Origin of the sequence: Pseudoalteromonas sp. SG41-2, from assembly GCF_014164535.1 — a bacterium.
Lineage (GTDB): Bacteria > Pseudomonadota > Gammaproteobacteria > Enterobacterales > Alteromonadaceae > Pseudoalteromonas > Pseudoalteromonas rhizosphaerae.
Map to the genome: position 1 here is coordinate 1 of NZ_JACJFK010000012.1, position 57,671 is coordinate 57,671.

The 57,671-nt window shown below is 39.7% G+C and carries 47 protein-coding genes; 27 read left to right on the forward strand and 20 right to left on the reverse strand.

Going from position 1 to position 57,671, the window contains the following annotated elements:
- Positions 1–156: 156 nt before the first annotated feature.
- Positions 157–1,998, forward strand: coding sequence for a DUF4105 domain-containing protein (locus H5186_RS11050; RefSeq protein ID WP_182739527.1), 1,842 nt, complete (start codon positions 157–159; stop codon positions 1,996–1,998).
- Here H5186_RS11050 and H5186_RS11055 read toward each other — a convergent pair.
- Complete coding sequence (locus H5186_RS11055; RefSeq protein WP_182783497.1) at positions 1,995–2,819, reverse strand: sterol desaturase family protein; 825 nt, start codon at positions 2,817–2,819, stop codon at positions 1,995–1,997. The genes H5186_RS11050 and H5186_RS11055 overlap by 4 nt on opposite strands.
- Positions 2,809–3,258, reverse strand: a complete 450-nt coding sequence (locus H5186_RS11060) for an SRPBCC family protein (RefSeq protein WP_182783499.1) — start codon at positions 3,256–3,258, stop codon at positions 2,809–2,811. Before H5186_RS11060 ends, H5186_RS11055 begins: the two co-directional genes overlap by 11 nt.
- A gap of 96 nt (positions 3,259–3,354) precedes the next feature.
- Between H5186_RS11060 and H5186_RS11065 the strand changes: the two genes are divergently transcribed.
- Positions 3,355–4,353, forward strand: coding sequence for an AraC family transcriptional regulator (locus tag H5186_RS11065; RefSeq protein ID WP_013465771.1), 999 nt, complete (start codon positions 3,355–3,357; stop codon positions 4,351–4,353).
- 93 nt (positions 4,354–4,446) lie between these two features.
- Positions 4,447–5,181: an ABC transporter substrate-binding protein gene (locus H5186_RS11070; RefSeq protein ID WP_182794457.1), complete on the forward strand. Its 735-nt coding sequence runs from the start codon at positions 4,447–4,449 to the stop codon at positions 5,179–5,181.
- 23 nt (positions 5,182–5,204) lie between these two features.
- Here the strand turns inward: H5186_RS11070 and H5186_RS11075 are convergent, their stop codons facing one another.
- Positions 5,205–5,615, reverse strand: coding sequence for an NUDIX hydrolase (locus H5186_RS11075; RefSeq protein WP_182794458.1), 411 nt, complete (start codon positions 5,613–5,615; stop codon positions 5,205–5,207).
- 251 nt (positions 5,616–5,866) lie between these two features.
- Here H5186_RS11075 and H5186_RS11080 point away from each other — a divergent pair, with 251 nt between their 5' ends.
- Together H5186_RS11080 and H5186_RS11085 are read left to right on the forward strand one after the other, a co-directional pair.
- Positions 5,867–7,756 carry an acetate--CoA ligase gene (locus H5186_RS11080; protein ID WP_182794459.1) on the forward strand — a complete coding sequence of 630 codons (1,890 nt, stop codon included), beginning with the start codon at positions 5,867–5,869 and terminating at the stop codon, positions 7,754–7,756.
- 119 nt (positions 7,757–7,875) lie between these two features.
- Positions 7,876–9,144, forward strand: coding sequence for a mechanosensitive ion channel family protein (locus tag H5186_RS11085; protein WP_182794460.1), 1,269 nt, complete (start codon positions 7,876–7,878; stop codon positions 9,142–9,144).
- Positions 9,145–9,147: 3 nt separating this feature from the next.
- Here H5186_RS11085 and H5186_RS11090 read toward each other — a convergent pair whose 3' ends face one another.
- Entirely contained in the window at positions 9,148–10,032 is an 885-nt protein-coding gene (locus tag H5186_RS11090; protein WP_182730754.1) for a LysR family transcriptional regulator, read from the reverse strand.
- Between the two features lie 88 nt (positions 10,033–10,120).
- Between H5186_RS11090 and H5186_RS11095 the strand changes: the two genes are divergently transcribed.
- The gene (locus H5186_RS11095; protein WP_182794461.1) at positions 10,121–11,263 is read left to right on the forward strand and encodes an alkene reductase; all 1,143 of its coding nucleotides are present in this window, start codon (positions 10,121–10,123) and stop codon (positions 11,261–11,263) included.
- An 82-nt stretch (positions 11,264–11,345) separates the two neighbouring features.
- Here the strand turns inward: H5186_RS11095 and H5186_RS11100 are convergent, their stop codons facing one another.
- A complete protein-coding gene (locus H5186_RS11100) occupies positions 11,346–11,876 on the reverse strand; it encodes a hypothetical protein (RefSeq protein WP_145234322.1) in 531 nt (176 codons plus the stop codon).
- 324 nt (positions 11,877–12,200) lie between these two features.
- Between H5186_RS11100 and H5186_RS11105 the strand changes: the two genes are divergently transcribed.
- Together H5186_RS11105 and katG are read left to right on the forward strand one after the other, a co-directional pair.
- Entirely contained in the window at positions 12,201–13,541 is a 1,341-nt protein-coding gene (locus tag H5186_RS11105; RefSeq protein WP_149979997.1) for an L-cystine transporter, read from the forward strand.
- 315 nt (positions 13,542–13,856) lie between these two features.
- A complete protein-coding gene (gene katG / locus H5186_RS11110) occupies positions 13,857–16,124 on the forward strand; it encodes a catalase/peroxidase HPI (RefSeq protein WP_182767314.1) in 2,268 nt (755 codons plus the stop codon).
- A 147-nt stretch (positions 16,125–16,271) separates the two neighbouring features.
- Here katG and H5186_RS11115 read toward each other — a convergent pair whose 3' ends face one another.
- Both H5186_RS11115 and H5186_RS11120 read right to left on the reverse strand, forming a co-directional pair.
- A complete protein-coding gene (locus H5186_RS11115; protein WP_145234329.1) occupies positions 16,272–16,469 on the reverse strand; it encodes a CPXCG motif-containing cysteine-rich protein in 198 nt (65 codons plus the stop codon).
- Between the two features lie 764 nt (positions 16,470–17,233).
- The gene (locus H5186_RS11120) at positions 17,234–18,754 is read right to left on the reverse strand and encodes an aldehyde dehydrogenase family protein (RefSeq protein ID WP_182794462.1); all 1,521 of its coding nucleotides are present in this window, start codon (positions 18,752–18,754) and stop codon (positions 17,234–17,236) included.
- 189 nt (positions 18,755–18,943) lie between these two features.
- Between H5186_RS11120 and H5186_RS11125 the strand changes: the two genes are divergently transcribed.
- Both H5186_RS11125 and H5186_RS11130 read left to right on the forward strand, forming a co-directional pair.
- Positions 18,944–19,846: an AraC family transcriptional regulator gene (locus tag H5186_RS11125; protein ID WP_182783510.1), complete on the forward strand. Its 903-nt coding sequence runs from the start codon at positions 18,944–18,946 to the stop codon at positions 19,844–19,846.
- A gap of 306 nt (positions 19,847–20,152) precedes the next feature.
- Entirely contained in the window at positions 20,153–21,535 is a 1,383-nt protein-coding gene (locus H5186_RS11130; RefSeq protein ID WP_182794463.1) for a Na+/H+ antiporter NhaC family protein, read from the forward strand.
- 142 nt (positions 21,536–21,677) lie between these two features.
- On the opposite strand, the gene H5186_RS11135 is transcribed toward H5186_RS11130, so the two are convergent.
- From H5186_RS11135 to H5186_RS11145, 3 genes are all read right to left on the reverse strand, one after another.
- Entirely contained in the window at positions 21,678–21,917 is a 240-nt protein-coding gene (locus H5186_RS11135) for a hypothetical protein (protein ID WP_182717570.1), read from the reverse strand.
- 2,113 nt (positions 21,918–24,030) lie between these two features.
- Positions 24,031–24,504 (reverse strand): RES family NAD+ phosphorylase, encoded by a 474-nt coding sequence (locus tag H5186_RS11140; RefSeq protein WP_182739518.1) that lies wholly within the window; start codon positions 24,502–24,504, stop codon positions 24,031–24,033.
- On the reverse strand, positions 24,504–24,938 hold the full coding sequence (locus tag H5186_RS11145; RefSeq protein ID WP_182739517.1) for an antitoxin Xre/MbcA/ParS toxin-binding domain-containing protein: 435 nt from the start codon (positions 24,936–24,938) through the stop codon (positions 24,504–24,506). The genes H5186_RS11140 and H5186_RS11145 overlap by 1 nt, the downstream gene beginning before the upstream one ends.
- 383 nt (positions 24,939–25,321) lie before the next feature.
- Here H5186_RS11145 and H5186_RS11150 point away from each other — a divergent pair, with 383 nt between their 5' ends.
- Positions 25,322–27,502 (forward strand): OsmC domain/YcaO domain-containing protein, encoded by a 2,181-nt coding sequence (locus H5186_RS11150; protein ID WP_182739516.1) that lies wholly within the window; start codon positions 25,322–25,324, stop codon positions 27,500–27,502.
- Positions 27,503–27,582: 80 nt separating this feature from the next.
- On the opposite strand, the gene H5186_RS11155 is transcribed toward H5186_RS11150, so the two are convergent.
- The 3 genes from H5186_RS11155 to H5186_RS11165 all read right to left on the reverse strand — a co-directional run bounded on the left by H5186_RS11155 (position 27,583) and on the right by H5186_RS11165 (position 31,754).
- Positions 27,583–27,987 (reverse strand): DUF1801 domain-containing protein, encoded by a 405-nt coding sequence (locus tag H5186_RS11155; RefSeq protein WP_182794464.1) that lies wholly within the window; start codon positions 27,985–27,987, stop codon positions 27,583–27,585.
- Between the two features lie 150 nt (positions 27,988–28,137).
- Entirely contained in the window at positions 28,138–28,728 is a 591-nt protein-coding gene (locus tag H5186_RS11160) for a DUF1287 domain-containing protein (RefSeq protein ID WP_182739514.1), read from the reverse strand.
- A gap of 146 nt (positions 28,729–28,874) precedes the next feature.
- A complete protein-coding gene (locus H5186_RS11165; RefSeq protein WP_182739513.1) occupies positions 28,875–31,754 on the reverse strand; it encodes an insulinase family protein in 2,880 nt (959 codons plus the stop codon).
- A gap of 154 nt (positions 31,755–31,908) precedes the next feature.
- Between H5186_RS11165 and H5186_RS11170 the strand changes: the two genes are divergently transcribed.
- Complete coding sequence (locus H5186_RS11170; RefSeq protein WP_182739512.1) at positions 31,909–32,328, forward strand: MAPEG family protein; 420 nt, start codon at positions 31,909–31,911, stop codon at positions 32,326–32,328.
- Between the two features lie 50 nt (positions 32,329–32,378).
- On the opposite strand, the gene H5186_RS11175 is transcribed toward H5186_RS11170, so the two are convergent.
- Positions 32,379–33,122, reverse strand: a complete 744-nt coding sequence (locus H5186_RS11175; RefSeq protein ID WP_182739511.1) for a peptidylprolyl isomerase — start codon at positions 33,120–33,122, stop codon at positions 32,379–32,381.
- Positions 33,123–33,385: 263 nt separating this feature from the next.
- Between H5186_RS11175 and H5186_RS11180 the strand changes: the two genes are divergently transcribed.
- Both H5186_RS11180 and ushA read left to right on the forward strand, forming a co-directional pair.
- Entirely contained in the window at positions 33,386–33,583 is a 198-nt protein-coding gene (locus H5186_RS11180; protein WP_145234351.1) for a hypothetical protein, read from the forward strand.
- 77 nt (positions 33,584–33,660) lie between these two features.
- Positions 33,661–35,295: a bifunctional UDP-sugar hydrolase/5'-nucleotidase UshA gene (ushA, locus tag H5186_RS11185; protein ID WP_182794465.1), complete on the forward strand. Its 1,635-nt coding sequence runs from the start codon at positions 33,661–33,663 to the stop codon at positions 35,293–35,295.
- Positions 35,296–35,373: 78 nt separating this feature from the next.
- Here ushA and H5186_RS11190 read toward each other — a convergent pair whose 3' ends face one another.
- Together H5186_RS11190 and H5186_RS11195 are read right to left on the reverse strand one after the other, a co-directional pair.
- Positions 35,374–36,321 (reverse strand): hypothetical protein, encoded by a 948-nt coding sequence (locus tag H5186_RS11190; RefSeq protein WP_182717579.1) that lies wholly within the window; start codon positions 36,319–36,321, stop codon positions 35,374–35,376.
- Positions 36,314–37,210: a PhnD/SsuA/transferrin family substrate-binding protein gene (locus H5186_RS11195; RefSeq protein ID WP_182794466.1), complete on the reverse strand. Its 897-nt coding sequence runs from the start codon at positions 37,208–37,210 to the stop codon at positions 36,314–36,316. Before H5186_RS11195 ends, H5186_RS11190 begins: the two co-directional genes overlap by 8 nt.
- A gap of 221 nt (positions 37,211–37,431) precedes the next feature.
- Here H5186_RS11195 and H5186_RS11200 point away from each other — a divergent pair, with 221 nt between their 5' ends.
- From H5186_RS11200 to H5186_RS11210, 3 genes are all read left to right on the forward strand, one after another.
- Positions 37,432–38,295, forward strand: coding sequence for a S1/P1 nuclease (locus H5186_RS11200; RefSeq protein ID WP_182794467.1), 864 nt, complete (start codon positions 37,432–37,434; stop codon positions 38,293–38,295).
- Positions 38,296–38,326: 31 nt separating this feature from the next.
- Positions 38,327–41,503, forward strand: coding sequence for a TonB-dependent receptor (locus tag H5186_RS11205; protein WP_182794468.1), 3,177 nt, complete (start codon positions 38,327–38,329; stop codon positions 41,501–41,503).
- A gap of 275 nt (positions 41,504–41,778) precedes the next feature.
- Positions 41,779–44,967, forward strand: coding sequence for a TonB-dependent receptor (locus H5186_RS11210; RefSeq protein ID WP_182760768.1), 3,189 nt, complete (start codon positions 41,779–41,781; stop codon positions 44,965–44,967).
- A gap of 63 nt (positions 44,968–45,030) precedes the next feature.
- Here H5186_RS11210 and H5186_RS11215 read toward each other — a convergent pair whose 3' ends face one another.
- Positions 45,031–45,462: a MarR family winged helix-turn-helix transcriptional regulator gene (locus tag H5186_RS11215; protein WP_182760769.1), complete on the reverse strand. Its 432-nt coding sequence runs from the start codon at positions 45,460–45,462 to the stop codon at positions 45,031–45,033.
- 129 nt (positions 45,463–45,591) lie between these two features.
- On the opposite strand from H5186_RS11215, the gene hmgA reads away from it, so the two are divergent.
- Together hmgA and maiA are read left to right on the forward strand one after the other, a co-directional pair.
- On the forward strand, positions 45,592–46,893 hold the full coding sequence (gene hmgA / locus H5186_RS11220) for a homogentisate 1,2-dioxygenase (protein WP_182739508.1): 1,302 nt from the start codon (positions 45,592–45,594) through the stop codon (positions 46,891–46,893).
- A 7-nt stretch (positions 46,894–46,900) separates the two neighbouring features.
- Positions 46,901–47,530: a maleylacetoacetate isomerase gene (gene maiA, locus H5186_RS11225; RefSeq protein WP_182739507.1), complete on the forward strand. Its 630-nt coding sequence runs from the start codon at positions 46,901–46,903 to the stop codon at positions 47,528–47,530.
- Between the two features lie 6 nt (positions 47,531–47,536).
- Here the strand turns inward: maiA and H5186_RS11230 are convergent, their stop codons facing one another.
- Entirely contained in the window at positions 47,537–47,770 is a 234-nt protein-coding gene (locus H5186_RS11230) for a TIGR02647 family protein (RefSeq protein WP_145234371.1), read from the reverse strand.
- Positions 47,771–47,951: 181 nt separating this feature from the next.
- On the opposite strand from H5186_RS11230, the gene H5186_RS11235 reads away from it, so the two are divergent.
- Positions 47,952–48,254 carry a DUF1496 domain-containing protein gene (locus tag H5186_RS11235; RefSeq protein WP_182717587.1) on the forward strand — a complete coding sequence of 101 codons (303 nt, stop codon included), beginning with the start codon at positions 47,952–47,954 and terminating at the stop codon, positions 48,252–48,254.
- Between the two features lie 65 nt (positions 48,255–48,319).
- Complete coding sequence (locus H5186_RS11240; RefSeq protein WP_145234376.1) at positions 48,320–48,586, forward strand: VF530 family DNA-binding protein; 267 nt, start codon at positions 48,320–48,322, stop codon at positions 48,584–48,586.
- A gap of 42 nt (positions 48,587–48,628) precedes the next feature.
- Here the strand turns inward: H5186_RS11240 and H5186_RS11245 are convergent, their stop codons facing one another.
- Both H5186_RS11245 and H5186_RS11250 read right to left on the reverse strand, forming a co-directional pair.
- Entirely contained in the window at positions 48,629–50,254 is a 1,626-nt protein-coding gene (locus tag H5186_RS11245; protein ID WP_182717588.1) for a diacylglycerol kinase family protein, read from the reverse strand.
- A 274-nt stretch (positions 50,255–50,528) separates the two neighbouring features.
- Positions 50,529–51,530 carry a branched-chain amino acid aminotransferase gene (locus H5186_RS11250; RefSeq protein ID WP_182717589.1) on the reverse strand — a complete coding sequence of 334 codons (1,002 nt, stop codon included), beginning with the start codon at positions 51,528–51,530 and terminating at the stop codon, positions 50,529–50,531.
- A gap of 363 nt (positions 51,531–51,893) precedes the next feature.
- Here H5186_RS11250 and H5186_RS11255 point away from each other — a divergent pair, with 363 nt between their 5' ends.
- The 6 genes from H5186_RS11255 (at position 51,894) to H5186_RS11280 (ending at position 57,587) form a co-directional block, all read left to right on the forward strand.
- Complete coding sequence (locus H5186_RS11255) at positions 51,894–52,433, forward strand: sigma-70 family RNA polymerase sigma factor (protein WP_182717590.1); 540 nt, start codon at positions 51,894–51,896, stop codon at positions 52,431–52,433.
- Positions 52,430–53,119: an anti-sigma factor domain-containing protein gene (locus H5186_RS11260; RefSeq protein ID WP_149979977.1), complete on the forward strand. Its 690-nt coding sequence runs from the start codon at positions 52,430–52,432 to the stop codon at positions 53,117–53,119. Before H5186_RS11255 ends, H5186_RS11260 begins: the two co-directional genes overlap by 4 nt.
- Before the next feature lie 174 nt (positions 53,120–53,293).
- Positions 53,294–54,886 carry a DUF4331 domain-containing protein gene (locus H5186_RS11265; RefSeq protein ID WP_149979976.1) on the forward strand — a complete coding sequence of 531 codons (1,593 nt, stop codon included), beginning with the start codon at positions 53,294–53,296 and terminating at the stop codon, positions 54,884–54,886.
- An 11-nt stretch (positions 54,887–54,897) separates the two neighbouring features.
- On the forward strand, positions 54,898–55,413 hold the full coding sequence (locus H5186_RS11270) for an Ig-like domain-containing protein (protein ID WP_149979975.1): 516 nt from the start codon (positions 54,898–54,900) through the stop codon (positions 55,411–55,413).
- A gap of 51 nt (positions 55,414–55,464) precedes the next feature.
- The gene (locus H5186_RS11275) at positions 55,465–56,472 is read left to right on the forward strand and encodes a hypothetical protein (RefSeq protein ID WP_182739506.1); all 1,008 of its coding nucleotides are present in this window, start codon (positions 55,465–55,467) and stop codon (positions 56,470–56,472) included.
- The gene (locus H5186_RS11280; RefSeq protein WP_182739505.1) at positions 56,469–57,587 is read left to right on the forward strand and encodes a HupE/UreJ family protein; all 1,119 of its coding nucleotides are present in this window, start codon (positions 56,469–56,471) and stop codon (positions 57,585–57,587) included. Before H5186_RS11275 ends, H5186_RS11280 begins: the two co-directional genes overlap by 4 nt.
- Positions 57,588–57,671 lie beyond the last annotated feature (84 nt).

Consider the following 57,671-nt stretch of genomic DNA (forward strand, 5'->3'; position numbering starts at 1 on the left):
ATCAGCTAAAAGCAGAAACAAGCTTTAATAAAGGCATGCCCGCAAAACAGAAAAAAGCTATGCGCAGTACAGGTTACCTTGAAAAGGTATTGAAATCATAGGCTTTTTTCATGCTCTTGCCCTGGGGTTTATCTCTAGCGGCTTTTATTAGTGATTATGAAAAAAATATTATTTGTTTTACTAATTGCACTGTTCAGTGCTTACTCAAACGCTAAAAGTATTGAAATTAATACATTAGCAACAGATCCATACTGGCTTAAACTGGGTCACTATCGTCCGACGACGCTAGGTGGTTGGAAAAGTGAAGTAGACAGTGTTAAGTTTTTTTTATCCCCTAAAGGAAAGGTAAGCCCAAGGGATGAGCTCAACACCACAATTAACGCATTTAATGGCGATAATAGCCTCCCTCAACAAACACAACAAACTCGGTGCCAATTTCCTGCACGTTACACGTGGCTTAAAACAAAAATAAAAAATAACTGGCCAGAACTTAATTGCCCAGATCTACAAACTTGGCAAAAAATTATAAACCCTAAGGGCGTTACTTTAGTCTTTCCAACTGCATTTATGAATAGTCCATCATCAATGTTTGGCCATACCTTGTTACGTATTGATGCAAAGGATCAAACTCGGCATAAAGAATTACTCGCATTTGCCGTTAATTTTGCAGCAGAGCCAGATGGTTCTGATAATGCTGCAATGTATGCATTAAAAGGCTTAATTGGTAGCTATCCGGGCAAATTTTCACTGATGCCGTATTATAAAAAAGTACGCGAGTATAATGATTTAGAATCTCGTGATATTTGGGAATACAAACTTAATTTATCCGAGGAGCAAGTTAAGCTTATTTTATTACATCTATGGGAGCTACAATTAGCCACTTTTGATTACTTTTTTATAGATGAAAACTGCTCTTATCAGCTGCTCGCATTATTACAACTGGCAAAAAACGATCTCAATTTAACATCCTCATTTGACTTACAAGCCATTCCATCTGATACCGTTGCGGTACTTAGAAATAATAACTTGTTACAAACACCTAATTATCGTCCTGCGTTTGGTACTAAACTGTATCATTATTCTACTCAAATGACTGACGAGCAACTTAATGACGCAAGAGCGCTTATGCAAGGTGGATCACTCAATACCCGAAACTACTCCGAATCACAATTGGTCGCTATATTAGAAATGGCCTATGAGTGGTTAAATTTTGAGTTTTACGATAAAAATTTAAACCGTGAAGAAATTGCCCCACGACTTGCTAAGTTACTCCTCATGCGTAGCAAATATAAAATAGCTTCGCCATTTACCAAACCAAATCGACCTGCAGCCTCTCCAGAGCAAGGTCATGGTTCTTCTAAAATAACGCTAGCAAGAACCCATTATAATCAACAAAGTGATTTAACAAGTTTTGCATATCGCCTCGCATACCATGACTTACTAGACACCTCTGCTGGGTTTATTCCTGGTGCTCAAATTAGCTTTTTTGATATTGAAGGCGCTATAAAAGATAACGGTAACACTCAGCTAGAACATTTTTATCTATTAGATGCAATGTCACTTGCACCCGATAACCGGATTTTTGATAGCTGGTCATGGAACCTTAAAATGGGCTTTGATCGACAGCCAAATAATGACTTTCAACAAGGCCGCTGGTTTACTAAAGGTGGCTATGGAAAATCAATCGGCAACCCAAACACCCTTCATGGCTATTTATTAGCACAAGTTGAGTTTAACAATGGCGATATAACGGATAAGTTAACAACGGGGTTTGGCACAGAAGCTGGTGTTATTTGGCAAATCAATAATAGTCATAAGCTTGCCCTTACAACAAATATAATGTGGCTTGTCGATGCAGACGTAGATAATCACGCTGATCTAACATTAAAATGGAATTACGCTTTGTCACGAAATTTATCTATACGCACAGAGCTAAAAAACCAGCGATGGTATACAAGCAGTACGTCGGCTAAACTAGCCATTCAATATTACTTTTAATCACTGGGTTTTACGGAGCTTGTTGGGTAACCAAACAGCACGTTTAACTTGGCTTTTAACCCTTTAGCTTGGTAGGTACTTTTAAATAAATACTGCCACTGATGAAAGGTGATTTTGATTGGGTTATTACTGTTTAGTTGGCCAATAATGCCGTATTTACAGGGCTTGTTTTCATCCTCTTCTACATAAGTGCCAAATAATTTATCCCAAATAATTAAAACGCCAGCGAAGTTTTTATCTAAGTAGCCATTATTTATAGCGTGGTGCACCCGATGATGCGATGGGGTATTAAATAATGCTTCAAACCAACCGAGCTTTTTTACCACTTGCGTGTGTACAAAAAATTGATAAGCCAAATTAAGTGCCACCACCGCAAAAACAATCACAGGCTCAAAGCCTATTAATATCATCGGTAACCAAAATAGCCACATTCCCGCCAGCGGATACATTAAACTTTGCCTAAATGCCGTGGTAAAGTTCATTTGAGTAGAACTATGATGCACTACATGAGCGGCCCATAACCAATGAATATGGTGTGATGCACGATGAAACCAATAGTATAAAAAGTCTTGCAGTAAAAAAGCGCCTAATACAGTAAATAGCGTCAATTCAATATCAAATAGCCGAAACTGATACAACCAATAAAAAAACGGCATTAATAATAATAACGCAATGGCATCAGCGCCTTGATGTAATAAAGCAAGTAACGCGTTGGCTAAGCTGTCTTTTATATCGTAGTAACGTCTAAATTTTATAAACTCAACCCCTACAAACAGCAAAAAAATAGGGCTCAGTGCCAATAAAATAATTTCAATGCTCATGACGTTTCTCCTGAAAATAGCTGGCTATTTTTTTAAGTGCTTGGCTAACATCTTTTTTTATAAAAAAAGCCAGTATAAAGTCGGGTAACCACAAAGGCGCAATACAACGAATATGGTAGCTGATCTCGGTGAGTGATGGCTGAGTATTATTGGCTTTTAAGTAAATATCACCACGGTGCTGTGCAACGGGTTTATCCCCTAAAATGCGGTAACAAATGTGGCTATTATCGGCCGTTATTATTTGCTCTTTAAATGTTGTACCTTGCATTTTTACTTGTCTAATAGTGCCTTTTCCACCACTTATTTCACCCGAATCTTGCGGTGTTAACACTTCAAACTGCGCATTAAAAAAGCGCCCCAAATCATCATGCGCTAATAATAAGATGCGTAATTGTTCAGGCGTTGCTGCCACACTATGTTTAACGTTTATCTCAATCATTGTGTGCCCCATATTATTTTTATAGATCTCTAGCATATAAAAATATTGCATGGCAAACTTGCGATTAGATGACTATTTTTTAGCTTTAGGCGACAAATGAAAACCTTAGCCGATCATTACTTTTCTAGCTGTTTGGATTATCTTCAAAGCACAGGATTAGATAGCCAAGAGATACTAACTGCCATTGAATTTGATGAATATACAAATAAGCAAACACAACAATTAGCGCCTCGTATTAGCTTAAAAAGCTATAATGCGCTGCTTAGTTATGCACAGCAAACGCTAAATGACTCCTTATTCGGGTTTGAATTAGGAAAACAAATACGTACCGCTGATTTTGGTGTACTTGGGTATTTAATTGAATCGAGTACTAATCTAGCCAGTGCCATTACTGCACTACTGAGCTACGACAGTTTAGTGGCTAACATAGGGCGTGCTGAGTTTGAACAGCAACAAACACTTTGCAAAGTAACTTGGTTAGCCGATCCACAGTGCAGCCCACAGGCCGTATTACGAAATATGACCGCGTGGGTAAGTGTTATACGCCAACTGCTTAATCCTCAGCTTTCGCCTAGTTGCGTTTATTTTACAGCACATTTTTCAGACAGTGAGTTACAACAATTAGCGCAATGGTTTAATTGCCCAGTAAAAGCTGGCGCTAACTTTAATCAAGTAGAGTTTCCAAGTAGTTACTTAACCCTTCCTTTTAAAACCGATAACTCCCAGATTAACGCTGTGCTAAAGCAAATGTCAGAGCAACAGCTATCCCAGTTTAAAAGTCAGCAATTATTAACAGAAAAAATTAATCATATTTTAATGGCTAAATATGATTTGCAGGACTGTTCACTGATCAGAACGGCTAGTGCTTTAAATATGACCCCGCGCACAGTGCAACGTCATCTAAAGCAAGAAAACACCAATTTTGCCGCTCTCCTTGAGCAAGAGCAAAAACGCCGTTTGTTAACATATATTCCTCATTATTCGCTAAGCAGTATTGCAACTATGTTGGGGTTTAATGATCAAAGCTCTTTTAATCGCGCCTTTAAGCGCTGGTATCAATGCTCACCTCGTCAATTTATAAAAAACAATAATTAAACAATTTGATTACCTAAAACACACATTTAACGTATACCTTTTTATTGATTTTATTTACACTAGCCTCATGTATTGCTTTAAAGACAATTATTTATGCGTTTGCGTATGATGTTAACTGTTTTTGTATTGGTTTTTTATAGTGCGGCCTGTCACGCAAACCCGGTTACCTTCATCGCTGAAGATTTGCCCCCTTATCATTTTAAAAACCCTCAAGGTGAAGCGCAGGGTGCCTTAGTAGATATCGCTAAAGCAGTATTAAAAGGCACGGCTTTAACAGCAACGTTTGAAATAATGCCGATGGCGCGTATGTTTCAACAACAACAAGCCAATCCTAATGCCATCATGCTGTCACTGTTAAAAACACCAAACAAAAACAGCCAGTTTAAGTGGCTGGGAAAAGTGTATTTTGCAGATGCATACCTAGTAAGTTTACGCAGTCATAACGATGAAGTGATTCACTTAAACTTTGCCAAAGAATACAAAGTAGCCACTATTCGCGGTTATTCTGCACAAGCTTATTTAGAAGCTCAAGGCTTTACTGAAAGTGAGAATCTAGTCTTAGTGAGTTACTACCAGCAGCTATGGAGAATGCTGTATAAAAATCGTATCGATTTTGTGGTGACTAACACCCTCACTCTTGAAAACGAGTTAAAGCGAGCAGGGCTCGACCCAAGCTTAATTACTAAGCGTATACACTTAGATGAGCTACCTTCTTCTCTTCACTTTGCAGCAAGTAAGCAGCTTAACCCGCAAACAGCGAAAATTATTACTGATAGATTAAACGCTATAAAAGAAAGCGGTGAATACCAACAAATTTTAAATAAATGACAACTCCCTATTCCAACGCGCCTTTAGTATTGAGTAGGTAAAACGCCTTGCGTTAAGTAATTTTTCAATGAAGTAAATAAAGGTGAAGGTAAGTTATTAATATCGCACCAACGCCACTGTAAACATTTGTTAGGCTCTTTATTCACAGGCTCGCCACCTTCATACTTTGCCTGCACATATAAAGTAATATAGTGCTTGTTCTCGGCGCTAAATATATCGTTGGTAAAATCGAGTTTACGAATATTAGTAACAGTAAGCCCTGTCTCTTCTGCTACTTCGCGCACTGCACATTGCTCAACCGTTTCACCAAATTCTAAATGTCCCCCAGGGGTTGCCCAGGTATTTGCACCATGTGCGCCTATTCGCTCACCGAGTAAAATTTTATTATCATGCATTACTATCACTGCAACGCCTACTCTGACAACTTGATTCATTATTACCACATTAAATAGTTCATCATTTTTATATGTTACCTCATTTAAATCATCAAACTAGTCGTTAGTTCTTTATAAACCATAGCGTTAGCTAAAAACCAAACAACTCGTTCATTATTTAACCGACCATAGTCGAATATCACTCCTGATAAAAAGCGCTTACTTTTAAGGTCTGTTGATCTTTCAAGGTTTAATCCGCAAAGGTCAACAGACCCTAAATAAAGTTAATTAAATTTTGCTCAGGAGCCTTTATGTCAGGTGAATACAAACAACACTACAACGAGTTTAAACAAAACCCGGCAGCGTTTTGGTTATCGCAAAGTAAACGCCTCCCTTGGTACCAGGCTCCCGAAACAGCTTACACACAAGATGAAAACGGTTTATATCACTGGTTTGCCGACGGCCAACTTAATAGCTGCTTTTTAGCGGTAGATCAGCATGTTATTGCCGGCCATGGTGATGAAACAGCGTTAATTTATGACTCACCCGTAACCCATACCGCGCGCAGCTACAGCTACTTTGAACTACAACAAGAGGTCGCTAAATTCGCAGGAGTAATGCAGTCTTTAGGCGTAACAAAAGGCGACCGCGTGGTTATTTATATGCCCATGATCCCCGAGGCCGTAATTGGTATGTTAGCCTGCGCCCGCATCGGCGCTATTCATTCGGTCGTATTTGGCGGGTTTGCAGCACATGAGCTTGCCGTAAGAATTGATGACGCCAAGCCTAAGTTAGTACTCAGTGCCTCTTGCGGTGTGGAAGTGAATACCGTAATTGAATACAAAGAGTTACTTGATAACGCCCTCGAATCAGCCTCTTATAAAGTAGAAAATTGTATTATTTATCAGCGTGAGCAAGTAACTGCACCACTTATGCCTGAGCGTGATATTGACTGGGCTATTGCAATGCAAACAGCTACTGGCGTTGATCCTGTTCCTGTAAGTGGCGAACACCCGCTTTATATTTTATACACGTCAGGCACAACGGGTACTCCCAAGGGGGTTGTTCGTGAAAATGGCGGCCACGCTGTTGCCATGCATTACAGCATGGAAACCGTATACGGGATGAAACCTGGTGACGTGTTTTGGGCCGCTTCAGATATTGGTTGGGTTGTAGGCCATTCGTACATAGTGTATGCCCCACTTATGTACCGCTGCGCCACTATTTTATTTGAAGGTAAACCGGTTAGAACCCCAGATGCCAGTGCATTTTGGCGAGTGGTTGAACAGTATAAAGTAACGGCTTTATTTAGCGCACCGACAGCCTTTAGAGCGATAAAAAAAGAAGACCCCAATGCCGATGGGTTTAAACAATACGATACTTCAAGTCTGAAACGCTTGTTTTTAGCAGGCGAGCGCTTAGATCCTCCCACCTACGATTGGCTCAAAGAAAAAACAGGCCTACCTGTGCTTGATCATTGGTGGCAAACCGAAACTGGTTGGGCGATAGCCTGTAATCCTGTCGGCATTGAGCACCTACCTACAAAAGCAGGCAGTTCAACGGTTGCGACTCCTGGGTTTGACGTACGTATTTTAGATATGAATGGTGACGAATGCGCCCCCAATGAACAAGGTGCAGTCGTTATTAAACTGCCTTTACCGCCAGGATGTTTACCCACTATTTGGCAAAATACCGAACGCTTTAAAGCCGGTTATTTAAGTGAATATGAAGGCTATTATCTCTCTGGCGACGGCGGTTATATTGATGATGATGGCTACCTATTTATTATGGGCCGCACCGATGATGTGATTAATGTCGCGGGGCATCGTTTATCAACCGGTGAAATGGAAGAAATTGTAGCCGCTCATCCCGCGGTTGCTGAATGTGCCGTATTTGGTGTTAATGATGCGCTCAAGGGTCAAAACCCCATGGCCATGGTGGTATTAAAAAATGATTTTCATGGTTCGCATAAAGAAGTAGAGCAGCAATTGGTGCAAACCGTGCGTAATCAAATCGGCGCTATTGCGTGTCTTAAAAATATTATGTGTGTAGAGCGCTTACCAAAAACACGCTCAGGTAAAATTTTACGCAAAAACTTACGTCAACTTATTGATGGTGAAGAACTACAAATTCCATCAACCATTGACGATCCGAGTATTTTTGAGGAGTTAACTCTGCAACTTGCTGAAAATAAAATATAAATATTATTTTTAAAAAGTCTATTTAAGCGCGGCTTAAATAGACTTTTCTCGCCCCATCTGCTTAACTAGATTTCATTAAATAGATGAAACTCACGCAAATAAATCTCTTGGGAATATAAATGACTGAAATACGATCGCAGCTGCGAGAATTTTTACTGCAATGGTTTAGTCTTTATTTTCCTGGGAGTGCGCATTTATGGTACAACATATTAGTACTGTGCTGGGTTGGCTTATTTGCGCTCATATTGCACCTCATCTTAAGGTCAGTTTCAAAACGACTACTTAAAGGCCGCTTTAGTGATAAAGTTGTTCAAACCGCTACCCACACGCCTGCTGACTTAGCGCTTAAATTAACACGTAATATTTCCTTTGTTTTACAAGGTGCTGTGGTTGTTATACAAGCAAGGCTCTGGGTTCCAGAAGGAACGGCTTTTTTACATATCATTGAGATGTTTACTGATCAGTGGATCATTTTATTTGCACTGCTCTCGCTGTTCTCTTTGCTCAATATTTTTCAAGCAATATCTGACAGGCAACCCATTGCAGCTCACTTTCCATTACGTGGTTTTTTACAAACAATTAAACTGATCGCCAGCGTATTAACCGGTATTTTAGCGATTTCATTATTAATGAATAAATCCCCGTTAATATTACTCAGTGGTTTAGGTGCGCTATCGGCTGTACTGCTACTGGTGTTTAAAGACGCTATTTTAGGGCTGGTGGCCGGTATTCAGCTTTCAGCAAACAATATGCTTGCGGTTGGTGATTGGTTAGAAATGCCCAAATACGGCGCAGATGGCGATGTGATTGATATAGCCTTGACCACAGTTAAAGTAAGAAATTGGGATAAAACCATTACCACTATCCCAACCTATGCGCTAATTTCTGACTCATTTAAAAACTGGCGCGGTATGTCAGAATCCGGTGGGCGGCGCATAAAACGGAGTATCCATATAGAAATGAGCAGTGTGCGCTTTTTAGATGAGCAAGAGATCACCGCGCTGAAAAAAGCAGATTTATTAAGTCACTACCTCGAAATTACCCTACCGGCTATTAACGAGCAAAATACCACGAAAAAAATAGATATGAGCTGTACGTTAAATGGTCGTCGGCTCACTAATGTTGGCACATTTCGTCATTATTTAGTCGCGTTATTAAAACATCACCCACATATTCATCAGGGAATGACACTGATGGTAAGGCAGCTAGAGCCAACTAAAAATGGCTTACCCATTGAGATTTATGCATTTACCAATACAACTAATTGGGGTGAGTATGAAAATATACAGTCAGATATATTTGACCATATATTAGCGATATTATCCGCCTTTTCGTTACGTGCCCATGAGGCACCAACAGGGAACGATATTCGTCAACTAATTAAATAGTCACTAAATCCGTTTTAATTGCGCTATTAACCACTGGTGAATATCGCTGTTATTTGAACGTGGATGCCACGCTGCAATCACCTTAAATGGCGGTGGTAATAATTCAACTTCAAGCTGTTTCACTTTGGCGTTTGGCAGTAAACGCGATGGGTAAAAAGCAATTAAGTCAGTACTGCAAAGCAAATCGGGGACAAATGAAAAGCCAGGCACTGACATAACAATATTGCGCGCATAGCCCTTATCAGCAAACCATTGGTCGTGAGAGCCTCGTAAGTTAGCACGGGACGCCGAAACCACTAATTGAGAGTGTGCCGCCACTTCAGCAAGGCTCAACGTCGATGAAGAAAACACCGTGTCTTTCCCTGCTATACAAATATGCTGTTCTTCAAATAATGTGTCATAGATTAAGTTTGCAGGGATAAATTCAGGAAAACTAATTAATAAATCCAGCTCTCCTGCACTTATTAATTGATTAACATTATCAGAGGCAAAGTCACGAATAATCAGCTTTAATCCTGGCGCTTCGCGTCTTGTTATTTCTAATAATTGTGGCAAAAGAGCTGCTATAGCGTAATCAGTCGCACTTATTGTAAATACGCCCTTGTAGCTACTTGGGGTAAATTGTTTAGGTATTAATAACGCTTCTACCTGAGTTAATATTTGATTAATGGGCTTCTCTAGTGCAATTGCTTTAGGTGTTGCAACCATTGTATTGCCTTGGCGAATAAAAAGCCGATCGTCAAATAAGTCACGCAATTTTCGCAGCTGCTCACTAATAGCCTGCTGGGTTAAGCCCATTTTGCGCGCCACATCCGACACATTTTTTAGTTTAAGTAATGCACTCAATATTCGTAATTGTTTTATATCAAGCCGAGATATACCATTCATAATTGTATCTTAAACAAAAAAGCATTGTTTCAAATTGTACCTTTTAATCCCTATGCTCACCAGCATTATTAATTTAAAAGGTATTAAAATGAGTCAACCAAGTAAAAATATCGACAGTCTATTTTCATCAATCAATTTAGGCCCATACACACTTAAAAACCGTATTGTAATGCCGCCACTTACCCGCTCACGTAGCACGGTTCCTGGCAATATCCCCAACGAGGTGATGGCCACATATTATGCACAGCGTGCTAGTGCTGGTTTTATGGTTACCGAAGGCACTCAAATTGAACCAAGAGGACAAGGGTATGCCTGGACACCGGGCATTCATTCTAATCAACAAATAGCTGGTTGGAAAAAAGTAACTGATGCAGTACATGCAGAAGGTGGAATTATTTTTGCCCAACTTTGGCACGTTGGCCGCGTTTCACATACCAGCTTACAGCCTAATGAAGCCAAACCTATTGCCCCCTCAGCTCTAATAGCTGATAGCGTTAAAGTCTTTATTGAAACAGGACCGGCTCAAGGCGCTTTAGCCAACCCAAGTGAACCACAAGCTTTAACAACCGATGAAATAAAAGAGCTTGTTGGCATGTATGCACAAGCTGCCCGTAATGCGCTAGAAGCGGGGTTTGATGGCGTAGAGCTGCATTGTGCTAATGGGTATTTAGTAAATCAGTTTATTTCTGAGCACACCAATAAACGAGATGATGAATACGGCGGCTCTCTTACTAATCGCCTGCGCTTTTTAAAAGAAATTGTCGCGGCAGTAAGTGACGTAGTAGGCCCGGAGCGCTTAGGGGTTAGATTTGCGCCCTTATTTAGCAGTACTGATGAAACCCGTGTTTATTTAGGGTTAGTAGAATCAAACCCGCATCATACCTACATTGAAGCGATTAAAGCACTTGAACAAGCTGGTATTGCCTACCTTTCAATTGCAGAAGCTGATTGGGACAATGCCCCTGATTTACCAGAGCAATTTTATCAAGCAGCTAGAGCTGAATTTTCTGGGCGTATTATTTACGCTGGTAAGTACACTGTTGAAAAAGCGGTGGCGATGTTAGCTAAAGGCTACGGTGATTTATTTGCTTTTGGTCGCCCTTTTATTGCAAACCCTGATTTACCAGCGCGCATAAAAAATCAATGGCCATTAAATGAAGCCGATGCAGCCACTATGTATGGCGGGACTGAGCAAGGTTACAGTGACTATCCTTGCTATAAAAATGATTGATAAAAATAACGGAGTAAGAGGCAGCTTAAGTTAAAAATAAATGACCCAAACATGCAGCCTATGTTTGGGTCATTACAGGGTATTACTGCTTTTTATCTATCACCATTTTTAGTTCATTTAATGCAGCAACCGAAAAACCCCGATCATAAAAGTAAATAATCTTACCGCTACCATCAATTAATACGATGCGGCTATTATTCGGATTTTCATTACCAGTGAACGCTTGTACTGCATCACCGTCTTTATAAATAGTGATCACCCCGCCCCACAGTTCTTTAGGAATGCCTTTTCTCATACCGCTATCAATAAAAGTACTAAACATACGCGGCACCATGCCTTGAATTGTGGGTAACTCATAAGCGGTGACGTTTATGCCACTCATATCCAAGCCAATAAGCCAGCGATCAATATCAAATTGACTATCTTGTTTATACCCAATTAACAGTAATGTCTGTGCGTTGTTAAAGTCTGTAGGGATAGTAAATTGCTGTTGCTCCAAGCTTTCACCACTGATAGTTGGAAACTGTTTACCGACTAAGTTCTGATTTGGGTATTGACTCGAACACCCACTTAAAAAAATAAAAAACATTAAACCAACAACTGATCTCAACATCTCTGTTCTCACTATTAATTAATAAACGATTAGGAAAAATTCTTTTGAATACAAATTTTTGATACGAATAAACACGCTATTAAGATCTAAATAACAACCAAAGAAGTCCATTCATACTGTTTTTTATCATTGCTTAATTTACCATTGATTATTAGCACCTTTAAATAGAAGCTCAACGGTTATATTTGTGTACAATAGTATTTTTTATACTCAAACATTATTAGCACATATCAATTTGTTCTATAGCATATCAAAAGTGTATTTTCGTTACCCGATACAAAACGCTAAAGTGCCGCGCTTATTCACAGCTTTAAAGAGGATGCTATGTCGCTTGCTGTTTTATTAATGCTGGCATTATTTGTCGGTTTGCTGTTTGCGATTTATCTTTTTTCGCAAAAAAGTAAAACCTTATCTCGCACTGTTTTATTTGGCTTAGTTGTTGGTAGTGCTTTTGGTTTAGCCTTACAATTTTTATTTTCCCACTCCCCAGAGTCTATTAATGACGTTTTAAGTTGGGTAAGTGTTGTTGGTAAAGGCTATGTTGGGCTATTAAAAATGATCATCATGCCATTGGTATTGGTGTTTATGATTGCCGCCGTGGTGAAACTAGAAAACCAAGGCTCTTTGGGCAAAATATCGTTCATTAGTATTGCTGTTTTACTCTTTACTACGGCAATTGCAGCCTTAATTGGTATTGCCGTAACCTATGGCTTTAATTTAAGTATTGAAGGCTTAGTTTCGGGAACCCGTGAGGCAGCAAAAATGAGCACGCTAGAGGGTAAAGCAGCCAATGTAGCTGATTTAAGTGTGCCACAAATGCTATTGAGCTTTATTCCAGAAAATCCATTTGCTGATTTAAGTAACCAACGCTCAACCTCTATAATTGCCGTCGTTATTTTTGGTGTCCTTGTAGGGATTGCCGCACGCAAGGTGATGCTTGAACGTAGCGAACTAGCAGATCCAATTCGCAACGGTGTTAACGCCTTACAAGCCATAGTAATGAACTTAGTAAGAATGGTGATAGCGCTAACGCCTTATGGCGTCGCAGGGTTAATGGCAAGCGTTGTGGCAAACTCAAGTAGCAATGATATTGTTAATTTACTGGCGTTTATTGTGGCTTCCTATGTCGCTATATTATTAATGTTTATTGCTCATGGTTTATTACTTAGCCTAGTTGGTGTGAACCCTAAGAGTTACTTTGAAAAAATTTGGCCAGTACTGACCTTTGCATTTAGCTCGCGTAGTTCAGCAGCCTCTATTCCTATGAATGTGGATGTACAAATTAACCAGCTAAAAGTGCCGCCTGCTATAGCTAACTTATCGGCTTCTTTTGGCGCCACTATTGGCCAAAATGGCTGTGCCGGTATTTACCCAGCCATGCTGGCAATGATGGTAGCACCCAGCGTAGGAATTGATCCGCTGACATTCGAATTTATTTTACCGTTAATTGGCATTGTTGTTATAAGCTCTTTTGGTATTGCCGGAGTAGGTGGTGGCGCAACGTTTGCTGCATTGGTTGTATTACCGACCATGGGATTACCGGTTGAGATAGTCGCGTTACTGATCTCAATTGAGCCATTAATAGACATGGCACGCACCGCATTAAACGTATCAGGGTCAATGACCTCAGGTGTTATAACGAGTAAATTAATTAAAGTGCACTAGATTTTTTGTAGTCGCCCAGCTTTGGCTGGGCTTTTTTATCTGTATTACTCCCTCCGCCTTAAGTAAAAACAATCCATTTATCTAATCACTAAAACAAAATCAATCATATTTATAGATTGTAGTAATCGCTTTATTTCGCACACACATTTCAGCCCGTTGCTATATTCTTTTCATTGCTTTGTTATTCAGGCTTGATTAAGCCTCACTTGAGCAAACAAATTTACAACTCAATAATTTTTAAAACGATTGAGATCTCTGTTTAAAGTAGTAATACGCTTTGTATAACGAAATTCGTTAACTTTAAGGAAGCTGACAATGAAAAACCGTTCATTCAATAAAAAAGCGCTTGTTGGATTTATAAGTATGGCACTTATATCTGGCACCGCTGTTAGCCAAGAAAAACCACAAATGTCAAAGCCACAAGGTGCTGTTGGCATGGGTGAAGCTAAAATGGGCGCAACCAGAACAAACCAGTTTTGGTGGCCAGATCAACTTAACCTTTCACCTCTGCGTGATCATGATGAACGCTCAAACCCTTACGGTGCCGACTTTAATTATGCCAAGGCATTTAATAGCCTAGATTTAGACACAGTAAAAAGTGATATTGATGCCCTACTAACACAATCTCAAGATTGGTGGCCGGCGGATTTTGGTAACTATGGGCCATTTTTTATCCGTATGACATGGCACAGCGCAGGTACTTACCGTACGCTTGATGGCCGCGGTGGTGCTGGTGGCGGTCAACAACGTTTTGAACCTCTCAACAGCTGGCCAGACAACGTAAGCCTAGATAAAGCCCGTCGTCTACTTTGGCCTATTAAACAAAAATACGGAGAAGCACTTTCATGGTCAGATTTAATCGTATTAGCCGGTAACGTTGCTCTAGAAAACATGGGGTTTGAAACCTATGGTTTTGCCGGCGGCCGGACTGATGACTGGGAACCAGACATGGTTTACTGGGGCCCTGAAGTAGAAATGCTTGCCAGCGACCGTGAAGATGCCAGCGGCAAATTAGAACGCCCATTGGGTGCAACTCACATGGGTTTAATTTACGTAAATCCTGAAGGCCCTAAAGGGGTTCCTGATCCAATCGGTTCAGCTAAAAATATTCGTGTGGCGTTTTCTCGCATGGCCATGAACGACGAGGAAACTCTTGCACTTATCGCAGGTGGCCACACCTTTGGTAAAATGCATGGTGCGCACAAACCGAAAGATTGTGTGGGTGCAGAGCCCGCAGCAGCAGGCATTGAAGAACAAGGGTTAGGCTGGAAAAACAAATGTGGTAAAGGCCACTCTGAAGATACCGTATCAAGTGGTTTAGAAGGCGCATGGACACAAGCTCCTACTCGCTGGTCATCACTGTACCTTAGCAATCTACTTAACTTTGAGTGGAAACAAACACGCAGCCCCGCGGGTGCGATCCAATGGATCCCAACCGACGAATCTATGCACAAAACCGTACCTGATGCTCATGTGAAAGGTAAGTTTAATTCACCAGTCATGACGACTGCAGATTTAGCACTTAAATTCGATCCAGAATACCGCAAAATTGCTGAACGCTTTTTAAACGACCCTAAAGAGTATCAACTGGCATTTGCTAAAGCATGGTATAAATTGACTCACCGAGATATGGGGCCACCACGTAACTTCTTAGGTAAAGAAGTTCCTAAAGGAGACTTAATTTGGCAAGATCCTATTTCAGCAGAGACTCAATCAAACATTGATGCTGGCGCAGTAAAAGAGCTTAAAGCCAGTATTTTAGATTCAGGTCTTAGCGTATCAGAGCTAGTACGTGTTGCATGGGCATCTGCAGCAAGCTACCGTCATTCCGATATGCGCGGTGGTGCTAATGGTGCACGCCTTGCACTTGCACCACAAAAAGACTGGGCTGTGAATAATCCAGCTGAAACAGCAAAAGTAATCAAAACCTTAAAAGCGATTCAAACCGACTTTAATGATAGCTTCTTTAGTAAAAGCCAAGTGTCACTGGCCGACCTGATTGTGTTAGCTGGTAATGCAGCGATTGAAAAAGCAGCTAAAGAAGCCGGTTACAGTGTCACTGTTCCGTTTAATGCTGGCCGTGGCGATGCCACGCAAGCTCAAACTGACGTTAATGCATTTAGTTTATTAGAGCTGCCTGCCGATGGCTTTAGAAACTACTTTGATGCTGAACAAAGCTACAAATCGCCAACTGAAATGCTAATAGATAAAGCAGATCAACTTGATCTAACAGTGCCTGAAATGACGGTATTAGTAGGCGGATTACGTTCGCTTGATGCAAACTATAAAGGCACTGACTACGGCGTATTTACTGACAAGCCAGGCACTCTAAATAACGATTTCTTTGTTAATTTATTGGATATGTCTACGGTTTGGAAAAAGTCATCAGATGCGGGGATTTATCAAGGCTTTGATCGTCAATCAGGTGAGCAAAAGTACACAGCCACTTCAGTTGACCTTATCTTTGGTTCAAATTCAGAGCTGCGTGCAGTTGCAGAAGTATATGCCTTTGATACATCAAAGCAAAAGTTTGTAGAAGACTTTGTTGCGGCATGGACTAAAGTAATGAACTTAGACCGTTAATAACCATTAAGTAATGCAACCATAGCGCTGCAATTAATTGCAGCGCTTTTTATGTTGGTTAATCATACTCTTTTATATATTACTGCATTGCTTTGCAGCTAAACATACTGCCCAAACCTTGCTGAGTGTAAGTGCCTATAAAGATAGTCAATAAGCTTCGTCATCACTAAAAACCGTCACTGAAAGCTCTTCATCTATATTTTCAAAAACCAAAAAATTAATAGGCTTACAACAGACTTGGCAGTCCTCAATATATTGTTGATCAACATCTGCCGGATCGAGCAGCACGTCAATATTCTCACCACAATAAGGACATGCTATCGTTTTTTCAGTTAATTGATTCATTGCTATAACCTCACATATTACTTGCTATACCCATTATCATTAGACATATAGTATCAAGGTGCATTTCTTTGTGCAGGCTCTTTGTTGAATTTCTTTGCTGGGGCAATCAGCATACTATACTCACTCATAGTACTGCCGATAACATACTTACACTCAAAGTGTTTTAACAAACAACTTTATTTATTGCTATATTAAACTCATTAAATTTAAGGGTGTTGGGTAAAACGAAAAAGCAACAGGCATAAATATCTTTGCCTAAGATAGTGCATATCTAGCCTCACAAAATTTAGGACATTAAAAGATATTTGCATAAATATATTCAAATTCATCATCTTTTTCATAAAATACGACATCACAAAGGGATCCTTTTGCTCCGCCTCGCTTTTTGCAAACTCAATATTTTTGCGCATATAAGAGCTCAAAATATCTAAATGACTTCAAGGAATTGGGATTTAATTTTTAGCAGCTTAGATTGCACTCCAGCCTCTATAAAAATCTAACGAGCCTGAAGAATAATTCGTTTTTAATTTATTTTTTATTGATGTACTAACCACAGTCGAATTCCTATTTTGATTCAATCGGTTACTTCTATTTCACGAAAAATATAAAAAGAGGACTTGGTGTTGTTTTAATTGGCATTTTGGAAGTTATTACAGGTGTTTGAGGATATAAAGCGCAGTGCTTTAGAAAAGTAAAAAAGCGCTGCAACAATACAGCGCTTTCATTACTCATAAAAATTATTTGTTTAAGCTTAACCGCTTTATTTAAAAGAAGCCGAGCGGATCTTCGCTGTAGCTTACTAATAAATTTTTAGTTTGTTGGTAATGGTCAAGCGCAAGCTTGTGGGTTTCGCGGCCGATGCCTGATTTTTTATAACCACCAAACGCAGCGTGTGCAGGATACATATGGTAACAGTTGGTCCATACACGGCCTGCTTCTATTTTGCGGCCAAAGTGATAAGCACGGTTCATGTTGCGGCTCCATACCCCTGCGCCTAGACCAAATTCAGAGCTATTAGCCAGTTCGAGTGCTTCGGCTTCGTCTTTAAAGGTCGACATTGAAATCACCGGGCCAAAAATTTCTTCTTGGAATACCCGCATATCGTTAGTGCCTTTTAACAGCGTTGGCTGAATGTAATAACCGCCATTTAGCTCATCTGTTAGTTGCTCTACATTGCCGCCAGTAAGTACTTGTGCGCCTTCTTTTTTGCCAATTTCAATATAGCTGAGAATCTTATCAAACTGTGCTTTAGACGCTTGTGCGCCTACCATGGTTTCACTATCAAGCGGGTTACCGCGTTTAATTTTTAATGTGCGCTCTAAAATACGCTCAATAAACTGCTCGTAAATATCTTCTTGGATAAATAGTCGCGATGGGCAAGTACACACTTCACCTTGGTTAAAGTACGCAAGTACTGCGCCTTCAATGGCTTTACTTAGGAAGGAATCGTCTTTTTCCATTACATCGTTAAAGAAAATATTCGGTGATTTACCACCGAGCTCAACCGTTGATGGAATAATGTTATCAGCGGCACATTTTAAAATGTGTGAACCAACAGGGGTTGAGCCGGTAAAAGCAATTTTAGCTATACGCGTGCTGGTTGCCAGCGCTTCGCCCGCTTCTTTACCGTAGCCATTTACTACATTAAGCACGCCTGCAGGCAATAAATCACCAATGATTTCCATCAACACTAAAATAGATACTGGTGTTTGTTCAGCCGGTTTGAGTATCACACAGTTGCCTGCGGCAAGCGCTGGTGCAAGTTTCCATGCGGCCATTAGAATTGGGAAGTTCCACGGAATGATTTGTCCAACAACGCCCAGTGGCTCATGAAAATGATACGCGACTGTGGTTTCGTCTATCTCGCCAATACTGCCCTCTTGGGCGCGAATACAACCGGCAAAATAACGAAAATGATCTGCCGCCAGTGGGATATCTGCCGCCAATGTTTCGCGAATGGCTTTACCGTTATCCCACGTTTCGGCAACTGCAAGAAGCTCAAGGTTTTGCTCTATCCGATCAGCTATTTTTAATAATATATTGCTACGAGCCGTTACTGAAGTTGTAGCCCAAGCAGCTTTTGCAGCGTGGGCTTTATCAAGGGCAAGTTCAATATCCGCTTTATCAGAGCGTGGTACTTTACAAAATACTTTACCGTTAACGGGACTAATATTATCAAAGTACTGACCATTTACAGGCTCGACCCACTGTCCGCCAATGTAATTACTATACTGGGATTTAAAGTTAATAAGTGCGCCGTCGCTGCCAGGATTTGCATAGATCATTGTGTGTGTCCTTTATTCAAAATGTTGCTTTTTAAATTTAATCAAATTGACTAAGTTTGACGGGAGATTGTTGTTTATTTATCCGTCACCTGTTGACATTAGCTTATAAGAAGCATAAAAACTTGATTAGCTGTCCAAAAAACATGTCTGTGCGTCCAAACTCTGTTGGTCGTGTTTAAAGGAAATAAAATGAATACCACGTTATTGACTGAAAAACTGACTAAAAAGCGCCAAGCGGTTGATGTACTGATCGAAAATAAAATTACTTTTGCCTCAGACAACGCCGAGCTGAGCATTTACGACACCTACCAAGACGCACAAAAAGTAGCACTGCATTCCAGCGAACTGCTGTTTTGCGGCATGATCAGCGGTAAAAAAGTGATGCACGTTGCTGACAGTAACTACCATGAAGAATTTTTACCCCAGCAATCATTTGTATTAGCACCCGAACAAGGGGTTTTAATCGACTTCCCAGAAGCATCAATGCAGCAACCTACCACCTGTTTGGCTATCGAAATTAGCCGCGATAAAATCAGCCAAGTAGCTGACGCGCTAAATATGCAGCAGCAAATAAGCAGCGATGATTTTTTTCATTACATTCCAAAGCTGGTGCATACCCAACACAATCAACAAACCCAACAATTACTTGAACGGATGATTGGGTTATTTAGCGAAAACGAGCAAGATCGTCATTATTTAATTGATCTATCAGTAAATGAGTTAATCACTCGATTATTACAACAACAAAGCCGCGATTTAATGCTCGCCAATTGCCAACAAACTATTGCATGCCCATTAACCGATGCCCTACATTTTATTAAAGAACATCTTAATCAAACTTTAGATATCGATACTTTATGTAAAATAGCCTGCATGAGCCGTAGTAAATTTTACCAGCAATTCAAACTCGCCTTTGGGCAAACTCCGGCCATGTGGCAACAACAGCTAAGATTAAAGAGATCTCGCCAACTTCTACAATCAGGACAACAAATAAGTCAAGTTTGCTACGATCTTGGCTTTACCAACCCCAGTCACTTTAGCCGTTTGTTTAAGCAAAAATTTGGTGTTTCACCTAAACAATGCAAGCATTAATATTCATCTATTAAGAATTTTTAACTAAATTAAAAGTTTTTATTGACTCGAACGCAATTGCAGATTATTTTCCCGCTGATGTTTTTATCGGCATAACAATAGCGGCATGCATCCCCTGCACCGTCTGGCGCCAAGCCAACGCATTTTACTGTGTCGCAATTGTGCTAAACCCACCGCGAAACCTAACAGTGACTTCTGCGTGCAAAAGCAGTGACTTGGAATATCAGCCGTTGGGCTAACATTCTTTGTTTTTGTTAAGCAGTTTGAGCCAATTACTCAAATGCTTTTTATTTTGTGAATACTTAAATGCTCGAACCTTCTGCGTTAAGTCTTGTGCCGCCAGTTGTAGTGGTGGTTTTGGCGATCGTGCTACGTCGTCCTATTTTATCTTTGCTGATCGGTGCCCTTGTTGGCCTTGCTATGCTAAATCCTGTTGAAATGCTTAGCAACTTTGCTGCGGCATCGTTAAAAGTAATGGTAGATGAAACAATCGGCTGGCTTATTCTAGTGTGTGGTGGCTTTGGTGCGTTAATCGCATTACTAGTGCGTACCGGTGGTGCAGCAGCATTTGGTAGTTTTGCGCTGCGTTTTTGTAAAGGCCCACGCTCATCTTTACTCATGACCTTTTTGCTTGGTATCGTTATTTTTATTGATGACTACCTCAATGCGCTTACCGTGGGTGAAACCATGAAACGCATTACCGATAAATTCAAAATTAGCCGTGAGATGCTTGCTTACGTAGTTGACTCTACCGCAGCGCCAATTTGCGTATTAGTACCACTGTCTACATGGGCAGTATTTTTTGGTGGCTTATTGGTTGATAACAACATCGCCGTCGAAGGCCAAGGTATTGCTGTGTATATTCAAGCAATCCCCTATATGCTGTATGCATGGTTTGCCGTGTTACTTGTGCCATTAGTGGTACTTGGTGTTATCCCTTTATTTGGGCCGATGAAAAAAGCACAACTACAAGCGATGCAAGAACAACCGCAAGTAGATCCTGCACAGTACAACGAAGTACAAACTGCCGATGAATACGCAGTAAAAGCCGTTGAAGAAAGCTTTGAAAGCGCAGACAGCCACGGCAAACTGTACAACTTTTTACTACCTATTTTATTGCTCGTTGCGTTCACTGTGTATTTTGACATCGACGTGTACAAAGGGTTATTAGCCACATTCGCCGTGACGCTGCCATTTTATATGCTGCAAAAGCTAATGCCATTTGCCGAAATGATTGAAAAAATGCTCGATGGTTTTAAAAGCATGTTGCCAGCAATAGGAACTGTGATCGCCGCATTTATTTTTAAAGATGTGTGCGACCAACTACTATTACCACAGTTTGTAATTGATTCCTTAAGCCCATTCATGACCGCAGGCTATTTACCTGCAGTGGTGTTTTTAGCAATGTCAATTTTGGCGTTTACTACAGGCTCAAGCTGGGGTATTTTTGCGGTAACAATTCCTATTGTGATGCCTCTGGCAGTCGCGGTTGATGCAAATATACCGCTGGTGATTGGTGCGCTGTTATCTGCCTCATCATTTGGTAGCCAAGCATGTTTTTACTCAGATTCAACTGTCCTTGCAGCACAAGGTTCAGGCTGTAACTTAATGAGTCACGCAATTACTCAATTGCCCTATACACTCATCGCAGCCGCCTGTGCATTTGTCGGGTTTTTAGTGATAGCATAACGACAAAGGTTAAAAATGGTCTAGCTTTTCAGCGCGGGAAATAAATACCCGCGCTAATTTTTTATCAAGGAAAGAATCGGATATAATAACGAAGCTAGAAATTTTGTAAAAGGAGTAATATTTTGCTCTACACTTGCCATTTCTAAAGCTTCCATATATGCCACACAAAAGGACGTATAGCAAGCGTTACATCGCCTTGCTGTTCATCTGGGCTTGAAGGAATATACCAACCTCGCATTACCTCTTTAATGAAGCCATGCTTAGTCAAGCGCTCTCTATCGGTGCGCTCAAGCATTTTCGATTGCACAGCAATAATGCCACTATCTTGCAATAGCTTTAATCGCTCTAGAGAATGTGTAAGCTTTACTGACACTTGATTCATGTTAACACAGCTAGTTTTTGCTGAAGTTGAAAATTAGCTTTTAGTGTAGTTAATTACTAGCTTTTAATGCAGCTGTGATAGCTTAGGAGAATTAGGTGCAGGAAAAAGTTAGCGAGGTGAAGGTTAAAAACAAACCCATTTAACTATACAGCCACTTTAATTGAGCAAACAAAACTGTACAACTAAATTTACTTTTTAGGCTCAAAACATTTCTATTGCTACTTGGTACTTGGTACTTGGTACTTGGTACTTTAATTTCAGCTATTAAATGGGTCATTATCCCTATTAAAGTCAAATTATTCGAAAAAAAATAACTGACTGATACTATTTAACTTTTTACTAAGTGGCCGGATTTTTAAGCTAACAACTATTTTGGCGTGAAATGCCTGCAAAACGTAAGATCTTTTAGATTGTTTGCCTGTGATTGTACTTTCTAAGCGTTTTTCACGCTGGTATGCATGAGTTGTAAAATAGGAACGCCCTCTTTATACTGAACGCATATATCCTTAGCCATCTAAAAAAGCCATAATCATTATGCTCAAGACTATTTATCCATCCAAAAGCTTGTTTATCCAGCTCTTATTTATTTTTATAATAGTAGCATCCATAATGCTTTCACATGAAGAAAAATCAAGCATAAAAACGGGGTACAGCCTTGAAACTCTCACTACCAAAATAGTTATCAACCATGGTTGGCCTCTAACTTATAAAAAAAGCCAAAGAGGGTGGCCTTCCATTATCTATTACACCAACTTGTCAATCATATTGTTAATTGCTTTTTTGGTCGGTTTGGTAATTCCTTTGGTGATTAATCTCGGCACTTTCTATTGTGAAAAAAGAAAAAAATAGAAAAATAGAAAAATAAAGTTAAGAATACCATTAATTAGAGTGATATGGGATTAGGGGGCGGCTTTAACAATGTCTTTATTGGCTTGGCATACTCCTAGATAAATAAGCAGAGATAAAATCTGAAAGTTACTTATCTCTTTACTTATCTTTGCCTTCTACTTTCTACCTATTATGTCGTCGATGACACAACGTTTAGTAAAGTGTCTGTTAACGTAGGCTTTGCGCCAACTGCATTAAATGAAAGTTCATTTTAAGGCGACCTAACTATCTAATAGCTACGTTGCTTTCAATCAAAATAATAAGCCAACTATTACTCAATAATTACTCCTGTAATATTCCACTACGGGCCCTATGTCATAGTCAATCACGCACCTTGTTATTGAAAATTTATACACGCTAACAAATTGTTCACTAAATTTATATATTTGGTATTATTCGCTTTTTCGTATAATAAGTTAATAACGAATGAAGTAATAACAAACCTATAAGCTCACACACCGCTACTTCAGCAGTAGAGGTAGAACTAGTATAATAGAAAATAGAGGTTATTTTATAAACTCTTGTTGATAAGAAGTAACCAAACACACTAGGAAATATCAATAGTAATACCGAGCAGAGAATGATGAATCGTATGATCAAATGCTGATTTTTTAAAATATTATCTTCCCATGCTCGAACTACAACATACAGGTACGGAGCAAATATGAATGGGATATACAAAAAAAGATTTAAGCTCTCGTCGCTACGAGTGAGTATTCCGAAAATCAATAGAATACTAATAATTAGAAATAAAAGACTACAAATGACCGACAGTGTTTTAACAAAGAATTGTTTCATGAGTGCTTATTGTCGCCTAGATTATTAAATAAATTTAAGATGAGATAGGTTAAGTTATTCTATCTATCAAATCAATAGATTAAAGAATCGCCCGCAAGCGCCCCCCCGTTTAAAGGAGTCCTAACTAAGCACTGTGCTTTTCTTTATTATCTAATTCGACTAACTGATTTTTGAACACTCCCCTCCCGGTCTGCAATCAAGCACCCGAGGTTTTCGCTACGCTCTGTTAAATTGTGGCAGACACAAAGTTTAAGAAATTAAACCCAGTACAATTAGTGAATAGCGATTCTTGCTTACAGTCTGAACTGTTTTGTATAAATAGCACTTATTGGAAGCAATGAAAATAGGCTCTAAAAACATGCCTAAGTGGTTGAAAATATATTTTCAAGCTGATAGTAAGTGGTCGAATCAGCCACTTACTAAATCACTAAAGCTTTAAAGCTAATCTTTTAGGGTAACTAAATGGTTGGCATTCAACGCATTTTATTTCATGCGCATCAGTATGTGCGGGATTTATTATAAAATTATACTCATCTGAACAAACAGATGAAGGAACTTGCAGTACAGCTTCTCCCATACTCGTTAACCAGTCGCTACCCACTATTTGGGTTTTTAATATATAAGGGTGATCATCCCAGTCACTTGGTAGATCAGATACAACCAAGCGTTTAATTTTCAGTTTATCAGGTATCAATATAGATGTGACTGATAGCTGCTTGTTAAGTATATCCGTAGAGTCGTTCACTAACCTCTCAAGCATTGCAAGTGAACGGCTACTTGCTGTGTAAACAACAGGTTTACCAGCCATGTGCCATCTACCTTCTGCATAAAGCCCACCTAGGCCTGATAGCGCGTTATTTGAATTGTTATGTTCAGTTGGGGCAATTCTATAACAAATCATCAAGCAGTGAATCCATACTCTAGCCCATAAATAATTCGCTTAATTAACTCACGGCCGCGAATGGTATGCAAAAATTCTTTTGGCGCATTGCCATCGAACTGCGTATGAGCGGTGTTCAACCACTCATTCCAACGTTTTACATCACCAAAGTATGAAATACCTATAGACGACAAACGTGCAACTTCCAATGCATTTTGACTTAAGTTAATACCTAAACGTTTGCGCTCTTTTACATGTCGCTCCAATGTCCGCGTAGTAGTACCAATAGTCTTAGCTATTAGTTTTTGTTCCCATCCAAGCGATTTACTAAGAAGGAAAATGGACGAAGCTTTCAAGCCTGTAGTAGCAACAGTAATTTCTTCTAATGCATTAGAGTTGTTAGTGATTAACCCACCACTCACTACTTTTATAAAATCAAACTTTAAAGTTTCCATAAACACCTCCAGCGACAATTGTCGTTAATTATAATACCAAGTGTCAAAACTAGCAAGGTGACATAGCGCTATTCACTGATAGCTGAACGAGATGGCCGCTGGGGTTCTTGCATCTCATGCGCACCATGCAATTTGTCTAATTCTGTATCAGTCTAATGTAAAGTACTCTCTTGAGTAAATTCAAACACACTAACAACTTTGGCCTTTAACCTTGCTAACTTTACCCTCGCGAGCATTACTCTTTTCCAATTAACCACGACTATTACTTGTATCTGCTCCCCTAAAAAGCGGATAATTGCAGCTAAATGAAAATACACTGACTAAGTCTGGCGCAAACACCTGCAAGCCTTACTTATTAGTGCGCATGAAGGTGGACCAACTCAATGGAAATTAAAGTTAATTTTCTCGATAATCTTAGATTAGAAGCTAAGTTTGACGATTTCTCAGTCATTGCGGATCAACCAATCCGTTACAAAGGCGATGGCTCTGCGCCAAGTCCATTTGACTACTTTTTAGCATCTTCGGCTTTATGTGCTGCGTACTTTATTAAAGTGTATTGTAATGCCCGTGATATCTCGACTGACGGTATTCGTGTTGCGCAAAACAACATTGTTGATCCTGAAGATCGTTATAACCAAATCTTCCAAATCCAGGTTGAACTCCCTGAAAGTATTTCTGAAAAAGACCGCACCGGCATTTTACGCTCTATTGATCGTTGTACCGTAAAGCGTGTTATTCAAACCATACCTGAATTTAAAATTGATGCCGTAGAGAGCTTAGATAACGACGCGCAAGCCATGTTAATGGCAAAATCAGCAGGCAGCGAAAACACCTTTATTTTAGGTAAAGATTTACCGCTTGAGCAAACCATTGCTGATATGACTGCGATTTTGGCTGACTTAGGCATGAAGATTGAAATTTCATCATGGCGTAATATTGTACCAAACGTCTGGTCATTGCATATTCGTGATGCTGCATCACCGATGTGTTTTACCAATGGTAAAGGCGCCAGCAAAGAAAGCGCATTATGTTCAGCCCTTGGCGAGTTTATTGAACGTTTAAACTGTAACTTTTTTTACAATGACCAGTTCCTTGGTGAAGAAATTGCCAACAGCGAATTTGTTCATTACCCGAACGAAAAATGGTTTCAGCTCACTGATGATGACTCACTACCAGAAGGTATTTTAGACGACTATACCTTGAGCATTTACAACCCTGAAGATGAACTGTGCGGCTCGCACCTTATCGACACAAACTCAGGTAATATTGAGCGCGGTATTTGCTCTATCCCGTATGTGCGTCAATCTGACGGCGAAACCGTATACTTTCCATCAAACTTAATTGAAAACTTATTTTTAAGTAACGGTATGAGTGCCGGTAATAACTTTGCAGAAGCCAAAGTACAATGTTTATCTGAGATTTTTGAGCGCGCGGTTAAACGCCAAATTATCGAACAAGAAATTGTACTGCCTGATTTACCGGAAGAAGTACTTGCTAAATATCCAGGTATTGTTGCTGGTATTAAAGGCTTAGAAGAGCAAGGCTTTCCAGTTGTGGTAAAAGATGCCTCCCTTGGCGGACAGTTTCCAGTGATGTGCGTTACCTTAATGAACCCAAAAACCGGTGGCGTATTTGCTTCATTTGGTGCACACCCAAGCTTTGAAGTCGCCCTTGAGCGCAGCTTAACTGAGCTATTACAAGGTCGCAGCTTTGAAGGCTTAAATGACGTACCAAAACCCACCTTTAACAGCATGGCCGTATCAGAGCCTGAAAACTTTGTTGAGCACTTTATTGACTCAACAGGTAAAATTTCATGGCGCTTTTTCAGTGCGAAGCACGATTATGACTTTGTTGAATGGGATTTCTCCGGCACTAACGAAGAAGAAACCGCAAGCTTGTTCGGTATTTTAAAAGACTTAGGTAAAGAAGCTTACATTGCTGAGTTTTCAGACCTAGGCACAGCGTGTCGTATTTTAGTGCCTGATTACTCTGAAGTTTACCCAGTAGAAGACTTAATTTGGGATAACACCAACAAAGCCCTTAAGTACCGTGAAGACATTTTAAATCTGCACAGCTTAGATGAAGATCAGCTTGCCGATTTAGTTGAGCGCCTAGAAGACAGCCAGCTTGATAACTACATCGACATTATTACCCTAATTGGTGTTGAGTTTGACGAAAATACCGTTTGGGGTCAGTTAACGATACTTGAACTTAAGCTGTTAATTTACTTAGCACTGGGTGACTTAGAAGCGACGATGGAACTGGTTGAAACCTTCTTGCAATTTAACGATAACACCGTTGAACGCGGGTTGTTCTATCAAGCAATGCACGCGACTTTAGAAGTTGCGCTAAATGATGACTTAGAAATTGAAGACTACATTCACAGCTTCACCCGCATGTTTGGCCAAGAAGTAATGGATGCAGTAGTCGGCTCTATCAATGGTGATGTGATGTTCTACGGTTTAACTCCAACCAATATGCAACTTGAAGGGTTAGATCGTCATCAGCGTTTGATCGACAGCTATAAAAAACTGCATGGGGCTCGCGCTGCAAGAGCCAAATAACTATTGTCAGCGCGAGATTTGCGTAGGCGGGATTTTATATCGCGCTGTTACTCTTTCTGTCGGACAATAACTTCTTAAATTTAAGCACCTAGCAATGGCAGGTGCTTTATTTTTTTATAGCGCAAAGCCAACGATATACAATGGGCTAACTCTTTAACTGGCACGGTTTGATTAAGCTTAAACACCAAAGCACGGTTACCTTCATAGCTAAACGTATCACCATAAAGCTCTTTGAAGGTTTCAACAAGTTTAGTTTTACAGTTAAAGTAAATACAAAATTGCTCAGCTGATTTTGGTTTGTGATCAAAACGAATGGTAGTGCCTATTTTTGAAATATAACTCGGCTCTCCCCACTTGAGTGTTTCTTCAAGTTCAGTGATGCCATCCTGCACAGCTACCTGCAAAATCAGACTTCTGATCTCATGTAATACAACCGCGATATTTTCAGGGTACGTCGTAAATTTTTGTTTAACACTCTGATTCATTTAACGCTCCTTAAAGAGTCGTAAAATTAGGCTATTTCGTTAACTCAAGTATTTTTACTTTGTTTATCTGTGCTGAGTAAATTTTGCCCTGCCACTTCGGCTTTTTAGCTAACCATGCCGGCTTTTCTGAATGTTTCCAGATACCCGCAATCAATTAACGGCTGGCTCATACCGATAATGGCCGGTGATCTTATAACGAAACAGTACATCCTCAAGTTGCGGCCCTGCGCCTATGTTATGCACTATTAATGGGGTTTTGTTATCTGCAGTGTATGTATCTACCACGATACCGATATGCGGCAAATTGCCCGGCAGCATCCACGTGACAATATCGCCTGCTTTATAGGTCTGAGCATTATTAGTTATGGGCAGTACTGTACCGTGGCGTTTAAAAAAAGCCTGTAAATTAGGCACGCGACGATGATCAATATTACTATCGGGTTTAGTAAGCCCCCATATTCTTGTTGATGGGTAGACTGAAAAATTATCGCGCATATCTTCATGAACTAACTTTTGTAAATCGATACCCAGTGCTCGGTAGCTGCGAATAATCACATCTGTGCATACGCCAATATTGGCAGGTACATCGCCATTTGGATAGGCAATACGGTGATAAGCGCCGTCATAGCGCACGCTTTGTGTTGTTCTATCATTTGCAGCGTTTACAAAATCATCAGCAAATGAGTTGGCTAAGCTATAAAAAGGGCTTAGCAGTAGCAATATGCACACTATCTTATTCATCAAAATCCTAGCGGTTTGAGCTGTTCCTTTTTTATATAGTTACACTGTACATACATTTTGTAAATTATTTAAAAGATAATGATTCATAAAAAAGCCCAAGCAAATCGCTTGGGCTTTAATCTTTTTCAACGCTTCAATGTGCTAAATTACTTTTGCAATTTAATGCCATTAAAGTGCGCTTGTAAGTCTGTTACCAATGTTTGTTTTGGTAAATCTGCAAACGGTTTGTCGGCAAATTTGCTACCACGAAGCTGTACGTTTAAACGCGCAGCTTGTGGGTTTAACATAGTTTGCTGGTAGTAGTCTTTGATATCAGCAAGCGTGACTTTTTCAACTTCAGCGATTAACTTATCCTTTGAATCAAAATCAAAGTTTTCACGATACCAATCGCCAATCAGTGGGCCCATTTCATCGCTAAGATTTTTAGGCTGCTGTTTAAGCGACACTAATACGGCATTTTTAAGCTGCTCGAAGGTTTCTTCGCTCATGTTATCAAGCTCTACTGCATATTGCATTTTGAACTCTTCAAAACGCGCTTGCATGGTTTTTACATCTTTTACTGGGGTTTGAATAAACAAGCCAATCGCTGAGTAATCTTCAATCGGCCTTGCTAAACCACCAACCGCATACGCTAATTGCTCTTCAGTACGTAACTTGTCAAACGCGACGGTGCTAAAGTGACCTTGTAAGACTTGCGCTTGCGCTTTTTGCTTATAGCCTGCAATCGGGTGTACAGTCATATCAATGATAGCTACATCAGCCACATCAATATCTTTTTGCAATACAATCGTTTCGCCTGGTTGCGGTAACCACGCTTTACTGCGCGCAAATTCAGTGCTTATATGCGCCGCTGGTAAAACTGCCGTTAACTCTTTAGCTATCGCTTCAACATCTGTTTGGTTATAGTTACCATAAGTAAACACCCGCATTTCGTTATTAGCGAAGGTATGCTGTTTAAGCTGCTCAAAATCTGCAATGGTTAATGCTTTTGCCGTATTGATCAGTGCATCGGTGTCAAAGCTGCCAGTTCGTATTAATTTAGAATACTCACCAAACGCTTGATAATATGGGAATTGTTTTTGGGCGTTTAATAAATCACGTTGGTAACGATCAAGCGCTTGAGCAAAACCTTGCTCAGTTACTTGCACATCAATATTTGTCAGTGCTTGCGCGAGTAAAACATTTTGTTTATCGGTAAAACCACTCATTGAAAGGATAAGTCCGTTACTTGCTTCAAGGCCAACACTCATACCTGCCACGGCAGCTTCGGTACTTAGCTTGCTTTGTTGTAAGTTAAATAAGTCAGACCATACTGAATAAAGTACTTTAGCTTTGATATCCGTCAAAGCATCTGGGGTATTTAAGTAAACTTCGACCAAACCTTTCGGTTGCTCGGCAAAGTTTTGACTCGCTTGACGCCATACTTTTACGCCATTTTTATCATATACCAGCTTAGGGTGTTTTTGCTCTGCAAATTGTGCTGTTTTAATCGCAAAACTCTCTGGTAATAAACGGTTTACCGTGGGTAATGCTAAGGCAAACTGACTAGGCTTACTCCAGCTGGCAATTTCAGCATCACTGATATCTTCAATGCGGTATTTACCATCGTAAAAATGCAATTGCGAATCGGTTTCTTCTTGCTGTGAGGTATACCAAATACGCAGAGTATCAGCATTGAGTTGCGCAAGTACGTTGTTGATCGCAGCTGCATCAAACTTAGCATAATAGAAAGGCGCATTAATAACGTGGTTTAGTGGATAATCTTGCATGCTACCAGTTAAATTACTGACATAGCCAAATTCATCGCCTTTTTCTAAAAATTGAAATTCATTATTAAGTGAAGTGCGAATTTCATTAAAGTATTTACTATCTACACCTTCTTTTTTGATCAAATCAATATATTGCATTATTGTTGCAACGATCGTTTCACGGTTTTTCATGCCTTCGTCTGTTAATTGCACATTAACCGTCAGCGCACCGTAATTACCATATTGGGTTGGCGCTGCCCCGGCTGAAAGTTGTGAAACCCAGCCTTTATCACGCAAAATTTGCGCCGGGCTACCTTGCATTTCATTGCTTAATAAGTATGCTACAAAACGGTTAGGTTTAACGGCAAATTCATTGCTGTTATCGGTAATAGTAAAATCAAGTTGTAACTCTTTTACGTCTTCATTTGGCGCGTAGTGAACGCGTTTTCCACCTACGTTATCAAAATCTAGCTTTGTGGTAACAGTTGGTTTGTCGATCTTTTTATCTTCAATATCAGCGAAGTATTTTTGTGCTTTCGCTTCCATTTCCGCAAGTGGTAGATTGGAAATCATTGCTACTTTCATAATGTTAGAAGAGTAGTATTTATTATAAAAATCAACGGTTTCTTTATGTAAAGAGCTACCGTCTTTATCACCTAATGTTTCAAGATTACCGATTAAAAAACGATTAGCTGGATGATCGCCCATCATTTGTCGGGCAAGCTTAAACTGACCAAAAAAATCCATCTCGCGACGCATTGACCATTCGGCGTTTACTGCGTTTTTTTCTTTATCGGTGTATTCTGGGTAAAGCTTAGGGGATTTAAAAAAGTCAGCAAAACGATCCAATGCTTCATCGTAAGCATCGTTATTTACTTCAAACATGTAATTAGTAATATCTAACCATGTATAAGCATTGTGGGCGCCGCCGTTTTTAGTCATAAAATCAGAGTAACCCTTGGTATCTGGGTAACGATCTGTGCCTAAAAATAGCATGTGCTCTAAATAATGCGCCATTCCCTGCTGGCTAATTGGATCATGTAATAAACCAACACCCACACTCAATGAAGCTGCTGATTTTTCAGCAGTTGGATCCGACACTAAAATTACTTCAATCTCATTCGCAAGTTTAAGGGTTTTATATTGACGAGTATCGTTGGGACTTATTACCAGCGTATCTGAAAGTAATGACGTTTGCTGCTGTACCGCTGTGGTGGTAGTCCCGCAGCCACTTAATACTGCTAAAGCAATAGCGCTTAAAGTAATTATTTTTTTCATATTGAGAATGTGATCCATACTTATTTGTTGTTTGAATGATCGGTAAAATTCAAAAAGCTTGCAATCATTTTTCTAAATACTTTGTAACACATTGTGAATTATAAAGACAAACTGCTAGGCTTAAAGTTACGTTATTTATCAAATGAGACTCTTAATGGAAAAATATGTATTACTCGCGATGTTTTCTCAGGTACTACTCACTTTTACGGTAATGGTAGTCATGGGCCGCCGCCGTTTTAGTGCGGCGCGTAACAAAACGATTACTATGCAAGATTTTGCCACTATGCAATTAAATAATGCGGGTGATGATGTATATATTGCCGGTAGAAACTTTATTAATCAGTTTGAAATACCAGTGCTATTTTTTGTAGCCTGTTTAGCTGCTTTACAGCTCAATGCAGCGGGTTATGTATTTATTACTTTAGCCTGGGGTTTTGTGATTTCGCGCGTCATTCACAGTATTATTCATTTAGGCAGCAATAGCGTAAAACCTCGCTATTATAGCTTTTTGCTTGGCTGTTTACTGGTTTTAACTATGTGGGTGTTATTAGTAATGCGGGTATTTGCACTCTAAAGCGTTACGTTTGCTATCGGGACACATAACCCGATAGCAAGTATATACCTTTAAGCTGCGCGGCGGCGTTTAAAGCCAAGCAATAATAATGGTAGTAACCAGCTCATACTACCACTTGAGCTATCCCCATCATCAGGCTGAGTTGGAGTCGGATCGTCAATTAGCGTATTTTCTTTTGGAGATAAATTTACTGACGAATTTGGATCATCATCAAGTACCAGAACACTATTGATCGACACTAAATTAGCAATAGTCAACGTGGTATCTGCACTTGCACATTGGTCTTTAGTTAGATTAACTACCGGTATTTCACCGCAATGCACTAACGCAGAGATCTTATCAAGCACAGCATAACTATCTGCTGTAATCTGACCAAATACGGTAAAACCGCCATTTTGCTTATCTAAGTTTGCGCTATTATCTTTGAGATTAAAAAACCATTGACTTGTGGCACTATTCGCATTATTGCTTAATTTAGCCATGGCAATCGTGCCTTTTACATTCGATAATTCTGGCTCATTCACAACAGCTGGTGACGTTGTGATCGCTTTAAAATCATCGGTAAAAGTAAAGCCTCCACCTTGAATAATAAAATCCTTGATTGAACGGTGGATCACGGTTTGATTGTACGCATCACTTTGTATATAACTTAAAAAGTTCTCGACCGTTTTGGGGGTCTGTTGATCAAACAAATCAACCTTAATAGCACCTTGTGAAGTTTGCATTTCAACTACAGTTGCATGGCTTGCAAATGAGGTTGCGGTTAACAAACCGCATAGTAATAGTTTTTTCATTATTATATTTATCCTGAAGAATGTTGTGGTTATGTGAATTTAATGCAAATAGTAAAGAACTCTTGTGGAGATTACGATAGCAAAACGTACCTTTAAACAAATCAAACCGAATTGATTACATTTAAATTACATGTGGTTACAATGTGTTGTTATTCACTCACGTTATAAATAAATTTTGTTTAAAACGAAATCGTCTTAATAGCCGAGTTTATTTTGTTAGTATTATTTATAACAATAAAACACACACAACAGGATTAACAACTATGTCGTATGAAGAGCAACACATCTGTGATTTTGGTTTACACCAAGGAGAGGCGTACACTAAGTTACCGGCAAGCTTTTTAAACTGGATGGTGGGTAATAACCATGAAAAATCAGCATTAGCAGAACAAGAGTTACAGCGACGTCAATTAGCGGCAACTGGAAAGTTAAATTTCCAAGATGACATTAAAATAGAATAATTACGTTATTTTACAATAAAACTAGTTTAAACTATGCGCTTAATAAATAGCACAACACTGACAACACGGGTCATATTATGCGCATATTACTTTCATTTTTCCTATTACTAAGCATTACTGCATGTAGTAATCATCAAACCTCCGTTCAACAAGCTGACACAGCAGATATTCACTATCTCACCATTTTACATACCAATGATAATCATGGCCGTTTTTGGCATAACGAAAAAGGTGAATACGGTATGGCTGCACGTAAAACCTTAATAGACCAGTTACGTGCTGATGCGCAGCAACAAGGTCACGCAGTGCTACTTCTATCTGGTGGTGATATAAATACAGGCATTCCAGAATCAGACCTGCAATTTGCAGAGCCTGATTTTAAAGGAATGTCATTAATTGGTTACGATGCGATGGCGATTGGTAATCATGAATTTGATAATCCACTGAGTGTTTTAAAACAACAGCAGCAGTGGGCAAATTTCCCGCTTCTTTCGGCTAATATAATTGATAAAAAAACCGGTAAAAATGCCTTCGAATCTTATAAGATTTTTAACAAACAGGGGCTGAAAATCGCCGTTATTGGTTTGACAACCACAGATACCGCTAAAATAGGCAACCCGCAGTATATCGGCGGCCTTGAATTTCAAGAGCCCGTTGCAGTAACCCAAGCTTTAGCCGAGAAAATCAAAGCACAATATCAACCGGATATCACGATTGCAGTAACTCATATGGGTCATTATGTTGATGCGAATTATGGTATAAATGCACCTGGCGATGTTACCCTTGCCCGCTCTTTACCAGCTCATACCCTTGATATGATCATCGGCGGTCACTCACAAGAACCTGTGTGCATGGCAAGCGAAAATAAAAATGACGATAACTTTAAACCCGGTATGACATGTAAACCAGACCAACAAAATGGTACGTGGATAATGCAAGCTCATGAATGGGGTAAATATGTCGGCAAAGCCGAGTTTAAACAAGAAAACGGCGTATTAACCTTATTAGATTATAAACTATTGCCAGTTAACTTATACGTTGATAAAACGCAAGCTGATGGTTCAATTAAGCCTGAGCTTGCCAACGAATACATCAAACCAGACGCTGCCTTAAAAACATTTTTAGCTGATTACCAAGCCAAAGGTGCAAAACAAATTGAAGGTGAAATTGGTTATGTTGATGCAAAGCTTGAGGGCGATCGCAATAAAGTTCGTTATCAACAAACCAACTTAGCGCGCGTTATTGTGCAAGCACAAATGAATGTTGTTGGCGCTGATTTTGGTATCATCAGTGGCGGTGGCGTACGTGATAGTATTGCTGCAGGTGCAGTTAGTTATAAAGATATTTTAAAAGTACACCCTTTTAAAAATCGCATCGCGTATGTTGATTGGCAAGGCCAAGAGCTTTGGGATTACCTTGAGACTGTAACTAGTTTCCCACCGGATTCTGGTGCTTATTTGCAATACCACAAATTAAGCTTCGAGCGTAACGATAATGCGCTGACTAAAGTGATGATCAACGGCAAAGTTCTGGATAAAAACAAAACCTATCGCACGAGCATTAATAGCTACAATGCATCTGGCGGTGACGGCTACCCGATACTGATAAATCATAAAGGATTTGTCAGCACTGACGAAACAGATGCACAGGCATTGAAACGCTTCTTTATTGAAAATAGTCCAGTCAAAGCCATTGAATTTGCTCCTAAATAATCAGAGCTTACCTCACACAGTTTAAGTATTAGCAGTGTGAGGTTTTTATTCTGAACTAACTTACTAACCAGGTTAAGGTTATTTGCCTATCACCTCTATATCATCTGCTTTGATATTCGATAAACCATAACTATGTAACCGTGACCGAGAGCCTTCACCATGTGCCTTAGGAGGGTAATATTTCTCCTTCAGCTGTGAGTGTTCAATAAGTACCTCATCCAATGCAGCCCTAATTTCACTCAAGGTTTTTTCTAGACTGTTAGTAAAATTAGGCCGTTTACGAATAGTATGGCCAAGTTGTGTTAATCGGTAAAAATACTTATTAGCAAGTTCAATTAACTCATCCGGCACATCTTTGTTTTGATTAAGTATCACGTCCGGATTCTCAACGCAAAACTCGATTAAAGCCAAGTAAAAACACAGTGGTTTGTTAGCTAAGCCAGCTTTTATCTCAGCGTTATCATTAATAGCCAAAACTTTGGCTTGCAAATCAATCACTAGTTTCACTTGCACATTAATCAGTGGAAGTTGCTCTACTTGTTCTTTTAATGCTAAGTGTTTCAGCGATGTTCGGTTAATAAGTTCAGCCCACTTAGAAAATAAAAAAGCCAATAATAACAATACCATAAAGGTATAAATATCGCTTATATGCCACCAACGCGTCTCAATTAAAAATGTAATCGCAACTTTTTGATCACTTGTTTCAAGATACTCTATCCGACTTTCGCGGCCATTATTTGTTAATGCCAGTGAGACATCATTGATGGTATTAACTTGAATTGGCTGTTGTATCAATTGCATATTCAAACGTTGTAGATAACCAACAATAGCATCATGATTACCCGAGTGTTTCAAAAAACGATTTGATAAGTCTAACCGAGGTAAATCTAGTGCAATTCGGTTTTCAATATCAGCCATTATTAAATCGTTATGTTGCGCCTGCTGCAGATAACTAGAGAGTTTAAACGTCAATAGCGCCGCACTAAAAATAAGCAGTGTCACGCCAAACAAGCGCTTATTATTCATCACGTTGCTCTCCTAAGAATTCAGCTTTACCCGCTGAACAATGCCAATATGGTTCAACATGATTAAAATAAGTCGACACTTGCTGCTTAGATAATTGGATTAATTGAGATTGGATAGCGCACAGCAAATCAGTGTTCTCATGCTGCATTTTAAAGTACCAACGTGTGCCTATTACATTATCGCTGATTGGAGTTATATAATTTTTAGAAAAATGCGCCTGATCTGCTTCCTTCCAAAAAGAGGCTATTAAATCAACCTGTCCATTGGCTAATAACTCCCTAAGCTCATTATGTGAACTGGCGTAAGTAATTTTTAAATTTTCAAGGTTGATCCCTAAATCTTTAAACTTTTGTTTAGGTAGTATATGCCCCGATCGGCTTGTAGGATAATCAAGTAAGCCAATCCGTTTCCCCAAAAAGTATTGCTTGTTAATTTTTGGCTTTTCTTTAGCTGAAATAAAAAACGCAGTATAACTTGGAAAGCCAACCACAGGCTGGTAGTTATAGGTCGATTCAGCTTTGAAGGCTGACATAATGTTGTTTTTTGCTAAAATTAAATCAGCAATACCTTTACCAATGAACTCAATGCTATCGGCAGTACGGTAACCCCATAAAGCGATCACTTCGCCATATTGTTTTGCTACAACGGGATCGTCACACAGGTTTTGTGTTAAAAAACGAGCAACCTTTTGCGACGAGGCATAGACAATTAATTGCAATTGGTTTTCTGTTGCCCTCGTCTGACAGCGACTAGATGTTTCAATTAAAGGCTTCAAGGTCCCCGTTGATGTAACCACACTCAGCTGGCCACTGAGCCAAACCAACAAAAAAAACAGTAACAAAACAGTAACAAAGAAGCTGTGTTGCAAAAGCAGCTGTTTAATTTTCAAAAGTTCAACAATCCAAAACGATTCATCCTCCTATTTGACCAATTTAAATTACTTATTACAACAAGTAATTTTACCCAAAACAGTTAAGCTTATGAATTGAAAGAACTATCAATGGGAAATTATGAATTTCTTTGAGTCCTTCCTATTTATCTCAAAATCAGGACAATTCGCGCCATAGAAGAGGCCGCTCTTGTCAAATAAGATCATTGAGGAAAACACAAATGTTACGCAAAATTACACATGGATTTAGTTATCTTTTAGTCGGCGCAGTACTTTTATCATCACAAAATGTATTGGCTTGGGGACAAAATGGCCACAGAATTGTCGGTAAAATTGCCGAAAATCACATAACAGACGCAACTAAAGCAGAGCTTAAAGAACTTTTAGAAGGGCAAAGCCTAGCGCAAATTGCTACTTGGGCTGATGAAATGCGCTCTGATCCGAGTCCTTTTTGGCAAAAAAAATCTTCTCGTTGGCATTACATTAACGCGCCAAGCAACTCATCTACATTTACTCACAGCCACGATGAAAATTTAAATAAAGATAATGTAAGCAACATTCTTGAAGGGATGTATTTTGCCATCGATACATTAAAAAACAAAAACAGCTCAATAGATGCAAAACGTTTTAGCTTACGCTTTCTTGTTCATTTAGTTGGCGATAGCCATCAGCCGTTTCATGCCGGACGTGCAGAAGACAGAGGTGGTAACCGTGTTAACGTTACCTTTTTTGGCCAGCCAACCAACCTGCACTCATTGTGGGACACTAAATTAATCGAAAATGAGAACCTATCATTCACTGAATTCGCGCAGTTTATTGATACTAATAATGCAGAAATAATTGCTGAGTACCTAGCCAGTTCACCAGAGCAATGGGTAACAGAGTCACACAATTTAGCTGACAAACTATACAAGCTAAATAATGACGAGATTGGCTTTAGCTACATTTACGAAAACACACCGATTATTAAAACTCGCTTACAACAAGCCGGTATTCGATTAGCAGGATTATTAAATACGTTATTTGATAGTTCAGCAAAACCGTTAGCAAAGGCACTTAAGATGTCAGCTAACACAAACAAGTAATAAACCTTAACTTTCCACGGGAATCAACAAAATGAATAAGCTTCGCCTTTCGAAATTAACTGGGGCTGTGATCCTAGCCTTAGGTGTTTCTACAAGCGTAATGGCAGCAGATACCTCATCCGCTATGCGTGGTAAAATTACTACACCTTCTGGCACTGCAGCTGCAAATGTGAAAATTAAAGTTATTCACCAACCAACTGGCACTGTAAGCGAATTAACAACCAATGAAAGCGGTACCTTTATTGCCAATGGTTTACGTGTTGGCGGCCCTTACACTGTGTTTATTGATTCAGACCAATTTACCGATACCATGCTTGAAAATATATATTTAGAACTGGGCGATACATATCGTCTTAATTCTCAGCTTCAAGCAGCTAACATCGAAAAAATTGAAGTATCAGGCTATAAAATTATTCAGCAATCTGGTGGTTCAAGCAGTACCTTTGGCGAAGATACAATCAATAACATGCCAAGCTTTAACCGTGACATTAAAGATATTGCCCGTCTAAATCCTTTAGCAAGTATCAATGGTAATGGCGAGTTAACTTTTGCGGGGAGCAACCCTCGTACTAACGGTCTAACTGTTGATGGTATCGGTCAAAACGATGACTTTGGTTTAAATTTTGGTGGCTACCCGACGTCTCAACCTCCTGTTTCACTTGACGCAATAGAGCAAGTTTCAGTTGACGTATCGCCTTTTTCAGCTTCTAAAGGTAACTTTGGCGGCGGTACAATAAACGCCGTAACGAAGTCTGGTACTAATGAATTCAAATTTTCAGGTTTCTATGAAACATCTACACCTGATATGGCCGGCGATGTTCAAACAATTAAAGAAGAAGATACTGATAAAGCCGGTTATAAAACTTATTCAACGAATAAAGTAAAACCGATTCAAACTGAACAACGTTTTGGTTTTAATGTCGGTGGCGCAGTTATTAAAGATGAACTATTTTACTTTGTAAACTACGCACAGTGGTCAAGTGAGCAGGATTTAGATTATGGCTTTAAGGATTCTGGTGCTGCAAATGAATTTAAAATAACCGAAGACAGCTACAATCGCTTTATTGCTATTTTAAATGACGAATATGGTTTAACCGATTCATTAGCAGGCGCGCCTGAAGACACCAACAAAAATTTATTAGTTAAACTTAGCTGGAATGCCAGTGATGAGCATCGCCTAGATTTCACATATCAATGGCAAGACGATCAAGCTGAGAAAAATGAGAGTAAAGGTGGAAATAGAGTAGTCTTAAAATCAAATACATATGCATATGTTACTAAGTTTAATAATTTTGCCACTAAACTTTATTCTGATTGGACTGAAGACTTTTCAACAGAGATTGGTATTGCCTATAAAGATGTGACCTCTGACAGTATTACTCGCTCAAACTTAGGTAGCATTACCGTAGAAGAAAATGGCAGAAAGGGCCCTAACTTTAATTTTGGTACTGATAGATATCGCCATGCGAACAAATCTGAAACTGAAAACTTAACACTGACACTTGATGCAACTTATCTAATGGACGAGCATGAAATTAACTTTGGTGCTCAATATGAGTCACTTCGTTTATATAACTTGTTTGCTGAAAACTCATTAGGTACATGGAAATTCACTAGTCTAGAAAATTTTGCTAACCGCGAAGTAAGTGCTTATGACTTCTCTTATCAAAATGCGTACACTAATAATTCAGCAGATACCGCCTATGATGTAACACGTAGTCAATTAGCTTTATATATTGAAGATACCTTTTACTTAAATGATGACTTAGAAGTGACAGCTGGCCTTCGCTATGAGCGCTTATCATCTGATGATAAACCGACTCTTAATGAAAGCTTTCTAAGCACCTATGGTTTTAGTAATCAAGAGAACCTTGATGGTTTAGATATTATTCTACCTCGCGTTGGCTTTAAATATTATGCAACTGAAGCATTAACTATTAACGGTGGAATTGGTCGTTTCCAAGGCGGTATTCCAAATGTCTGGTATAACAACTCATTTCAAAAAGATGGTATTACCCTCGTTTCTGCACCAAATAGTGTAATAAACGACTACTACCAAAATAACCCAGCAGATATCACTCAGGTCCCTGATGTTATTAAAAATTCGTTAGAGCAAGGGGCAGGAAGTACTGCTTACATTGATCCTGATTTCAAGTTACCTTCAAGTATTCGCGCTCAAGTTGGCTTTGAATATGAATTTGATTCTGAACTATTAGGTAATGGCTTTAAATGGCAGGCCGAAATTGCTTACCACAAAAAAGAAAATGAAGCTGTATGGCATAATACCTCTATCCGTCCTATCGGTTTAGCGGCTGACGGCGAGCGTGTAATTAATGAAACCATCTACAGTGGTGCATTGAAAGATAATGTTGATATTGCAATGACTAATTCAACCGACGATGGTCGCTCTATCATTATCTCTACTGGTATTGCTAAAGAATGGGATAACGGTTTATTTGTTTCTGCAAGTTATGCTCATCAAGATGTTACTGAGTCTTCTGTTGGATCAGCGTCGCAAGCCGAAGGTAACTATAAGCACAATATTACTGCTAATCGTAATCAAGATGTGGCAGCACGTGGCTTTTATGAAGTTGAGCATAGTTTCAAAATTAACTTAGGCTACAATGCTGAATTTATTGCCGGTTATGCGACTAAATTTAATATGTATTTTGAACGCCATTCTGGTCGTCCATTTAGTTATACAATGAATATGCATAAAGATGCTCACTTAGGTGACACAAGTTCTTTATTTAGTAGCAGTGCTTATTTGGCCTATATTCCAACGGGTGCTGATGATGCGAATGTCAATTGGGCTGATTCTGAAATGAATTGGGCACAATTAGCAGAGCGTTTAGATCGCGCAGGTATCTCTCAACGTGGCGGCATTATCGGTAAAAATACTGGAACGCAGCCTTGGGTTACCACCATGGACATCAGCATTAAACAAGAAATCCCTGGCTTTGCTAACGGCCATAGTGGCGAGCTATACCTTATGATTGATAATTTCGCTAACCTACTTAATAGCGATTGGGGTATAGAAAAAAGCTTGGGCTATTCAGACCAATCTATTTATGATTTTGGTGGTCTTGATGACCAAGGACGCTATATTATTGATAATAGCTTTGGTGGAGCTGATGTAAGAAACTATAGCCAAATAACGAGCTCATCAACATGGCAAGCTAAGATTGGTATCAGCTACAAGTTCTAATTTTTAAAACTCTATGTAAAACCCGCTTTTAGCGGGTTTTTTTATGCATAAAGCACTGGGTTTCATACTTTTGTCATATTTAATGAGTAAATTGACCCATGGGTACTAAATTGCTCGAAAAACCGCAATTTTGTTCTAAACTACTTTTATTACAAATTTATGTGCAATGTAACTTATTTGTAATGAAATAATAGGGTACAATTTAGCTGCTTGGAAAATCCGAGCAAATTAATACCAAAACTAAAAAATATTACACCTTACACGGGAAATAAATAATGAAAATTCAACTCCGCAAAACAGCACTTTCACTTGCTATCGCAGCTTGTGTTGGCGTAAGTGGCGCAGCGTTTGCAAATGAAACGACCTCTGCAATTAAAGGTCAGATCAAGGGACCTAATGGTAACCCTGCTGCAGGCACAAAAATTACTATCGTTCACGTTCCATCAGGTTCAACAAAAGAAACTGAAACAAACGATGCTGGTTACTTCACCGCGAAAGGTCTTCGTGTTGGCGGTCCTTACAGTGTTGTTGTTGATTCAGATGTATTTGCTGACCAATCATTTAATAACATCAACTTGCAAGTAGGTGCTGATTACCCAGTAAACGTAACGCTTGAACCACAATCGAGTATAGAACAAATTGTAGTCACTGGCCGTGCTATTAGCACAATGTCAGGTGGTACAGGTCCGGCTTCAACATTTACTCTTACGGACCTTGAAAACCAACCTGCAATTAACCGTGATCTAAGAGATATTATTCGAATCGACCCACGTGTTGCTATCGATGACAGCCGTGGCACAATCAACTGTGGTGGTGGTAACCCACGCTTTAACAGCTTAACGCTTGACGGCGTTCGTATGAACGATAACTTCGGTCTTAGCTCAAATGGTTACCCAACTGTTCGTGCACCTTTCTCTTTCGATTCAATCGAGCAAGTTGCGGTAGAGTTAGCGCCATTTGACGTTCAGTACGGTGGCTTCACATCATGTAACATTAATGCCGTTACCAAGTCTGGTGGTAACGAAATCCACGGTGGAGTTTTCTACGATTACACTAACGATTCGATGAAAGGCGACAAAATTGAAGGTGATAAAGTTGATAATGGCGATTTCAGCGAAAAGCGTTACGGCTTTAATGTTGGCTTACCATTAATTAACGATAAACTATTCTTGTTTACCTCTTATGAAAAACTTGAAGGTGTACAACAATTTAATTACTCATCGTTAGTTTCTTCTGATGAAATTGAGCAAATTAAACAAATTACTAAAGATGTATATGGCTATGATGCAGGCGCTACACCATCTAGTTCACCAGTTGAAGATGAAAAAATCTTAGTAAAACTAGATTGGAACATTAACGACAATCACCGTGCAAACCTTATCTATAACTATAACGATGGATTTACATTGTCACAATCAGATGCTGATGGTGATGAACTCGCTTTTGATAGCCATTTTTATGAGCAAGGCGCCGAGTTTACATCAATCGTTGCTTCTTTATACTCTGACTGGAATGATAACTTCTCTTCAGAAATCCGTTTAGGTAAATCAGAACTAGACGCACGAGTTGAATCTTTAGATGCAGCAAGTAGTTTCGGTGAGTTCCAAATCAGCACTGATAATGCAACTGTATACGTAGGCCCAGATGATTCTCGTCAATCAAATGACTTAAACTACGATACTACTACAGCTAAGTTTGCCGGTACTTACTACCTTAACCAACATACAATTACAGCTGGTTTTGAGTATGAAAAGCTAGAAGTATTTAACCAATTCGTACAACACACTGAAGGTGAGTGGCGTTTTGCATCAATTGATGCGTATAGAAATGGTATAGCTAATGCAGTTTATTATAATAACTCTGCAAGCACGAATAACCCTGATGATGCCGCAGCTAACTTTGCTTATTCACAAAATACATTTTATGTCCAAGATGAATACAGCTTCTCAGATATCGATGCTTCTCTAACATTTGGTCTTCGTTACGACAGCTATTCAAGTGATGATAAACCAACACTTAATCAGAACTTTACTAATCGCTATGGCTATAGCAACCAGTCAACTTTTGATGGTATTGATTTAATTCAACCGCGTGTTGGCTTTGAATGGTATGCAACTGATGCATTAGAAGTGCGTGCGGGGGTTGGCTTGTTCTCAGGCGGTAACCCAAATGTATGGCTATCTAACTCATACTCTAATGATGGTATTACCAATATTGGTACTTACATTAGCGATATCAGTAACTCTTATAAAGTTGGCTCTGGTGATGACGAAGTTACTCTAGTTGACTTATTTGATACGCCAAATGTAAATAGTGGCACTCCAGGTTATGAAGTTCCACAAGATATGTTTGATAAAGTTGCAAACACTGAAATTGGTTCTGGTGATGCAACTGCAAACGCAGTTGATCCTAACTTTGAAATCCCATCTGAGTGGAAGTACTCTTTAGGAGCAACTTACACAACTGAAAACGATTACGTGTTTGCTTTGGATTATTTGTATACCAAAAAACGTGATGCTGCTACGCTTGTAGATATTGCTTTACAAGATTCTGGTGATACTACTTTCGATGGACGCCCTATCTATGAAAGAAAGGAAGATCCATTAAACCCTGGTAAATATCGTAGTGGCGAACTATTACTAACTAATGTAAATGGTGACAGTGGTGATTCGTCGATCATATCCGCAGCAGTAAGTAAGTCATTCGATAGCGGTATCTCAGTACAATTCTCTTATGCTTATACTGATGCTAACGACGTAAATCCAATGACCAGCTCTGTTGCTAGCTCAAACTACGGTAACTTAGCAACAACTAACCCAGGAAATCCTGGAGTAGCTACATCAGATTACGAAATTCCACATCGCTTTACATTAAACCTTGCTTATAATCATGAGTTCTTCAATGGTTATAACACCCGCTTTAACCTATTTGGTGAAGCTTATAAAGGTTTACCATATAGCTTTACTTATAAGAGCAATAGAAACACAAATGCAGGTGATATCCAGTTTGGCGATAGAAACTCTAATGGCGCACGTCAATTGCTATATGTACCACTAGAAAACGATCCTAATGTTGTTTACAACATGAGCGCTGATGAAATTAACGAGTTTAACGACTTTATCGCTTCTGAAGGTTTGAAACGTGGTGAAATTTCTTCTCGAAATGCGCAAAACTCTGATTGGTTTGTTAAATTTAACTTCAAACTTACTCAAGAAATCCCAGGCTTTATGGACGGTCATAAAGGTGAAGCATTCTTCGTTATCGATAACTTAACTAATATGTTGAACGATGATTGGGGTGTATTGAAGAAAGGTTCTTTCGTTGGTAATAAAATGGTTGAAGTGAACGTCAATGACCAAGGTCAATACGTTTACTCAAACTTCAGTGCACGCAGTGCAGAGCAGTCAATACAACGCAATGCCTCTTTATGGGAAATGCGTGTAGGTGTTCGTTACACGTTCTAATTTGCTAAGGTAACTTACAAATTAAATTAATTTTAAAGCCCATCTTTTGATGGGCTTTTTGTTTTATTCATCTAATTTACTAGTTAACTTATCTAAACAACTAAGCAAGGTTTGATACTCGGCTTGAGTTAAAACATCCAACAGATTCTTCTCCCACGCTAAAGCAGCTGGGGCTAACTGCTGATACAAGCCCAACCCTTGCTCACTCAACGCTAACAAGCTGGCGCGTTTATCTGCCGGATCGATTAAACTCTCTACATAGTGCTTATCTATCAATGCCTTAATTGCCCGTGATACAGTGGATTTATCCATTGCAGCTTGCTCACACAATGCTTTTGCGTTGCTTTGTCCAAACTGGGCTAAATTAAACAAAATACGCCACTGAGGAATGCTTAAATCACTTTGCTGTTGATACACGGGTGCAAACTGTTCACTCATTTTACTGGCTAAGTTAGCCAGACGATAAGGTAAAAATGTCTCTAAATCGAGAGCCATAACGGCTATGTCCTGTTAATTTACAATCATGTTTAAGTGTCCATAAATATGTACAGTGGCAAAAAGCATGATGTTTGAATTTAGTCTCACTTGAGAGTATCTTACAGTAAAACATAAAGGAGTCGAGTGATGACCAGCGAATTAAAATATATGACAGGATTTGGCAATGAGTTTGAAACCGAAGCTCTGCCTGGCGCATTGCCTATTGGGCAGTTTAGCCCGCAAAAAGTAAAATACGATTTATACGCTGAACAATTTAGTACCACCGCATTTACCGCGCCGCGTGCTGATAACCGCCGCACTTGGATGTACCGTATTCGCCCATCGGTTGTCCAAAGTGATTACAGCGCAATTGATAACGGTTTAATTCGCACCGCTCCAATTACCGAAGTCCCAACTCCACCTACTATGCTTCGTTGGGATCCAATTGATATTCCAACCACGCCAACCGATTTCATTGATGGTTTGATCACTATGGCTGCAAACGGCAGCGCCAATGGCCAAACAGGAATTGGCATCCATGTTTATGTAGCGAATAAATCAATGACTGATCGTTATTTTTATAATGCCGACGGCGAAATGTTATTTGTGCCGCAGCAAGGTCAGTTACTGCTGAAAACAGAATGTGGTAATTTAACGGTTAAAGCGGGTGAAATCGCAGTGATCCCGCGTGGCATTAAATTCCAAGTCGTTTTGCTCTGTGATACTGCTCGTGGTTATATCTGTGAAAATTATGGTCATGCTTATGTGTTAGCTGAGCGCGGCCCAGTGGGAGCCAACGGCTACGCTAACGACCGTGATTTTCAATACCCTGTTGCTGCCTTTGAAGATAAAGAAGGTGAGTTTGAGTTGGTTGCTAAGTTCAACGGTAATATGTTCCGCTGTGATATAGGCCACTCCCCTTTAGATGTTGTAGCCTGGACGGGCAACAGCGCTCCCTATAAATATGATTTAGCACGTTTTAATGTAATGAATACAGTGAGCTTTGATCATCCTGATCCGTCTATCTTCACAGTACTGACATCCCCGTCAGGCACAGAAGGTGTTGCTAATATTGATTTTGCAATTTTTCCTCCACGCTGGATGGTGGCAGAAAACACTTTTCGCCCACCCTATTATCACCGCAATATTATGAGTGAATTTATGGGCTTAATTGAAGGCGTGTACGACGCCAAAGAGCACGGCTTTGTACCAGGAGGCATGAGTTTACATAATTGTATGTCACCGCATGGCCCAGAAGCTGATGTATTTGAAAAGGCCTCTAACGCAGAGCTTGAACCGCAACGCTACGAAAATACCCTCGCGTTTATGTTTGAATCACGTTACGTTATTTCACCAACAAAATACGCATTAGAAGGCAAAGAGCGCCAACCTAACTACACTGATTGCTGGCGAACTATTAAAAAACACTACAGTGGCCCACAAGGATAATTGAACCATGAAACTTTATACATATTTTCGTTCATCTGCCGCATATCGCGTGCGTATTGCGCTTAATTTAAAAAATATTAAGCATGAGTTAGTAACTGTTAACTTACTAAAATCTGAGCAACAAGCACCTGAATACCTAGATAAAAACCCGCAAGGGTTATTACCTGCGCTGGAAACCAATGACGGTGTACTCGCACAATCGATGGCAATTTTAGAATACCTTGAAGAAACACACCCCGACACACCACTATTATTTGGTGATGCCTGGCAAAAAGCCCAGATCCGTAATTTATGTTATGCCATTGCCTGCGATATTCATCCTATTGATAACCTACGGGTACTGAAATATTTAAGTGGTGAACTTGGTGCTGACGATGCAATCAAAAATACCTGGTATCGTCATTGGGTAGAGGTTGGTTTTGAAAAAATTGAACAGCTACTTGATCATACAAATGAATATTGTGTGGGTGATAAACCTAGCCTTGCTGATGTGTGTTTAGTGCCGCAAGTATTTAATGCTTATCGTTTTAACGTCGATATGACTGCGTATCCGAAAATAGCAGCCATTTATGAACGTTGTAACAAGCTTGATGCATTTATTGATGCTGCACCACAAAACCAACCGGATGCAGCCTGATATTTTTTAATTACCCAACGCACTGTGTAGCACGGTTACGTGCTCTATCAGATCTAAGCCCAGATCGGTTAAGTAACCGCCATCTGGGCTATCTATAATACCTTTATCAAACAATCGTTGTGCCGCGCTTAATAAGCTTTCATCAGCATCACTATGTAACTTAATACCTTGCATTTTACTGGTTAATGGAAATTTTGCTAACAGTGTAAATTCGTCAATCATCGTTTGTTTAAATTGCATGTGTTCACCTTGTCTTTAGAAAATTATTTTTGTGGATTTTACCCTAACACATTTTATGGCCAAGTCACCCTAAAACCCTAAGTGGGCTGGTTTAAACGCATTTAATTGCAACTGAAACTAGTATTTTGGGGTAACTTAGGTATAAGCTTAGTGTAGTTATTTTTTAATGCAAAGGCTAAATATGCGAATTATAACGATTATAGGCATCTGTTTTATCAGTGTAATTTACTCGGCTAATAGTTTCAGTAATAATCAAAAACCAGCCTTGTTTCTTGACGCAAAAAATAAAGTTAGCGAGCAGCAACTCTGTTGGTTTGAAGATCAACGCTACAGTGAAGGTGCGATTATTTTAATGGCTAATGTGCGGGTGATCTGTGCAGCAAAAAACCCTCATCACAATAATAGCGCGTTAAATTGGTTAATGCTCAACGAGCAAAATGAAATTATTTACCCAACCGCCCCTAAAACAATTCGCGTTAATTAATAGAATTGGTATCAACGCACAGTTACGTTACAATAGCAGCGACTTTTATCAAGCAATAGTGACTTATGAATCAGCAAGCAAACAACCCGTTACATGGCATTACACTCGAACAAATAGTAGTAAAACTCGAGCAAACACTTGGCTGGAAAGCAATGGGTGAGCATGTTGATATTCGCTGTTTTAAATCTGACCCAAGTGTAAAATCGAGCCTTAAATTTTTACGTAAAACACCTTGGGCGCGTACCAAGGTCGAGCAGTTATACCTCGATAACTGTGTCGATGCACAACCGCAAAACAGCGGTTTTGTGTGGCCTAGTATTAAAAAGAAGTAACAGCCATTGCGCGTTATAGCTTATAACGCGCAACAAGTTCAGTTACTCGACCTGCTCTGCACAGATCACCGCCAGTGATTGCGGAGTAATTTCAATGATCAATTTATCAGCACTTTTAACTTCACCATCAAGTACATATTTTATTTCCTGAGTCGCCGATATTGCAACGCGGCGCGCATTGGTATGATGTGAATTAATCGCAAAATGTGCTTGGGTAATACTGCTAAATACCAGCTCAGCAATACTTAATACATTGGCTGATGCGTCTTGGTTTGGAGTGAGCCAATTAACATCGAGCAAGCCATCGTAATGATCTGGCTGTCCCCCACCTTGCGCTAGTAAAGTAGTAAAAGGTGCAGCATTAGCGACAATTAAACTATTGGTATGTATTTGCTGCGGCTCGTTATCATCTAGCTGTACGGTGAAATCTTGGGCTTTTTGTTCACCCAAAGCTTGCCAGAAGCCCTGTAAATATGCGAACTGACCAAGCTCATTTTTAGTATCCCGATCGGCTTTTTCAATCATGTGTTGTTCAAAGCCAATCCCTGCTAACAACAACATCAACTCACCATTGCAATATGCTGTATCCATTTGCTTGGTTTGCCCTTCAATAATCAAATCACATGCTACTTCCACAGGGATCAACTTTGACTTAATTCCCATTAACACATGTGCTAGAGCATTGGCCGTGCCAAATGGGATAATACCTAATTTACAGTCTGTGTTTACCAAAACACTTGCCACTTCTGCCACTGTGCCATCGCCGCCGCAGGCGATGATCATATCTGGTTTATCAGCTATCGCTTGTTTGGCCAACACAATCCCATTTTGCTCGACTGATGTGATCATCACTTTTAAGTTATAATAAGCAGATAAACGCGCAACAATTAAATGCTCTTTTTGCTGCCATAACTTAGTGCCGGAAACTGGATTAGCAATTAATACCGCTTTATTTTTGATTAATAACTCACCCTTTTTATGGCGTTTAACTAGTTGACGCAGTTGGTGTTTATTTAAATTAGCGGTTTCGCGTGTTTCTTTTATTTGCGCAAGCACTTGATGTACATCAGCCTCCTTATTTTGACTGAGTAAATAAGCCGCCATCACAAACACTGAACGACCACGACCCAACGCACAATGCACCACCACACGACGATTATCTTTAATATGATGGGCAATCCAGTTAATCGCTTGATTAAGCTGCGAACGTGTTGGGACTCGATGATCAAGCACTGGGATATTTAAATAGTTTATGTTTTCTTGTGTTGATGACCATTCAAGTCCATCAAATTCACAGGTTACATCTAAAATCGCGGTAATACCGTTATCTTTTAAAGTATCTATATCTGAAGGGAATAAGCGACAGGCTAAAAATAAGTGTTCGTTAATTTGTTGTAATGGCGGTACTTTATCGTGCTTTCGGCTCCACGCGTTATAAACTTGTGCCCCCAATAAAAAAGGTATGAAAGCCCAACGAATGTAAAACGGGATAACACCGTTTTCTCGTTTACGAAAAATTTTTGCAATATTAAAAAAATAGGCACCGCTTACCAGTAATAGAGATAAAGCCGTCCAATAGAATAGCAGCGAAAAATAGCTAGGACTAACCTGCCACCCCATAATGATAAATACAATTGCCAGTAATAAGTAACTTATTGCGGCCCACATAAACGCTCCTTTTGTCGTTAGTTATACCCAAACAGAAATGCAATCTATGCGCCACTAATAAAATTTCACAGAAATAAATATTCATATATATTTCATAGCATTAAGATATCAACTGATTAGTTTAGTGATACTTCCTGTGTTTACATACGTTATTTTTACACACCTTTGCAGCTAACTTACACAGTTGAAAGTATAGATTATTAAATAATTTAGACCATAAAAAAGCCTAGGTTATAAATAACCTAGGCTTTTTATAAAAACATATCGTTTAACTTTACACGTCGATTTTGGTTAACCAGCCATGGGTGTCTGGTGCTTTACCCCATTGAATATCGTTAAGGGCTTGGCGCAAACGCATTGTCGTTGGCCCTGCTTCACCACTGCCCACTTTGTATTCTTTATCATTATGAATAAAAGTACCCACTGGGGTTAATACCGCAGCAGTGCCAGATAAAGCAGCTTCAGTACCCGGTTTTGCAGCACGCTCAAGTAATTCAGTGACTGTAAAATTGCGCTCGGATACTGTCATACCTAAATCTTTAGCTATGGTTAAAATACTGCTGCGCGTCACGCCATGTAAAAAGGTGCTATCTAGCGCTTTAGTAATAATTTCATTACCATCAATTAAAATAAAGTTTGCGGCACCAGTTTCTTGTACATCACCGCCTGGGCAGAATAGAATTTGGTCGGCTTGATGTTGCAAGCGTGCTGCCGTAATGGGTGCTAATGCACTAGCGTAGTTACCACCACTTTTGATCATACCCATGTGCGGGGCACAGCGCATACCATCTTCTTCTAGTAATACTCGCAGCGCAGTCGCGCCACCAGCAAAGTAATCACCCACAGGTGATAATAGCACATACAATAATGAACTTAATGACGGCACAGCCGCTTTACCAATGGCAGCTTCAGTACCGATATGAGTTGGACGAATATACATAGAGCCCGGTGGTAACGGCGTTTCATCAGCATACTGGCGGACAATATCAATGATCATTTTTTCAAGCTTGGCTCCATCAACTTCAGGTAAGCTTAATAAATGCGAGCTTTGTTTCATGCGGGCAATGTTAGCGTCCATGCGGAAAATATAGACTGAGCCGTCTTCATGGCGAAATGCTTTTAACCCCTCAAAACATGTACTTGAATAGTGAAGAACATGTGCACCAGCATGAAGTTCAATTTTATCTGACGGAACAACAGAGCTTTCGCTCCAAGCGTTATCAGTAAAACGTGCTTGAATCATCTGCGGCATAAATACGGTACCGAATGCGGCCATTTTAATCTCTCTTATGTGGTCTACTTTTACCCCATTGTATGACATTCATGCACTGTTTAACCATAACTAAAACAAGGCATTTATTGGAAGTAACAGGATTTTTTGCAATTTCGTCAGTATTTAACTTTGGTAGGTCCTATTATTCTGCTTTGCGGCGTCATTTCCAGCTCTCTAAACGATGAATGTAGGACTGCAGTCTCAGATATAAAACTGATCGCCGCAACTTGATAAGCCGTATTTTACTGCTAGGCTAACTGGTGGAAAAGCATGAAAATAATGATAAGCACCCATCATTTAGTTGGTTTTTTGCATCCATTTTACATCATCATACGTTTACTAACTGACAATAATAATAGGAACTCTATGGAAACCGACGAATTATTACCTCTACTAAGTGCAACCGCGCAGGGCAATAAACAGGCATTTGCTAAATTGTATAATGCCACAAGCGCAAAGCTGTTTGCGATCAGCTTAAAAATGTTAGGCAATCGTGCTCATGCCGAGGAAGCGCTGCAAGATGCATTTGTGAAAATTTGGCACAATGCATCTGATTATCAAGTAACCAAAGGCACAGTGATCAGCTGGATGATCAGCATTGTTCGTTATCGTAGCTTAGACTCTTTGCGCTATCACAAAGTGCGTAAAGAGCAATCCTTAGATGACGACTCTGCAATCTCAGATGATTTAACTGACTCACCTTTAGCTATTGATTACGAAGATAAAAGTAAACTCGTTGATTGTATAGAGCAACTAGATGAACAGCAAAAACAAGCGATCCACTTAGCCTACTACAAAGGCTTGACTCACAGTGAGTTAGTTGATCATATTGATACTCCGCTTGGCACAGTAAAAAGCTGGATCAGACGCGGCCTGCAACAGTTGCAAAGGTGCTTAACGTTATGAATTATGACAATCAAAAACTTATCGATATGTTGGCGGCTGAATACGTGTTAGGGACCTTAAAAGGCTCTGCTCGTAAACGCTTTCAACGTTTAATGCTCTCATCAAATCGTGTTCGAGAAGCAACCTGGATGTGGGAGCAACATTTAAATAATTTAGCCAGCTCAATTAAATCTGTGCCGCCTGATAGCCACGTTTGGGAAGCAATTTCACAGCGTATTGACCCACAGCAAGCAGTGGTACCAAACAATGTTATTCAACCTAAAACAAGTATTTGGCAAGCGTGGTCGTTAATTGCTACCGCAGCAAGTATCGTATTAGCTTTGATTATTTGGCAGCCACAAACGCCTGTCGGGCAAAACACTCAGCAAATTGCGCTGTTTAAAGATGCCAGCGAAAAACCATTATGGTTTATCGATATCAACGAACAAGGTTTATCAATAAAAGCCAGCGACAAATTGACCGCCAGAACTGATAAGGATTATGAACTGTGGATGATATTAAAAGGTCAAGATGCACCTATTTCGTTGGGCCTTTTACCAAAAGATGGCGTTAAATCGCTATTAAAAGACTCACGTTTCAACGCGCAAGATATCGCATTACTTGCCATAAGTTTAGAACCTATTGGAGGCTCACCAACAGGCTCTCCCACCGAAGTACTTTACACAACTGAGTTAATTTTACTGTAAGTAAACCAACAACACGCAATAAAAAGCCAGCAAAAGCTGGTGTTTTATTCCATTAAATTCAACGAGGTAATTTTAAATATACATTTCATTAATATTTTTTACTTTTTATTGCATCCAATGGTAATTGCTTTGCGTATTAGTAGTGACCACTATCTAAAACTAAAGGACAAAGTCATGAAAGCTTTAACTCCCTCAATATTAGCAGTTGTAGTATGTAGTACCTTAGTAAGCGTCCCATCAGAGGCGTCAAGTCACCGTGAAGCTCCAAATATCAGTCGCTTCCCGACTTTAGATTCAACAGATTTTTATGCATTTAACAGTTATGAACAAGGCCGTGGTGATTATGTCACCCTGATTGCAAACTATATTCCATTGCAAGATGGCTATGGCGGACCTAACTATTTTGCCATGGATCCTGATGCAACCTACAGCATCCATATTGATAACGATGGCGATGCGATTGAAGATATTAGCTTCGCCTTTAACTTCAAAAGTATGCTGCCTAATGACAATCAAGGTGTTGCATTAACCGTTGGCCCTGAAGGCAACCAACGTACTGTTGCTGTACCACTCAAAAATGTTGGTGGTGTTGCAGCTGGCAATAATGCCGCAGTTAACTTTAGCGAATCATACACTATGACGATGATCGCTGGTGATCAGCGTACAGGTAGCAAAACCATGCTAACTAATACCATGACCAGCAGTAATGAATTCCACAAGCCACTTGATTATATTGGCGATAAAACGTTTTCATCAATGGATGGTTATAAAAGCTACGCAGCGCAATTTGTATATCAAGTAGCGATCCCAGGCTGTGACGGTATGGCAAAAGTATTTGTTGGCCAACGTAAAGACCCATTCGTAGTGAACCTAGGCAAAACCTTTGACTTAGTGAACTATGTGCCGGTAGAAGGCGACAGTGCGCCGGGCGCAGGTGATGGCGCGGGCTTCCCTGGAGGCATTACACAATCGGCAGATAATGATGACTTAGCAGATAAAAATGTGACCGCAATTGCTATCGAAGTACCTAAAAGCTGTGTAGTTGGTAATGGCAACGGCACTATTGGTACATGGACTACAGCAAGCTTACCGCAGGCGCGTATTCTAAACCCGAATGCTAAATTTGCTAACAATGCAGTAAACGGTGGTGCGCTTACTCAAGTATCTCGTTTAGGTAATCCACTTGTTAATGAGTTGGTAATTGGTTTAAAAGACAAAGATACCTTCTCAAGTTCACAGCCTAAAGACGATGCTCAATTTATTGATTATGTTACCCACCCTTCTTTACCAGAGCTTTTAAATATTCTGTTTAAAGATGCGGTTAATACCACCTTAGGGGCAAATCTAGCGACCCTTGCACCAACGAATTTTCCACGTAATGACTTAGTAACTGCATTTCTAACTGGTTTCCCGGGCGTTAATCAATTAGCCACTGTTACAGGTGCTGAAATGTTACGTTTAAACACAGCAATTGCAGCTAAAGCACAGGCAGATCAATCAGCATTTGGTGTTGCTGGTGATGATTTAGCCGGTTTCCCAAATGGCCGTCGTCCTGGTGATGATGTAGTTGATATTGCGCTACGTGTGGTAATGGGTCGCTTATGCTACCCAATTCCAGTAAATGGCACAAATACTGATTTAGGCCTGTGTACATCTGATGATGCCAGTGTAGGTAACGTACCATTTACCGATGGTGCACCAGTGAACGCTACGATGATGGATGCAAGCTTTCCATATCTAGCAACTCCACTTGCAGGGTCTAAATAAGGAGAACACTCATGCAACATTTTAAATTATCACATCTTGGGTTATTGCTTGCTGCGCTTACACTCAGCGGCTGTAGCAATGATGACGACCATAACACCGTCGAGATACCACCGATGGTAAATAAAGCACCTACAGCAACAGCTGATATGGTAACCACACAAACCGAAGTTGTAATTGAAGACATGCTACAAGGTTCTGATCCTGAAGGAGATACTCTTACCTTCAGTCTGGTTACTGAGCCAATGCTAGGCATGGTAGTGGTTAATAGTGATGGTAGTTACACCTATACGCCGAACCTTGAAACTACTGGCTCTGATAGCTTTACCTTTGCAGTCAGTGATGGGGTAAACAGCCAAGTTACTGCGATGGTTGATATCACTATTGAAGCACTTGAAGTCGATTTTGCACTACTAGGCCGTGCAGCATTTAACCAAGCGGCTACCGATAAGCCACTGAGTGTGAACGGCCGTACATTCACAAATGCGGATGAAAATGCCACATTTGACGATTTGTTAGGTAACAACTAAATCACACAATAATACTTGCAGGCCATGGATGGCCTTTTTAAGGAGAATGCTATGATCACCCGTGCTTTTACTTACCTTTGTTTATTGATCTCAGTTAATGCAGGGGCTGAACCTTATACGCCAGCAGATGACGAGATCATCGCAAAAGCCCGCGCAATAAATACCGCACACCTTAATCAAGACGAATTAATGACGTTACTGATAAATAGCCAACAAGTAGGTCAAACTGAGCTTCGCCAAGGCTTATTAAAAAACCAGTTACAGCAGCGCTATGCGCAATCTCCCACACCACAAATTGGCTACATGTATGCACGCGTTTTACAACGTGAACATCAATTTTCAGCAGCCTTAGCAATCACCGATGCAGTACTAAAACGCGATCCTAACCATGTTAACACCCATCTATTACGCGCCAATATGCTAATGGTTCAAGGTGACTTTAAAGCCGCTAAACAACAATGCTTAAAACTCTTGGGTCTAACAGCAATGGATGTAATTAATACCTGTACATTTGATGTACTAAGCCAAGACGGTCAATTAGCACAAAGTTATCAAAGTTTAGCGAACAGTATTACAAGTAATAAACAAAGCGATGATACCCGCCATGTATTGGCTGAAATGGCACTGAGACTCAATAAACCCGATGAAGCGCTCGCTCATATCCAGTCATTGCCATTAAAAACAGCCCCCGTCAGCCTTGTAGTGTTATGGGCAGATATTTATTTAGCGCAAGGGAATTATCAAAAAGTCCTAAACACTTTGCCTGCACTGGTAAATGATCAACAAAATTTAGAAGATGCCTTGTTGCTGCGCTTGGCAATTGCAGAGCAACACTACAACGATACCTCGCTGAAACAATGGCAAAATTTAATGGCGCAAAGAGTGGCGCTGCGTGAATTACGTCAAGACCGTTTTCATGCCAGTGATTTAGCTCACTATTATTTAGACATCAATAAACAGCCAGAAAAAGCCCTATACTGGGCAAAAATAAATTGGCAACAAGCTAAGCTTGATGCCGATCAGCAATTACTTACACGTGCGCAAGGAGCCTCTTTATGAACGCATTTGTAACTGCGTTTTTTTGTAACCTGTGTTTATTTTTCATGTTACAAGGAACAGCTCAAGCACACCAATTAAGTACCAGCTATATTAATTTAAACGCAACCGATGACAGCCATTTTACGGGTAGTTGGCAAATCAACGTTGCCGATTTAGAGCAACAGGTGGCGTTTGATTTAAATCAAGATGGGGCTATCGCATGGCATGAGATCAATGCAAAACATAGCGCCATAAGTGATTTTGTCCTGACCTCACTGACAGTAACATCAGCGGACAAGCAAGCATGTACGCTTACCAGCGACGCTCCGTTGCAGCTTGATACTCATTTTAATCAACCCTATGTAGTTGTTCAATTGCAATTATCCTGCCCAGCTCTGGACACCAACCACAGCGCCATAGCATTTCATTATCAGGCATTTTTCGATACTGATGCCAATCATAAAGCAATTGTCACTATCAATGATCAAACTCGTGTGATGAGTAAAAATAATACCCTTCAAACTTTTGATTTTACTAAAAGCAGTTACCTCACCACTTTTAATCAATATGTTTACCAAGGAGTGCTGCATATTTGGCTCGGACTTGACCATATCTTATTTTTAATTGCATTGTTGCTTACCTGTGTATTAGTAAAAAAATCAGCAAAATGGCAAGGTGTAGAATCAAAAGTCACGATCTTCAAACACACCGCATGGATAGTTACCGCATTTACTTTGGCGCATTCAATCACTCTGACCGCCACTGCAATACAATTAGTTACACCTAACAGTCGCTGGGTAGAACTGGGGATCGCTATATCTGTGTTGTTTGCAGCTCTTAACAATATTTGGCCATTAGTTGTGCGTTTAGGCTGGGTCACATTCGCCTTTGGTTTATTACATGGCATGGGCTTTGCGAGTGTATTAGGTGAATTAGGGCTATCCAGTGACTATCAATTACTCAGCGTGCTAGCATTTAATTTAGGTGTAGAGATAGGCCAACTGGCTATATTAGCAGTTACATTACCAGTCCTTATTTGGGCAAGAAACTATCACTGGTATCAAAAATGGGTGATGCCTGCAGGCTCACTCGCCATCGCGATCATCGCGGTGCAGTGGTCAATAGAACGGATTTGAGGGTATTGATTTATAGCTGAAATCAACAAATTAATTGTAAAATTCACTGTGTAAGTTGCTATCATTGAATCCTTAAAGGATCAT

Excerpts from the sequence above, each read along its gene's own strand:
- H5186_RS11105 (WP_149979997.1), top strand. The coding sequence starts at position 12,201 with ATGTCGCTTGCTGTTTTATTAATGCTGGCATTATTTGTCGGTTTGCTG.
- H5186_RS11160 (WP_182739514.1), bottom strand. The coding sequence starts at position 28,728 with ATGAATAAGATAGTGTGCATATTGCTACTGCTAAGCCCTTTTTATAGC.
- H5186_RS11210 (WP_182760768.1), top strand. The coding sequence starts at position 41,779 with ATGAAAATTCAACTCCGCAAAACAGCACTTTCACTTGCTATCGCAGCT.
- H5186_RS11080 (WP_182794459.1), top strand. The coding sequence starts at position 5,867 with ATGTCAGGTGAATACAAACAACACTACAACGAGTTTAAACAAAACCCG.
- H5186_RS11275 (WP_182739506.1), top strand. The coding sequence starts at position 55,465 with ATGATCACCCGTGCTTTTACTTACCTTTGTTTATTGATCTCAGTTAAT.
- H5186_RS11100 (WP_145234322.1), bottom strand. The coding sequence starts at position 11,876 with ATGTTGAGATCAGTTGTTGGTTTAATGTTTTTTATTTTTTTAAGTGGG.
- H5186_RS11205 (WP_182794468.1), top strand. The coding sequence starts at position 38,327 with ATGAATAAGCTTCGCCTTTCGAAATTAACTGGGGCTGTGATCCTAGCC.
- H5186_RS11265 (WP_149979976.1), top strand. The coding sequence starts at position 53,294 with ATGAAAGCTTTAACTCCCTCAATATTAGCAGTTGTAGTATGTAGTACC.
- H5186_RS11240 (WP_145234376.1), top strand. The coding sequence starts at position 48,320 with ATGAATCAGCAAGCAAACAACCCGTTACATGGCATTACACTCGAACAA.
- H5186_RS11175 (WP_182739511.1), bottom strand. The coding sequence starts at position 33,122 with ATGAAAAAACTATTACTATGCGGTTTGTTAACCGCAACCTCATTTGCA.
- H5186_RS11075 (WP_182794458.1), bottom strand. The coding sequence starts at position 5,615 with ATGAATCAAGTTGTCAGAGTAGGCGTTGCAGTGATAGTAATGCATGAT.
- katG (WP_182767314.1), top strand. The coding sequence starts at position 13,857 with ATGAAAAACCGTTCATTCAATAAAAAAGCGCTTGTTGGATTTATAAGT.
- H5186_RS11140 (WP_182739518.1), bottom strand. The coding sequence starts at position 24,504 with ATGATTTGTTATAGAATTGCCCCAACTGAACATAACAATTCAAATAAC.
- H5186_RS11145 (WP_182739517.1), bottom strand. The coding sequence starts at position 24,938 with ATGGAAACTTTAAAGTTTGATTTTATAAAAGTAGTGAGTGGTGGGTTA.
- H5186_RS11170 (WP_182739512.1), top strand. The coding sequence starts at position 31,909 with ATGGAAAAATATGTATTACTCGCGATGTTTTCTCAGGTACTACTCACT.
- hmgA (WP_182739508.1), top strand. The coding sequence starts at position 45,592 with ATGACCAGCGAATTAAAATATATGACAGGATTTGGCAATGAGTTTGAA.
- H5186_RS11165 (WP_182739513.1), bottom strand. The coding sequence starts at position 31,754 with ATGAAAAAAATAATTACTTTAAGCGCTATTGCTTTAGCAGTATTAAGT.
- H5186_RS11055 (WP_182783497.1), bottom strand. The coding sequence starts at position 2,819 with ATGAGCATTGAAATTATTTTATTGGCACTGAGCCCTATTTTTTTGCTG.
- H5186_RS11065 (WP_013465771.1), top strand. The coding sequence starts at position 3,355 with ATGAAAACCTTAGCCGATCATTACTTTTCTAGCTGTTTGGATTATCTT.
- H5186_RS11255 (WP_182717590.1), top strand. The coding sequence starts at position 51,894 with ATGGAAACCGACGAATTATTACCTCTACTAAGTGCAACCGCGCAGGGC.
- H5186_RS11125 (WP_182783510.1), top strand. The coding sequence starts at position 18,944 with ATGAATACCACGTTATTGACTGAAAAACTGACTAAAAAGCGCCAAGCG.
- H5186_RS11260 (WP_149979977.1), top strand. The coding sequence starts at position 52,430 with ATGAATTATGACAATCAAAAACTTATCGATATGTTGGCGGCTGAATAC.
- H5186_RS11200 (WP_182794467.1), top strand. The coding sequence starts at position 37,432 with ATGTTACGCAAAATTACACATGGATTTAGTTATCTTTTAGTCGGCGCA.
- H5186_RS11085 (WP_182794460.1), top strand. The coding sequence starts at position 7,876 with ATGACTGAAATACGATCGCAGCTGCGAGAATTTTTACTGCAATGGTTT.
- H5186_RS11180 (WP_145234351.1), top strand. The coding sequence starts at position 33,386 with ATGTCGTATGAAGAGCAACACATCTGTGATTTTGGTTTACACCAAGGA.
- H5186_RS11135 (WP_182717570.1), bottom strand. The coding sequence starts at position 21,917 with ATGAATCAAGTGTCAGTAAAGCTTACACATTCTCTAGAGCGATTAAAG.
- H5186_RS11190 (WP_182717579.1), bottom strand. The coding sequence starts at position 36,321 with ATGAATAATAAGCGCTTGTTTGGCGTGACACTGCTTATTTTTAGTGCG.
- H5186_RS11130 (WP_182794463.1), top strand. The coding sequence starts at position 20,153 with ATGCTCGAACCTTCTGCGTTAAGTCTTGTGCCGCCAGTTGTAGTGGTG.
- H5186_RS11120 (WP_182794462.1), bottom strand. The coding sequence starts at position 18,754 with ATGATCTATGCAAATCCTGGCAGCGACGGCGCACTTATTAACTTTAAA.
- maiA (WP_182739507.1), top strand. The coding sequence starts at position 46,901 with ATGAAACTTTATACATATTTTCGTTCATCTGCCGCATATCGCGTGCGT.
- ushA (WP_182794465.1), top strand. The coding sequence starts at position 33,661 with ATGCGCATATTACTTTCATTTTTCCTATTACTAAGCATTACTGCATGT.
- H5186_RS11050 (WP_182739527.1), top strand. The coding sequence starts at position 157 with ATGAAAAAAATATTATTTGTTTTACTAATTGCACTGTTCAGTGCTTAC.
- H5186_RS11270 (WP_149979975.1), top strand. The coding sequence starts at position 54,898 with ATGCAACATTTTAAATTATCACATCTTGGGTTATTGCTTGCTGCGCTT.
- H5186_RS11095 (WP_182794461.1), top strand. The coding sequence starts at position 10,121 with ATGAGTCAACCAAGTAAAAATATCGACAGTCTATTTTCATCAATCAAT.
- H5186_RS11155 (WP_182794464.1), bottom strand. The coding sequence starts at position 27,987 with ATGAATCAGAGTGTTAAACAAAAATTTACGACGTACCCTGAAAATATC.
- H5186_RS11115 (WP_145234329.1), bottom strand. The coding sequence starts at position 16,469 with ATGAATCAATTAACTGAAAAAACGATAGCATGTCCTTATTGTGGTGAG.
- H5186_RS11280 (WP_182739505.1), top strand. The coding sequence starts at position 56,469 with ATGAACGCATTTGTAACTGCGTTTTTTTGTAACCTGTGTTTATTTTTC.
- H5186_RS11070 (WP_182794457.1), top strand. The coding sequence starts at position 4,447 with ATGCGTTTGCGTATGATGTTAACTGTTTTTGTATTGGTTTTTTATAGT.
- H5186_RS11230 (WP_145234371.1), bottom strand. The coding sequence starts at position 47,770 with ATGCAATTTAAACAAACGATGATTGACGAATTTACACTGTTAGCAAAA.
- H5186_RS11250 (WP_182717589.1), bottom strand. The coding sequence starts at position 51,530 with ATGGCCGCATTCGGTACCGTATTTATGCCGCAGATGATTCAAGCACGT.
- H5186_RS11235 (WP_182717587.1), top strand. The coding sequence starts at position 47,952 with ATGCGAATTATAACGATTATAGGCATCTGTTTTATCAGTGTAATTTAC.
- H5186_RS11090 (WP_182730754.1), bottom strand. The coding sequence starts at position 10,032 with ATGAATGGTATATCTCGGCTTGATATAAAACAATTACGAATATTGAGT.
- H5186_RS11150 (WP_182739516.1), top strand. The coding sequence starts at position 25,322 with ATGGAAATTAAAGTTAATTTTCTCGATAATCTTAGATTAGAAGCTAAG.
- H5186_RS11215 (WP_182760769.1), bottom strand. The coding sequence starts at position 45,462 with ATGGCTCTCGATTTAGAGACATTTTTACCTTATCGTCTGGCTAACTTA.
- H5186_RS11060 (WP_182783499.1), bottom strand. The coding sequence starts at position 3,258 with ATGATTGAGATAAACGTTAAACATAGTGTGGCAGCAACGCCTGAACAA.
- H5186_RS11245 (WP_182717588.1), bottom strand. The coding sequence starts at position 50,254 with ATGTGGGCCGCAATAAGTTACTTATTACTGGCAATTGTATTTATCATT.